This window comes from Streptomyces marispadix (assembly GCF_022524345.1).
GTDB lineage: Bacteria > Actinomycetota > Actinomycetes > Streptomycetales > Streptomycetaceae > Streptomyces > Streptomyces marispadix.
On the sequence record NZ_JAKWJU010000002.1, the window covers coordinates 2,470,946 to 2,528,616 of the forward strand.

The window sequence follows — 57,671 nt, forward strand, 5'->3', positions numbered from 1 at the left end:
ACTGGCGCGTCCCGGACTCCAGTTGATCTCATCCGAGCAGTACAACCAGGCGTTCACGATGCACGGCACGATCATGATGCTGTTCTTCGCCACCCCGCTCTTCGCCGGGTTCGCCAACGCGATCATGCCGCTCCAGATCGGCTCGCCCGACGTGGCCTTCCCCCGCCTGAACATGCTGTCGTACTGGCTGTATCTCTTCGGCGGCGGCATCACGCTCATCGGCTTCCTGACCCCTGGCGGCACCGCCGACTTCGGCTGGTTCGCCTACACGCCGCTCTCCGACCAGCAGCACTCGCCCAACCTGGGCGGCGACCTGTGGGTCATGGGCCTGGCCCTCTCCGGCTTCGGCACGATCCTCGGCGCGGTCAACTTCGTCACCACGATCGTCTGCATGCGCGGCCCAGGAATGACGATGTTCCGCTTGCCGATCTTCACCTGGAACATCCTGTTGACGAGCGTGCTGGTGCTCCTCGCCTTCCCCGTGCTCGCCGCCGCGCTCTTCGCGCTGGAGGCCGACCGCAAGTTCGGGGCGCACATCTACGACGCGGGCAACGGCGGAACGCTGCTGTGGCAGCACCTCTTCTGGTTCTTCGGCCACCCCGAGGTCTACATCATCGCGCTGCCGTTCTTCGGGATCGTGACGGAGATCCTCCCCGTCTTCAGCCGCAAGCCGATCTTCGGCTACGTCGGCCTCGTCGGCGCGACCGTCGCCATCACCGGCCTGTCCGTGACCGTATGGGCACACCACATGTTCGCCACCGGCGCCGTGCTGCTGCCGTTCTTCTCGTTCATGTCGTTCCTGATCGCGGTGCCGACGGGCGTGAAGTTCTTCAACTGGATCGGCACCATGTGGCGGGGGTCGCTGTCGTTCGAGACGCCGATGCTGTGGAGCGTGGGCTTCCTGGTGACGTTCCTCTTCGGCGGTCTGACGGGCGTGCTGCTCGCGTCGCCGCCCATGGACTTCCACGTCACCGACAGCTACTTCGTCGTGGCCCACTTCCACTACGTGGTCTTCGGCACCGTCGTCTTCGCGATGTTCGCAGGCTTCTACTTCTGGTGGCCGAAGTTCACCGGGCGGATGCTCGACGAGGCCCTCGGCAAGATCCACTTCTGGACGCTCTTCATCGGCTTCCACACCACGTTCCTCGTCCACCACTGGCTCGGCGCCGAGGGCATGCCGCGCCGCTACGCCGACTACCTCGCCTCCGACGGCTTCACCGGGCTGAACATGGTCTCCACCGTCGGCGCCTTCCTGCTCGGCCTGTCGACGCTGCCGTTCATCTACAACGTATGGAAGACCGCCGTGTCCGGGCAGAAGGTCGAGACGGAAGACCCGTGGGGCTACGGCCGCTCCCTGGAGTGGGCCACGTCCTGCCCGCCGCCCCGGCACAACTTCGGGACGCTGCCGCGCATCCGCTCCGAGTCCCCGGCCTTCGACCTCCACCACCCGGAACACTCCGAGGGCATCTGAGGCAAGGGGGAACGGGCCGTGGACGTGGCCGGGCACGCCGGGATGCGCCCGGTGGCGACGGCCCGGCCGTGAACGCGTCCTCGGGCGGCGAGGCCCGGCCGTGAACGCGAGCCGACCGAGTTGCGGCGCCCGTAGCAGCGCCACATCGTGAACTCCATGACGACCCCCGCACGTCCGCGTCTGATCAACGCGCTGCCTCCCGAGGGGCGCGAGCGGTTCATGCGGCTGGCCAGTCAGGTGGGGTTCCCCGGCGGCACCCGAATCTTCGAGGAGGGCCGGCGGGCGGACAGGTTCTGGATCGTCCGCAGCGGCTCCGTCACCCTCGACCTGCACGTACCGGGGCGGCAGGCGGCGACCGTCGAGACCCTGGGAACGGACGATCTGCTCGGCTGGTCCTGGATGTTCCCGCCATACGTCTGGCAACTGGGCGCCTCGGCCGCCTCGCAGGTCAGCGCCCTGGAGTTCGACGCGGACGAAGTACGGGAGCTGTGCGAGGAGGACCCCGAACTCGGCCGCGTCGTCTACCACCAGGTCGCCTGGATCATCGCCCGGCGGCTGCACGCGGCCCGTACGAGACTGCTAGACCTGTACGGACCGCAGGGCAGCGCGCCAGGGGTCTGACGCGGCGCGGTCCGGGGCCGTCCTACGCCGTCTGACTGAGCGCGGCACCCGGCGGCCACCGGCCCCGGAAACCCGGGCCCCTAAACCCGGAGGGCCGGAGGCCGGACCCGGATCAGCCGAACCTCGCCCCGCTCCCCGCGGTGGTCACCAGCGACGAGCTGTCCGCCCGGTAGACCTGCTCGCCCTTGAGCGCGATCTTCAGCGCGCCCGTCTCGGCCGCGCCCGCGAAGACCTCGTACGCCTCCTCCATCGCGCCCAGCTCGAAGACGTGCGTGACCAGCGACGACACCGGCAGCCTCCCGGCGGCGAGCATGCTCAGCAGCATCGGCGTCGAAGAAGTGTCGACCAGGCCCATCCGTATCGTCAGGTCCTTGATCCACAGGTCTTCCAGGTGCAGTGCCGCGGGCTTCCCGTGTACGCCGATGTTCGCGACGTGGCCGCCCGGCCGCACCATGCGGGTGCACATCTCGAACGTCTCCGGCACGCCCACCGCCTCGATCGTCACGTCCGCGCCGAGCCCGTCCGTCAAGTCGTAGACGAACTGTTCGGGCCGGTCGGAGGCGAGCACCCTCGCGTCGGCGCCGAAGCGGCCCGCCGCCTCCAGCCGTCCCGGCGTCAGGTCGACGGCGACGACGCGGTCGGGCGAGTACAGCCGCGTGGTGGCGATCGCCGCGAGCCCGACGGGCCCCGCGCCCACCACGACGACGGTGTCCCCGGGGGACACCTGCCCGTTGAGCACGCCGACCTCGTAGCCGGTGGGATAGATGTCCGCGAACAGCACCGCGTCCTGGCTGTCGATCGCGCCCGGCAGCAGATGCACCGAGTGGTCCGCGAACGGCACACGCACGTACTCGGCCTGTGTGCCGTCGATGCGGTGCCCGAGGATCCAGCCACCGCCGCCGCGGCACTGCCCGTAGGAGCCCTCACGGCAGAAGCGGCACCGGCCGCACGCGGTGATGCAGGAGACCAGCACCCGGTCGCCCGGCCGTACCGTCCGCACGTCGCGGCCCGCCTCGACCACTTCGCCGACGGCCTCGTGCCCCAGCACGGTGCCGGGCATCACCCTCGGGACCTCGCCGCTGAGGATGTTGAGATCGGTGCCGCAGATGCTGGTGGTCTCCACCCGTACGACGACGTCCTGCGGATCGTGAATGTCCGGATCGGGCACGCTCTCCCAGGCCGCTCTGCCGGGCTCGTGCAAGACCAGTGCCTTCATGGTCGCTCTCCTCCCGCTCCCGTTCGGGCCCATGTCCACCGGGGTCCGCGGCCGGGTACGACGAGCACGCGGGCACGAGCCCACGCGGTCCGGCACGGCCCCGCGCGGTCGATCGGCGGCCGTCTGCCGTCCGGGCCGGTCCGCCCGGCAGTGCGGAGACCCTGGTCCCACCCTGGCCTCGGCTCCTCGGCGCCCGCATGGGCCGCCCGGCCCACGGCACACGGCCGAGCGGCCCGGCACACCGGGAGCACGGGGACCTTCGGCCCACCCCTGAGACCCGCCCGGCCTCTCGGCCCCGCGTCGGCTGAGCAGGACTCTTTCACCGAGGGCGCACGTACGCGCCAAGGCCCGTGGGAGACGGGTCTCCGCGCGAGCCCGCGAGGGCGGCGCCAGCGTGGCGACCCCCGGGACACGGAGGCCACAGGCCCGAGGCCCGGCAGACGGGACGGAGGGAGGCGTCGATGTTCCAGACCGTCACGGTGGGCCTGGACGGCACGCGCGAGAGCCTGGCCGCCGTCGACTGGGCGGCCCGGGAGGCGCTCCTGCGGGGCATAACGCTGCGGATCATCCAGGTCCGTGAGACCGGCGCCTACCCGTATTCGCCCATCGCCGACGACGAGGTCGAGCGCGAGTGGGCACAGACGATCACCGGCGAAGCCCTCGACGATCTCAACAGCCGAATGCCGGATCTCTCCGTCACCGTCGACATGGTCGCGGGACGCCCAGCCCATGTGCTCGCGGACGCCTCCGCCGACACCGACCTGCTCGTACTCGGCTCCCGCGGCCTCGGCACCGTCCTCGGCTTCATCGTCGGCTCGACCGCGCTGCCCACCGTGGCGCACACCGTGTGCCCCGTGGTCCTCGTACGGGCGCGCCCCCGCACGCACCGGGAGGAGCGCTCCGAGACGGCCGGACCCGGCGCGGGACACGAGCCGTACGGGCCCGACGAGTCCTACGAGCCCCACGAGCGGGAGACCGGCGAGCCCGGCGACCAGGACCACCCCCACCTCTACCCCGCGTCGGAGACCCCCGGCGGCGACATCGTCCTCGGCCTCGACCTGGGCCGCCCCTGCGACGAACTCATCGCCTTCGCCTTCGACATGGCCGCCCGCCGCTCCGCGCAGCTCCGCGTACTCCACGCCTGGGACCTGCCCCCGACATACGGAATGCGGCCGCTGCCCGTACCGCCCGCGATGACCAACGAGCTGCTGGCCGCGCAGAACCAGGCGCTCACCGCCACGCTGCGCCCCTGGCAGGACGCACAACCCGACGTAAAGGTGCAGGCCGAGGCCGTCATCGGGCAGCCTTCGCGGCTGCTGGTGGAGGCGGCCGCCCAGGCGTCGATGCTGATCGTCGGCCGCCGCAACCGCCGCTCGCGGCTGGGCACCCACGTGGGCACCGTCGCCCACGCCGTCATGCACCACGCACGCACACCGGTCGCCGTCGTACCGCACGACTGACCCGTGCCTTTCCGGCGGCCGCACGCCGGAAAGGCCGCCCCAGGAGGTGCTCGCAGATGTCCGAGGCGACGAACACGGACCTGTACGAGCTGACCATGGCGCTGTCGTACGTACACGAAGGGATGACCGAGCCCGCGACCTTCAGCCTCTTCGTCCGCGACCTGCCGCCCGAACGCGGCTTCCTCGTGGCCGCCGGACTCGAACCGGCCCTCGACTTCCTCAGCTCCTTCCGTATCGGCCCCGCCGATCTGGACACCTTCGCCAAGGCCATGGGCCGCCCCGCCCGCGATCTGGTGCCGCTGCTCGGCACGACCTTCGATGGCGAGGTACGTGCAGTCCCCGAAGGCACCGTCGTCTTCGCAGGCGAGCCGCTCCTTGAGGTCACCGCGCCGCTGCCCGTCGCACAACTCGTCGAGACGTATCTGCTGAACCTGCTCAGCCACCACACCGCCGTCGCCTCCAAGGCCGCGCGCTGCGTGCTCGCCGCGGCCGGACGACCCGTCATGGACTTCTCGCTGCGCAGGACGCACGGACTCGAAGCCGGCCGCACGGCCGCACGCACGGGCGCCCTCGTGGGCTTCGCCGGTACGAGCAACGTGAACGCTGCCGCCTCCCTCGGCCTCACCGCGATCGGGACGATGGCGCACTCGTACGTGGAGGCGTTCCCCACCGAGGAGAGCGCCTTCCGCGCCTTCTCCCGCTCCCACCCGGGCCGTCCCGTGACGTTCCTCGTGGACACCTACGACACGGACACGGGCGTGCGCACCGCCGCACGCGTGCTCAAGTCCCAAGGGGCGCAAGCCGGTTCGGCGATCCGGCTGGACAGCGGCGACCTGTCCATACAGGCCGTACGCGCACGGCGCATCCTCGACTCGGCCGGACTCACGGACGTACTGATCGTCGCGAGCGGCGGACTCGACGAATACGCCGTGGACCGGCTCGTACACGAGAAGGCACCGATCGACGTCTACGCAGTGGGCACCCGCGTCGGCGTCGCTGCCGACGCACCGTATCTGGACTCGGCGTACAAGCTCGTCGCCTACAACGGCTAAGCCCGTCATGAAGCTCTCCTCCACCAAGACCACCGCCCCCGGCGCGAAACAGATCTTCCGCAGGCCCGGCGCCCCCGACGTGATCGCCCTGCGGCACGAACACCCCACCGCCTCCGGCATACGGCCCCTGCTGCGCCCGGTGATGCGCCACGGCCGCCGCGTCAGCGACCCGCCCGCCCTGCGCGAGGCCCAGGAACGCTTCACCGCGGAACTCGCCCAACTGCCCCCGGAATCCCGCCGCATCACCGGTCCGCTGCCGCAACGGCCCGTCTACTCCGACCAGTTGAAGTCCCTGGCCGATCAGGTCCGGTACCGCATCGAGAGCGAGATCCTCACGGCTGAACGGGTCTGAACGGGCCTGAACGGGTCTGAGGGGGCGGAGGGAGAGCGGAACGGCGGGAGAGGGCGGAACAACAGGAGAGGACAGGAGAGGCCGAACCGGAATCGGAACAGAAACGGAAAGGGAAACGGAAGAAGGAGGAGGCCACCATGCCGAACACACGCGAATGGAACGTACGCATCTTCCTCTACGAGGACGAAGGCACCACCACCGCCCGCGCGGTACTCGAGACCGGCGACACGACACTCACCGGCAGAGGAGTCGCCCGCTGCAATCCCGAGGACGTGGACATCCCCGAGATCGGCGACGAACTCGCCGCGAGCCGCGCCATGGCGGAACTCGGCCGCCAGATGATGCGCGCCGCCGACCGCGACCTACAGGGCGTCGGCGCGGGCCCGTTGCCGCCCAAGGCACGCGCGGCCTTCGGCTGGCCCGACGTGACGGTGTGACAGCGCAGCGGCGCCGCTGGCGCTGTTGTCGCCTGAAGCTCGACGGAGGTGAACTCGCTCGCGGAGGTGGACTCACTCACGGAGCTGAGCCAGCTCGCGGAGGGGAAGTGGCTCACGGAGGGGAGTCGGCTCGCGGAGGTGAACCGGCTCCCGGAGATGAACTCGACGGAGCTGTAAGGGAGTTCGAAGGGTCCGGCCTGCGCCCGGGCAGCCGGCTCTGCGACCTGGCCGGAAGTGAAGGTGCGTCATGACGGAAGCAGACGACCGGGTCGAGGTCGCGTCCGAGCCCCGGCCGGTGGCCGTAGGGGTCGACGGCTCCGCGGAGAGCCTCGCCGCAGTCGAATGGGCGGGAGCGCACGCCGTCTCGCACGACGTACCGCTGTGGATCGTGTGCGCACGACGCAAACCCCTGGGCGCCGCCGACGGCCAAGAACCGTGGCCCCAGGAGCAGTTGCACGCCGCCCACCGGCTGGCCGCCGGTCTCTACCCCTCCCTGAAGATCACCGAGGACGCGGTCTGCGAGTCCCCGGTGAAGGCCCTGATGTCCGTCGCGTCGGAGGCCGGTCTCCTCGTCCTCGGCTCCCGCGGCCTCGGCACCGTCGAGGGCTTCGTCCTGGGCTCGGTGGGACTCTCGGTCATCGCCCACACCCGGCGGCCGGTGGTCGCCGTACGGGGCCGTATGCCCGCGGGCGCCGCCGCCGAGACCGGCCCGGTCGTAGCGGGAATCGACCCCCACGACCGCCATGCCGACGTGCTCGACTTCGCCTTCCGTACGGCCTCCGCCCAGCGGCGGACCCTCCGAGTAGCCCACGCCTGGAGCGTGCGCGCCCTCTACTCCTACCCCTCCGCACTCCCCGAGCCCCGCATGACGGCACAGGCCGGACGGCAGGCGCAACAGGCACTGGAGGAGACCCTCCAGCCCTGGCGCGAACGCTTCCCCGACGTCACCACCGAAATCTGGACCGAGGGCGCAGCCGTCGCCCCCTACCTCCTCCAAGTCGCCTCCGACGCAACGCTCCTGACCATCGGCCGCCGCCCCCGCGGCCACCCTTTCCCCACCCGCATCGGCCCGGTGGCCCACGCCCTCCTCCACCACTCCCCGCGCCCGATCGCGCTGATTCCCCACGCGTGACGTCGAGCCGGGCGGGGACCGGTCCGGCCGGGCCGAGGGCACTGCCTCGAGTGCTGGTTCTGGCACTCGCGGGCTCGCCTCGGACGCTTACCCGTGAGCGAGTCCGCTACCGGATCGGCTAACCTGTCCGAGTCGCCTCCGTAGCTCAGGGGATAGAGCACCGCTCTCCTAAAGCGGGTGTCGCAGGTTCGAATCCTGCCGGGGGCACCAGCGAAAAGGCCCCGGACCGATCTTGGTCCGGGGCCTTGGACATCCAAATCCGACATCAACGGTAGGGGTCGGTCACGACCCTGGACGCCGCTTGAGCAGCCGGTCCATGTGACTGATCGCCTCGCGCTGGGTGTCCTGCACGACGTGTGTGTAGACGTCCATCGTGATGCTGATCTGGGAGTGCCCCAGGATCTCCATCACCCACGCGAGGAGCGACGCCGGCAGCTACGAGGAGCGTCGCGCAGCCGTGCCGAGCGTCATGCAGCCGTACGACGCGGAGGCCCGCATCCTTGGCGACCCGAGTGAAGGACCGATAGACGTTCCGCGGCTCGACCGGCCGCCCATTCCGGGTGGTGAAGACGTACTCGCTCGCCTGCCACTTCTCCCCCGCGGCCTCCTTGGCAGCCGCCTGCCTCATCCGATGCCAGCGGAGCGGAGCGATGCACATCGCGGGCAGCGGCACGACCCTTCGGCGGCGTCCCTTGGGGTCGTCTTGGTAGAGCTGACCTTGCCGACGCTGAGTTTGGTGCCGTATGTACAGGATTCCGTTGTCCAGGTCGACATCGCTCCAGCGGAGTCCGACGATTTCGCCGCGTCGGAGTCCCATGGTCACGGCAAGCACGGAGCGGAGCAACAGCCCTCCACCAGTACACCCCCGGAACAATGGGTTGCATCCTCAGCTATTGAGATGAAGGGGAGGAGCTCTCCTAGGAGTTCGGATCATGGATCACTGTACTTGTGCACGTGGCCGGCGACTAGTCACATCTTGCGCCAGCAACCTTGGCATTTACGCCAGTTGGAGCTAGTTGGTGGTCATCCTCGCACAGTGTGAACTGGTCCTAGGCGATGCCCGCCCGGGCATTGAGAGACCCTGACAACCTCGCCAGCACCACCGAGTGGCCGGGCTGTGCAGCGACCGAAGTGACCGAATGGCAGAGCCTCTGCAGCTGTCACTGACCTCCAGCGCCTGTCAGACCCTCGAAGCCAACTGAAATGACACCCAAAACCGTCTCGCATGGAGCGTGTAGCAGATGACGTGGACGCCGAGGCTCTCTTGATGCTTTAGGAAGGGGTAGGAAGTTTCTTCAGGCACGCATGAATGCGCTGGGCGTCGGCGTCGCGGTGCTGTGTGGAGTACAGCTCGAGTGCTTGCCGCCAGGCGCGGTCGGCTTCTTCCGTGTCGTGGTCGGCGAGAGCGTGCCCGAGGTGGTCGAGGGCGTCTGCCTGGGCGGTGGTGTCGCCGAGGTTGGAGTACAGGGCGATGGCCCGGCGGAAGTGCCTTTCAGCGGTGTGGGTATCGCCGGTGTGGTGGTCGATGTAGCCCAGGCTGAGGAGGGTTCTTGCTTCGCCGCTACGGTCATCGCTCCTGCGGCACTTGGTCAGGGCCCGGGCGCAGTACTGGCGGGCCTGGGCGAAGTGGCCCAGTTTTGCCGTGTACCAGCCGACTTCGTTGAGGGCGTGGGAACCGCTGACCTCGATGCTAAGTGAGTCGTAAATCTGGAGTGCCTGCTGGGCGTGCTCAAGTGCCTTCTGATAGTTGCCTTGTTCTTCCCATGCCTTGGCAATGGCCCGGTGGGTATGTGCCTGGCCCAGTTGGTCGCCATCCCCTTCTGCTCCGGCGAGTCCTTCTTCGAGGTGGGTCAGTGCTTCCTGGTGGCGGCCGAGTTGTGCGCATGCGCGCCCGAGGTGACGGTGTGAGCGGGTGCGGGTGTGGGGGTCATTGAGGTGTTTCGATGCGGATGCGCCGGCCTGCCACGCGATGAGGTTGTCGTGGAGATGGCCTTGCCGAAGCTGGAATGTGGTGAGTGTCCAGGCCAGTTGCCAGACTCTGGCGTGCCATCCCCTTTCGGCGGCCATGTGCAGTACCGCCATTAGGTTGGCGCGTTCGGCGCTGAACCACTCCCATGCCGCCTGGGCATCTGCGAGGTGCTGCGGTTGGCAGCCGTCGGAGTGTTCGCCGAGTTCGATTGCTGTGTGATGGGGTGCGATGAGCACGTCTGCGTCGTGTGCGGTTCGCGCGCAGAACTCGGCCAGACCCTGCAGGGCCCGGTCGCGTTCCTCCTGCGGGTGCTCGGCGCGTGCTCGTTTTGCTGCATAGAGCCGGACAAGGTCGTGCATTCGGTAGCGGCCGACTGCGTGCTGCTGCACCAGCGAGACGCGCACCAGCTGACGCAAGACTCTGCGTACCCCTGTGACTGACTGGCCAGTGAGGCTGGCGGCAGCATGGACACTGAGGTCAGAGCCAGGAGCCAGCCCCACCAATCGGAAGGCGGCGGCTTGCTCGGCTGTGAGGGCCTCGTACGACCACGAGAGCACTGCTTCAATCTGTGTAACCGACGTGCCTGCGTCCAGAACCTGCAGCCGTGTGGAGGCTTCACGCAGTTCGGCAGCAATGTCGGCAAGAGGGGTGAGGGGCTCTAGGCGTGCATGGCTGGCGACGATACTCAGTGCTAGCGGTAGCCCTGCACACCAAGCGACCAGGTCTGTCACGGCAGTGGGTTCAGCGGTCTGGCGTTCCTGGCCCAGATGGTGGCTCAACAGCTTCCGTGCGTCAGGCTCGCTAAGTGTGTCGACAGGGAGCATGTGTGCGCTGTGTGTTGCTGACAGGCTCGCCATCTGATCGCGACTGGTCACCAGCACCGTGCAGGTCGGACTCCCAGGGAGAAGCGGAGCAACCTGATCACTGTCACGGGCGTTGTCCAGCACCACGAGTATCCGCCGCTGCGCTACGAGACTGCGATATAGGGCCAGTTGGGAGCTGAGGTCGGCCGGGATCTCCTTCTGATCCGCGACGAGCGCATCGAGGAAGCCTCGCACTGCCTCGTGTGGGGGCACCGGTTTGTCACTAGGATCGAAGCCTCGAAGATCGATGAAGAGTTGCCCATCCGGGAACTGACTGACGTGCTGGTGGGCCCAGTGCAGTGCAAGCCATGTCTTCCCTATGCCACCGGTGCCGCCAATAGCGGAGATCACCATGGCCGAGCCCTCTTGCACGCTGGCTTCCAGCACATCGCTGAGCGACGCGAGTTCAGCATCGCGTCCGATGAACGTACCCGGCGCCGCGGGCAGTTGCCGAGGAACCTTCGGTGCCGAATGCGCGGCATGAAGGTGCACGTCACCATGAAACTGGCCAGCCTGAACGACGGGACCCTGCACCGTGCCGCTCACCGTGTTGTGGAACTCGGCTGCACCCGCCATGCCATCCAGCGGGCCTTGTGGCAGCTCGCTCATGGGGATGAGTGTCCCACCCGTGGCGAGAACCTCAGCGCCCGGGCGCTTGTACCGAAAGGCCGTCCGCGGTTGGCTGTGAGCCGTTCGTGCGAGGGTGGACATCGGCCACGGAGGTCAGGACGGGGCCAATCTCCAGGTCAGTGGCCGTCCTTTGAGGGCTCGGCAACGCCGTTCGTCCACCTAGAGCGCGGTCGAGTCCCGCTCAGTAACGCTTAGGCTGCCTTCTCGTAGGTCATGGACGCGAGGCGGTTGTAGATGGCGGTGGCCAGGGCGCGAGCGAGGCCGATGGGTACGGCGTTGCCGATCTGCCGGGCGATATCGCTCTTACTGCCGTACCACTGGTACTCGTCGGGGAAGCCCTGGATCAGTGCTGCTTCGTAGTGCGTGATGGGCCGGTGCTCGGTCGGGTGGAGGTAGCGGCCCTTCTCGGGCTTGAAAAACTCGGTCCGGATCGTCACGGAAGGCTGTCCAGCGCGGAGGCGGCCCATCACGTCGTTCGTACCGCTGAGGTGGCTATCCCATGCGGGGGTGCTCAGGTACTCCCCGTCATCGCTGAACTTATCCCTCAGATCGTGTCGATTGCCCCCCTGCGGGATCGCCTTGTAGCGAGCCACTGACAGAGGGGTGGGATTGCGGCCAAAGTGCAGCTCAGGAGTGAAGTACGGCCCTGGCACCTCGCCGTGGTACTCCACCTGCGGCAGCTCGGTCCCCAGGATCGGGACGCGGGACGACTGCTCGAAGACGGTCTCGACCGGAACCCAGCGCAACAGTTGATCCTCCTCGGAGAAGAGGACCATATCGTCAACCGCCATCGGTTCCTTCGTGTGGGTCGGCACGGGGAACGGTGCGGGCTCTCCCAGGTCGCGGTGAGATCCGATGACGATGGTCCGCCTCCTCGCCTGCGGTACCCCATAGTCAGCAGCGTTGAGAATCGCAGCCTCCAGGTGGTACTCGCCGAGGCCGTCAGACCGCACCTGTTCGGCAAGCCTGGCGTAGTCGGGCGATGCGGCGAACCGGTCTACATTCTCCAGAACGAACACCCTCGGACGAACAACGTCGACGACCCGCAGGTAGTGCCGCCACAGTTCGTTCCGGGGATCATCGGCGTATCCCTTGCCCAGGTTTGAGAAGCCCTGGCAGGGAGGGCCGCCAGCTATGACGTCGATGCTCTCTGCGTACGGACGCGGGTCAAAGTCCTCTATGAGCCCCTGGAATACGCTGGCCGACTCATGGTTCGCCGCGTACGTGGCCGCGGCAGCGGGATCATTCTCTACTGCGGCGACGGTACGGAAGCGCGGTCGCTCGGATACAAGGTCATCGGCGAACGAGCTGAACCCTTCGCTGAACCCTCCGCAGCCGGCAAACAGGTCCATGACCGTGAACTCGCCCGCAACTGGGCGCACTTCGTCCTCCGCGAGATCCATGGTGAAGATCCTAGACAGCACCACTGACACCCCCACGCCGACCACCGGCATCCGGGGCGACTGCTGGCACGGGCGGAGGGCGAGTCCCATCGGGTGCTAGACCTACGTGTATGACTCTCCCTGTCCCCCAACCGCAGGTAGCCTTCGAAGATCTCTCGGCCGCTGACCTGGTCGTGGACGCCGTGTACGCCGGCGGTTCTAACGGTCACTCAGGGGATGACCCCATCGCCCGCCTCATCAGCGGCGTGGGGAACCAGGGAGGGTTCCGATACAAGGGCTCACCGGCAAGGCAGACGGTGCGCCTCGCGGTTCTTTACACCACAGGCACGGACATCGACTGGCCGGACTACCTGGACCTGGACACCGGGACATTCACCTACTACGGCGACAACAAGAAGCCCGGCCAGGACCTCCACGGCACATCCCGCGGCGGCAACAGCCTCCTGCGGGACGCCTTCGCTGCCTCACACGGCGCCGAGGAAGACCGCCGCACGAGAGTCCCGCCCTTCTTCCTCTTCGAAAAGGCCACGGCCACCGGGCGAGCAGTCCGCTTCCGCGGCCTACTCGCCCCAGGCGGACCAACCCTCCCGTCCGATGACGAACTAGCCGCGATCTGGCGCACCACCAGGAACGAACGATTCCAGAACTACCGGGCCCGGTTCACCGTCCTCGACCAGGCCCGCATCCCCCGGGCCTGGATTGAACACCTCCTCAAGGGAGGTGACCCCCTTGAGGACGAATGCCCGCCGGCCTGGAAGAACTGGGTCAAGGGCCGTATCTACGCACCCCTCCTGGCCCCGTCCACCACCGTCACCCGCACCAAGCAGGAACAGTTGCCCAACGACCTCGAAGGCAAGGCCATCCTCGAAGCGATCCGGACTCACTTCCACGGCCGTGAGCACGGCTTCGAAGCATGCGCAGTGGCGCTCTGGCGCCTCATAGCACCCCGCACAGGTTGGTGCGACATCACCCGCCCCGGCTGTGACGGAGGACGCGACGCCGTCGGCCAGTACATCCTCGGCCCCGCCGCAGCCACCATCAGCATCGACTTCGCCCTGGAAGCCAAGTGCTACGGCGCTGCCAATTCCGTCGGAGTCAGAGAGGTCTCCCGTCTCATCTCCCGCATCAGGCACCGCAACTTCGGCGTCCTGGTCACCACCTCGTACTTCCACAAGCAGGTGCAGGAGGAAGTCCACGAGGACGGCCACCCCATCGTGCTTGTATGCGGGAAGGACATAGTCGACGCTCTTCGACAGCACGGACACTCCACCGCCGATGCAGTCCAGGAATGGCTTGCACAGAGCTTTTCGAGTCCTAGCCATACGTAAGGGCAGGCACGCAGAGAGCTTCGGCAATCACAAGACCGAGCTGCGCAGTAGTCCGTGCTTCCTACAGCAGCGGGTGCACTCGTTGCTCATCCTGTGGCAGTGGTGACCACAGGCAATTGGCACCATCCTGGTTCGCCGGTCGTGCGGACCTATCGATCGCGCAGCAAGACTGGTCACGTCCGCACCTGTCGAGCGATGTCCGCGGCCACGTTCGTACCTCCCGGCCTAGCTCGCACACGTAGCCATCAGCACAGTGAGTCTGACAACTCGGCTAGCGTGGAAGTGATGACGCCCAGCACTAGCCCTGAGGAGTCGACACCTCCGACTCCGGGCCGTTCACGCAATATGGCTGCGATCAAGCGGCGGGACACAAAGCCTGAGCGCACCATCCGGTCCATGCTCCACGCTGCTGGAAAGCGGTACCGCGTGGACTTCCGTCTTCAGCTGGACGGTGCACGCCCGCGGCCAGACATCTTGTTCACACGGGCACGGGTCGCCATCTTTGTGGACGGCTGCTTCTGGCACTGCTGTCCGGAGCACGGTCGGCAACCTGGAGTCAACGGCGGGTACTGGGGACCAAAGCTAGAGCGCAACGTTGCACGCGACAGAGCCGCCGACGAAGCTCTGACAGCTGCTGGCTGGACAGTCGTCCGCGTGTGGGAACACGAGGCTCCAGAGCAGGCCGTGGAGCGCATACTCGCGATTCTCGACACCGCCCTGTCCGACTGATCAGAGCTCGTCCTGGCTAGGCGTACCCCGATACCTCGGTGCCCCGTGTCACCCTGACGGAAGCTACCCAGAGCAAGCGACAGGGGCGCCCCAGGGGGTGGGCATCCTGTTCGGCAGGTTGCCGCTGAGACGATACTTAGGGGTTACACAGGGATGCCCAGGGGATCTACGTGCAAGTCACTCTCGTAGCAGGCCAGCGAGCGACTGTAGAACTTGCAGCCCACGCGCCAGACGAGCGATGTCCGAGGCGTGTGAGAAGGTGCTGACTTGCGGAGGTAGCCCTGCCGTCGGCAGCGCTGGCAGCGACGCTGACGCTCCTCAGCGACACGAGGACATCACTGGGTAAGGAAGGCGACAGAACCTGATGGGCGGAAACACCCCTAAGCTGACCTCCATCGAGATCTGCGCGGGAGCAGGCGGGCAAGCCGTCGGACTGCATGCCGCCAATTTCCGCCACCTTGCCCTGGTCGAGATCGACAAGCATGCTGTGCAAACCTTGAGAGCAAACATCAAGAATAAGCACACAAAGGGCTGGAAGTGGGAGCGCGCTAACTGCAAGATCTTCGATAAGGACGTTAAGGATTTTCAGCCTTTCAAGATCCTCCCCGAGTTGGAGAAGGGAAAACTTGACCTGTTGGCCGGGGGTGTCCCTTGTCCGCCATTTTCCATTGCAGGCAAGCAGCTGGGGCAGGACGATGAGCGCGACCTCTTCCCTAAGTTCCTCGACCTCGTCCGGGAACTAGAGCCCAGGGCTGTGATGATCGAAAACGTGCGGGGCCTAAAGGAGCCTGCAGACCGTTTCCGCACGTATCGAAAGGGAATTATCAAGCAGCTTCGCGAGGCTGGCTACGTTGTCTGCGGGTGGGAAATTCTCGAAGCCGCCGACTTCGGCGTCCCGCAACTGCGCCCGCGCGCCATCCTCGTAGCAATTCGCAAGGACTGTCATCGAGGATTCACCTGGCCGAAGGGTGGTGACTTCCGGACGAAAACTGTTTTTCAAGCCCTCGATGACACGATGAGGCGCCGTTGCGGGATCGGAAGGTACGAGGCCCCCGAACTCAAGACAACCGAACAGTGCAACTTGGCAGAAAAGGCGTACGTCCAATGGCAACGCAAAGCCAGGAATGCTCCAGTCGGGATCGCCCCGACCCTCGTGGGTGGTTCCAAAATCCACGGGGGAGCAGATCTTGGCCCCACGCGGGCTAAGAAGGCATGGGAAGCGTTCGGTGTCAATGGGCTCGGCGTAGCCAACGAGAAGAGAGATCGCAACTTCGAGAAGGACCTGGACCGCGATCTACTCGACCTCAACAAGGGCATCATGCTATCCGTTGCCCAGGCAGCACTCATCCAAGGATTTCCCAAGTACTGGGTGTTTGAGGGGGCCAAGACGGCTCGCTATCGACAGGTAGGGAACGCCTTTCCACCCCCAGTCGCGGAAGCAGTCGGCCGTGCCATTGCGGAGGCACTCGGGCGTACCGGTGAGCTCACTCAGGGACCAATCCTTGACGACGACAAGTACGAGGACGTCCCCACACAACAGCCACTACCGCTCGGTGTAGATGACAGCGTCCGCATCAACGGCGAAGCAGCAGCTCACAGGCTTGCCGTACTCAAACAGACCAGGGAAACCATGGTCGTGGCTGGCCCCGAATCGGCTACGGCCCGGTACTCTTCGCTCGCGGCGACCAGCGATAGGTGACTCGGCGCATCTTCCACATCAATCTCGCCCTCAGACCGCAGACGAATGGACCGGAAACAGGCTCGCCCATCTTCCGGTCGGCCCCCACCCTTGATGCAATTCCCTACCGCTCCGGGAGCACAGGTGCATCCACCCGCGGGTCGACGTCCCTTGCTACGACCCACTTGCGGCCTTCCAACTCCACCCACGGAACGCCAGCATGCGATGATGTCCACGGTGCCAGGCGAACACTGACGGACTCACCGGCACCGGGTACCGGCAGTCCCAGAGCCCTGGCAACGGCCTGATGATTTCCGTACTGGCCGAGAATCACTATCCCTTCTGGCCGGAGCGCGGAGCGGGAACCGCCATTGTAGCGCACCCGCTTCATGTAATCGTCCTGTTGTGCCACGGTAGCCACCACACCGCGGGAAACTACACGTCCCTGCGCTCTACGAAACAATTCATGCACTCGCTGGGTTCCGTATCTGGGAGCGAAAATCGCGTCAATGTCGTGCTGCGAGAGACGCAGAAGGATGTTCTCCGGTAGCGGTGCGTCCTTGAAAAGCCACCGGATTGCCGTCTCGCGGGCAGCTGCGGTCAGGGACCGCTTGCCATCACGGTTGCCTTCCTTCTTGGTCAGCACTTCCTCAGTGACCCTGAAGAGTCCTGCCGACCAGATGCCTGCCTTGTCGCTCGCCCAAACCCCCAGGCAGAGGTAACCCATCGCCTCCGGTGGAATCATCCATCTTCCGATTTCCATGGAGTACTTGCAATCAACATCGATACTCTCGATGGAGTAGTCCATCCGCTTGCCATCAGAAAAGCCGAAAGCACGTTGGAGGTTGATCTCCACAAGGGTGCCGGCGTGGGTCTTCTCTGTCTTGTGTAACTGCTCCCAGCGGAACCGGCCAGTGTGCTGACCGTCAAGGAGCATGTCGAAGGTACGGCGAAGTGCGGCGCCAAACTGCTCGCCGTGCGGGTCGGCAGCCATGATTGCGGCCCTGACCGTCTCAAGTTGGGGGTCAAGGGACGTGTCTGACACGACGGGAAACAACGGCGGCTGGGATGCCGGCATGGTTGGAAGTCCCTTTCTGGCGGGGGTCAACAGATGTGCGCCAGTAGGGTAGCGACGTCGGCATGCGCGTTTCACCGCTCGACTCGGCAGCACCGGCGGGGACGCTACATGGGGCCGTTGACAGTGAGTCAGGTGGCGTGGCTTGGGAGGCGGGGCACGGGGACGCCGCTCGCCTTACGGACCCCCATCACTGACATCAACGTCGAGGGCCACGGGCACCCGTGAGCGATCCCCGACCCCGCCACCCTGTGGCGCGTTCGAACGGTGAAGCCTGCCGATCGAACTCCTAAAGCGGGTGTCGCAGGTTCGAATCCTGCGGAGGCTATTACGAGAAGGGCCAGCCCAGGGGGGTGTCGGCCGGAGCTGGCTCTTCTGCTTGGTGAAGTGCGTGGCACGCCCTGTGCCGAAGGGGTTGGCTTTGGTCCTAGCCCAGTCATCACGGAGTGGCTCGGACGGAGCCGACCACCTTGCGGGCAGAGGAAGACGCAGCCGTCACAACCTCCTCCAGCGAAGCGGTCGAGGTGCCGCTCGACGTCCGCGAGCAGCTCGGTAGAAGAGGGCTCTGGCTGCATCTTCATCTGGGAGCGTCGAACCATGAGCACGCCTTTCGCAGTGTTGATGTATTTACCCCTGAGCGAAATGAGTTGGCCGAAGTGCAGTGACGTGTACGCCGTATGCTGAGAATCGGCAGCAAGTGCAGCGGACCCCCAAGTTGCGCCGATCGCGCGAACGAGCACCGAGTTCCGAGTCGGCTCCCGCCAAGCGCTACGCTCTGGCACACCACCTGACGACTGACATTTAGAGTCCCATGGCCAACTCAGAGAGCGACGCCGAAGACTGGGCCTCCCGGAGGGATCGTGGGCTTCGCCGGACGCCCGCCGACGGAACCTTCAGGCGTTCCGCAGCCGGGACACGAAGCCCGAGCAGCAGATCCGCCGACTCACGCCAACTCCCCGTCGAACGGGTCGCGTTAAAGGTGCCCCGCACCTGACCAGGTCAGGTCGCGTTGGCGGAAATCACAGCAAGGTCGGGCGGCGTTCGCGGTGTTCACACCTGATGGCCCTTCTGCCCGGTGAGAGGGATTGGCCGACTGCCGGGTCCGCGATGGGTGAGGAGTTCGGTGATCGGGCAGCCGGTGGCTTCCTGGGCGCGAAGTTCTCCATAGCCGAAGTGGAGGGCCGATCCCCCCGGTTCGGCGGGAGCCAAGGCACTGGGGCATTACCGGCTCGGATAGCAGTCGCCCGCGTGGCCGCACAGCGCCGTGTTCCAGACTCTCTGCGCGGGCCTTCGCGTCCTTCCTGTACGGCCAGGTGAGCGTGCACGTCAGCATGCCGTCAGCGTTGTGCAGCGGGCGAGGCACCACGGTCTGCGCCCCTTCCGAGAGAGTCGCCGTGAGGGGGAGTCCTCGCTTGTTCTCCTGCCGGACGAACCTGACGGCCGTCATGTTCCGTCAGTGCACGGTCAGTTGGTGAAGGTCATCCGAACGGGAGAGTCCGGCAGGACCCGCCCGCAGCGACCGCACTTGGCGGAGCGGCAGCGAGACCCGCACAGCAGCGTGATCACGAACGCGTAGACCGAAGCGATCGCCAGGACACATAGTTGGGCGCGACGAGGAGCAGGAGGATGTCGATCGCCAGCGCGCACACGAGCGGCCGTCGCATGCGGCGGCGGAACGCCTCTGGGCCCGGCTCCTCCACCGCGGACCCGTCGGGGGTTCGTCCCGTCCGCCCGAAGTCCTTTGAGCCGCACGGGTGGTGACCACCGGGCCCGGGTGCGGGCCGGCTCCGGTCGGTGATTGGCCCCCGCTGGGGATCTCGCCGCGGATCCGCTGCAGGTCCCGCGCCGGGCGCCGCGTCCGCGGGGGCGATGCGCGGGTCGGGGACGGCCGTCTCGCGGCAGTCCCCGAGGCGGGTGGCCAGCAACGGCTCCATCGGAATCCCCGGCTGCCTCACACTCACGCTCTACGCCGTGCGCTGCTCACCGTACTGACGTCGTCCTCCGACGACGCGTCGCTTCCGCTGACGGCTTCCGTCGAGGGTTCGTGCAAGGGGCGCGGCGGCAAGATCACGGTGCGGTCCACACGTTCGTCTGTGCAGCCGGAAGGGAGTTTTGAGCGAGAGTGGTCGCAGGACCTCGTGCTCGTTGGAGGCGGCTCAACCGGCCCGGCTCAGGCGGACGATACTCGGGACCGAATCCGCTGTCGTATTGTCTCAGTCTCTCAAGTCCCGGTCGCAGCAACGAAGTTGGTCCATCGGGACGCCTACGCTCGGTCGGCCCGGCCCCTATGGTGGTCCGGCCGCGGCGAAACCAGACATAACTGCGGGGCGATCCGTCAGTGGTCAGGACCGCGGCAGGATCGCTGCTGCTCCGCGCCAGGCGTCGTCCAGCAGACCTCGGTGGATGTGGACGCGACGACAAACAGACCAACCTCGGGAAGTAGCAGAAGTATGCGGATCCTCGCGCAACCGGCTCGACGCTCGGACAAGACCGTCGCAAGGCACTACCAGGCCACCATCGCCAGGCCTGTCGCCTTCGAGCAGCACGCAGATCTGCTGGATCAGGAGACTCTGGAGGCCTTGCGACGGCTCTTCCCCGGCGGCACTGCACAGATGTGGGGCGTGATGCCCGGTAAGGGCCAGCGAAATCTGCCTCACATCCGCAAGATGATCCCGGGTTCGTGGGTCTTCTTTAGCGGGGACAAACGCTTGTATCTCGGTGGCACGGTGGCACTGACCTGGCGGAACCCGGAACTGGCCGCACGTCTGTGGAGCAGGGATCCCGATACGGGCGACACCTGGGAGTACATGTACGCACTCTCAGGAACCCGGGAGTTCGACATCCCCATCGAGGAGATACGTGATCTGCTCGACTGGAACCCGAACCGCAACATCATGGGTTTTCAGGCCTTTACCGAGACGGAAGCCGACCTGTTGCAGCGTCGCTACTCATTGGAGGCCCTCGTGTCGACATCGGCGGAGTCCGTTCCGGGAAAACCCGTCGACGCGACGCAGTCTCTTCCCGAACTGAACAGCGACGCCGCCAGCGCCGAAGACCTCCTCAGCAACGAGGGAGACGTGGATATGCTGGCCAAGCTGGCTGTCGCGAGATCCACCGCTCCGCCACTGGCCATTGCTCTGCTCGGCGAATGGGGCGCCGGAAAGTCCAGCTTCATCAGCCAGATGAGTCGCAGAGTGTACGAATTGACTCATGAAAATCCCGGTAACCCCAACCGCCCCAGTGCGTTCACGTCGAAGGTTTGCCAAGTGCACTTCAACGCCTGGCACTACAGCGACGAACACGTGTGGTCGGGCCTGGCAGACCACCTGTTCCAGAAGCTGGCTTCCACGCTTCCTGAGGAATCGCCGCCAGCACAGACGGCAGAGGAGCAGCAGCAGAAAGAAGCGCGACTGAATCGCCTGACGAGGGATCAAGAGTTTCTCGAGGAACAGCTTGACCGATCTTCCTGGGAGCGTCCCACCGGCTTCCTGTCGAACCTTGGACCCATCGTCGAGGCCCCTAGGCTCCTTTTTACCTCCGTACGACTTCTGCTTCGGGACATACGCCGCAGTTTGGTGCCTATATCGGTCTGGCTTCTCTCAGTCGTTGCGATTGCCCTCGCCCTCGCCTTGAAGACCCCGGTGTCATCCTGGTTGGCCGTGAGTATCGGTGCTATCGGGGTTTTCGCAGCCCCGTTCCTCCTCGTTTGGCGTGCGCTGCGAGCCGCGCACGTGGAAGGAAAAAAGCGTGGCTGGTCGGCTCCGTAATCTCCTGGAGGAACGTCGCCGCACCGGGCAGGAGGAGATCAATGCCCACTACGGCGAGTTGGCCGAGATGGACGCGGTCAAGCAACTCGAGGATTTTATCAAGCAACGCAGCTCACCGGAGACCTACCAGTCGTACCGAGGACTCATAGGACAGGTGCACACCGATCTGCGTGAGCTCGAACAGAAACTCCAGAACGCTCACGCACAGCGGATGCATACGCGGTCAGGCCAGTCGCACCACCCAGAGCGGGTCATTCTGTACATCGATGATCTCGACCGGTGTCCGCCGCCACGAGTCGTGGAGGTCTTGGCCGCCGTCCACCTGATGCTTGCTCTGCCGTTGTTCGTCGTGGTCGTGGCGGTCGACCCCCGCTGGCTGCTCAGGTCCGTCGAACATCACTATCGGGAGCTGTTCATGAACTCTATGGGTACCCCCGGCTTCACGGATGCAGAGAACGTCGCCACGCCTCTCGACTACCTGGACAAGATCTTTCAGATCCCGTTCGTCGTTCCGCCGACCACGCCGGAGAAGACCGCACGGCTCATCAACTCTTTGCTGGAAGCTCTTGAGACCGCTGACAGTCCCGACGCCGAGGACGAGTCGGACGGGCCGACCGCCCGACCCGACACCGACGCCGCTGTCGACTCAGCCAGGGAAACGACTGAAAGGGGCGACGAGGCTCCCGGAACGTACGAGGCGCCAGAAGCACCCGGAGGGGGCTCCGTTCAGCTGCAACTCGAAGAAGCGGAAAGAGATTTCTTGGCCAGGGTGGGCAGCCTGACCACTACGCCCCGAGCGACCAAGAAACTGGTGAACCTCTATCGACTCGTCCGCATCTCGGTCAGTCCTGAAGATCTCCCGGCCTTCGTCGGTACCCGTGAGACACCGGGAGAACATCAGGTCGTCCAGATCCTCTTGGCCGTCCTGGTCGGCACCCCACGGCAATCCAAGACCATCTTCCAGGCCGTCCAAGAGGCCTCGCCGAACACCAAGATCACGGATGTGCTGCGCGGAACCTCAGCTGGTTCCGGAGCGGGAGAGCGCGTGGCGGCTCTGATCGACGAGATCAACGAGAGCACCCCAGTAACCATGGACAGCTCCCTCTACCAAAAGTGGTGCCTCAGGCTGGCACGTTTCTCTTTCTATACGCGCCACCTCATCCGATGACCGGGCGCAGCACTCAAGTCCCCGTCCGGCTTGCGTACTTGTCAGCGCGTGTACCTCAGTGCCCGCCGCACCCGACCGCCAGAACGCGGCGAGTTCACGGTGCGGTCCGCCGCACCCGCCGTTAGGCTTCGGCAGCCTGGTTGGCGGCGGGGCGGAGGCGAGCCCCGGCCCCCTCACTCACGCCCTCCCCGCCACCATGAACACCGTCATCCCCAGCCCCAGGACGCACACGACCACCGCGATCACCGCCAACGGCTTGGCGCGGCGGTGGCCCGTGCAGGCGCCTATGGCCAGGACCAGGCCGCCCACCGCCGGGGGGAAGGCCACGAATTGGCGCCAGCGGTCGAGGTTGAAGGGGAGGAGGGGGAAGGTGCAGGCGAGGAGGCCGAGGATGAGGGCTGCTATGGCCAGGCCGGGGCCCAGGGGTGGGTGGCTGCCGGGCTGGGGTGGTTGAGGGGGTGGGGGTGGGCCGTAGGACATGGGGCCTCGCTGTCGCCGTTGCTCGGTGGTGGTACGCCGGTCGTGGCCGCGCGTGGCGTGCCTCGTGCCGGAGTCGGGATGAAGACCGTTGTCACAGTGCCACAGGCGGGTCGCTCACCAGCAGGAGTTGCGTGGAAATCCTTGCGCGAAGCCTGCGGGGAGGGTCACTTGAGGGGCCGCCCGGCTACGTCGGGCGCGACGGGCGTGGGCGGTGCGCGGCCGGTAGGGTTCGTGGGGGCTGAGGGCGTGCGGGCAGTGCACGTGGGGCGGCTCCTGACCAGGCCGTTGGGGAAGGCGCGTTGATGAAGGGCAAGCTGTTCGCCGTCAGTGATCTTCACGTCGCCTATGAGGAGAATCGGGCGATCACCGACGAGTTGGTTCCCGAGTCCGGGGACGACTGGCTGATCGTGGCGGGCGACGTGGCCGAGCGTTACGAGGACGTCGAGTGGGCGCTGCGGCTGCTGAGCGGGCGTTTCGCCAAGGTGGTCTGGACGCCCGGAAACCACGAACTGTGGACGCATCCAAGGGACTTGTGCGATCTGCGGGGCGAGGAGCGCTACGCGCGGCTGGTGGAGATGTGCCGCGGCCTTGGCGTCGTGACGCCGGAGGACCCCTATCCGGTGTGGCGGGGTGAGGGCGGGCCGGTGACTGTTGTGCCGCTGTTCGTGCTCTACGACTACTCCTTCCGCGTGCCGGGCGCCGACAGCAAGGAGGAGTCGCTGAGGCGGGCCCATGAGGCGGGCGTCGTGTGCACGGACGAGTATCTGCTGCACCCCGATCCTCATGAAGGGCGGGACGACTGGTGCAGGGAGCGTGTGGCCAGGACCGAGGAGCGGCTTACTGCCCTCGCGCCGGGCGAACGCACCGTTCTCGTCAATCACTTCCCGCTGGTGCGGGCGCCGACGCGGGTGCTGCGCTACCCGGACTTCGCCCAGTGGTGCGGCACGGAGTTGACGGCCGACTGGCATACGCGGTTCAACGCCGTCACCGTCGTCTACGGGCATCTGCACATTCCGAGGGTCACCTGGTACGACGGGGTGCGCTTCGAGGAGGTCTCCGTCGGATATCCGCGCGAGTGGCGGGGGCGTGAGCCGCGCAGACGGCTGCGTCAGATCCTTCCCCTGCCCCCGACGGACTCGGAGTCCTGCGGGAGCCCGCGCGTCCATGGGAACTCCCGGTGATCGGGGGGCTGTTGCCGGCGCAGGTGCGCACCGAGGAGCGATTCGGGAACGGTGACGGGAGCGCGTTCGGCGGTCTCTTTCCCGAGGAGGCGGCGGTCGTGGCGAAGGCGGTGGTCAAACGGCAGCGGGAGTTCGCGGACGTACGGGCGTGTGCGAGGGGCGCGCTCGCGCGGCTGGGGGTGCCGCCCGTGCCGCTGGTGCCCGGGCACCGCGGTGCTCCACGGTGGCCGGAGGGTGTCGTGGGCAGCATGACGCACTGCGACGGTTACCGGGCGGCAGCGGTGGCCCGTGCGGCCGAGGCGGCCGGTGTCGGCATCGACGCGGAACCCGACGGGCCACTGCCGGAGGGCGTGTTGGAGGTCGTGTCGCTGCCCGGGGAGCGCGAGCATCTGCGTGCGCTGGCGGACGTACGTCCCGAAGTGTGCTGGGAGCGGCTGCTGTTCAGCGCGAAGGAGAGCGTCTTCAAGGTCTGGTATCCGCTGACCTCTCGTGAACTCGACTTCTCCGAGGCCGAGGTCGTCATCGATGCGGCGGCCGGTACGTTCTCCGCGCGGCTTCTGGTCGAGGGGCCCGTGGTGGGCGGGGAGCGGCTGCGGGGCCTGACGGGGCGCTGGGCGGCGGAGCGGGGGCTGCTCGTCACCGCTGTGTTTCTCGGTCATGGCTCGCAGGCTCGTACGCCCCTGTGATCCGCAAGTGCCCCGCCCCCGAAGGGGAGCGGGGCACTTGGTGGTTCGCGGCGCGACGGCACCGCGGAACGGCCGCCGAGTGCCGTGCTACTCGGCGGGGGTGAGCCACATGGGGATGCGGGCGTAGCCGCGCAGGGCGAGGCCGGTGCGGCGTTCCGGGTCGGGCTCGGCCAGTTCTATCTTCGAGAAGCGCGTGAGCAGCGACGTGAATATCTTGCGGATCTCCAGCCGGGCGAGTCCCGCTCCGAGGCAGTAGTGGATGCCGCCGCCGAAGCTCATGGCGGCGGACTCGCCGCGGTCGAGGAGCAGGCGGTCGGGGTCGGTGAAGACGCGCGGGTCGCGGTTGGCGGCGCCGATCATCAGGAACAGGTACTCGTCGGCGGGGACTTGGGTGCCGTCGGCGAGGACGACGGGTTCCTTGGTGTAGCCGGTGATGAACTGCACCGGGGAGTCGTAGCGGATCAGCTCCTCCACGGCCCCCGGCATGGCGTCCATGTTCCGGCGCAGCCACCGCGTCTGGTCCGGGTTCTCCAGCAGGGCGAACATGCCGTTGCCCATGGAGTGGGTCGTGGTCTCGAAACCGGCCATGAAGAGCAGGATCAGCATGGTGACCAGTTCCTGCTCGGTGAGCCGGTCGCCTGCTTCGGTGGCGTTGGCGAGCGTGGACGTCAGATCGTCGGCGGGACGCCGCATCCGTTCGGCACCGAGCTTGCGGAAGTACGCGACGAGTTCGTCCGCGGCGGCGTCGGCCTTGGGCAACTCGTCCCCGACGAAGCCGAGTTCGACCATGGACGAGAGGTCGAGCACGACGTCGTGGAAGCGGTGCCAGTCGGCGGCCGGGACCCCGAGCATGCGGCCGATGACGGCCACGGAGAGGGGGAAGGCGAAGCCGCTCATCATGTCGACGGGTTCGCCGGCCTCGGCCTTCCTTACGGCCGGTTTGATCAGGTCGTCGATCAGCTCCTGGATCGCGGGCTCCAGCGCGGCGACGCTCCGTGGGGTGAAGGCGCCGTTGACGAGGCGGCGCAGCCGGGTGTGGTCGGGCGGGTCGAGCCGGTGCATGGTGCCCCGGAGCAGGGCTTCCGCGGAGTGCTCGGCCGGGTCGGGGCGTCCCGGCTGTATCTGCTCGGGTCCCTTGATGACCCGGGGGTCGCGCAGGGCGGCGGCGGCCACCTCGTAGCCCGTGGCCACCCAGCCCAGTCGGGCCGAGCGGTGCACCTGTCCCTGTTCGTGGAGCCGCCGGTAGAGCGGGTAGGGGTTCCTCTTCCCCTCCTTGGACTGGAAGATCTCCGTGACGATCTCGTCTATGTCGTCGGTGACGTGGGTGGTCAATGTGTGTCCCCTCTTGGTGCGCGCCTTGTTCGGCGCGTCAGCGTCGCTGGTGCCTTCGTGGTTCTGCGGGTTGGTGCGCTCGCGGTGAGTGCGTTAGCGGGTCGGTGCGTTGGCGGGTTCTTGTCTCCGTGCTGCTCGTACGTAGCCGGATGGGCATACGGAGTCGTTCAGGTGCGGGGTTGTTCGGGTGGGGCGTTCAGGTGCGGGCGGCGGCTATCGCCGGTGGCCGCTCGGCCGTGAAGCGCGACGTGTCGCCCCACGACTCGTAGGCGGCGGCCATGTGTTCGGCGGCGCCCTCCAGGAGCATCAGTCCTATGGAGTCGGCGTGCCGGGCCTGCCACGGTTCGGTGGCGGTGCCCTTGACCCACTGGTTGAAGGCGCCCAGCGCGGGCCCGGTGTGCACCTGGTAGTTGACCTTGTCGCCGGGCTGTCCGGTCAGCGCCAGCCGCGCCGAGTAGGCGAAGTACCAGCGGAAGACGAGCGCCATCCTCAACTTCGGCTGCTGCGCGGCCTTTTCGACGACTCCGGGCTCGCCCTTGCCCCGGTAGTGGTCGCACACCTCCGCCCAGATCTCGTCGAGGGTGCGGTGGAAGTACGACTTCTCCAGCAACGCGCGGGTCTTCGCGGGGAGTTGGTCGAGGCCGTCGTACTGCTGGTACAGGGAGTAGAGCTTGTTGGCGCGGGTCGGGAAGAACACGCCCTTGCGCAGCACCTGGACCCTGGCTCCCATCTCGAACATGTCGCCCGCCGGTGCGTAGCCGGTGTCCTGGATGTCGATGTTCTGGAGCATGTCCTTCACGGCGTCGCTGGTGGCCGCCTCGACGGTGCACTGGTTGACGGACCCCGTCAGCACGTAGTCGGCGCCCAGCATGAAGGCCGAGGCGACGGCCTCCGGCGTGCCGAGTCCGCCTGCGAGCCCCATGCAGACGGGCTCCGGGTAGCCGTGTGTGCGCTGGGCCTCCCGTCGCAGGCCGAGCATCGCGGGCAGCATGACGGTGGCGATGCCTCCGTCGGTGTGGCCCCCCGAGTCGGCCTCGACGGTGATGTCGTGGCTCATCGGGACCTGCCGTACGAGGTCGGCCTGTTCGGGGGTGATGGCGCCTTCCCGTAGCAGCCCGTCCACGACCTTCACCGGTGCCGGTGACATGAAGGCGCGTGCGACCTCGGGCCGGGAGACCTTGGCCAGGATGCGGTGGGCGCACTTCGGTGCGCCGTCCGCGGCCCGGCTCATGCCGCGGGCCCGGTAGAGCACGAGGGCGGGGGTCATCTGGATGAAGGCCGCCGCCTCGACGACGGTCACGCCGCGGCGCAGCAGCATCTCGGCGACGCGGCGCTCGGCGGCCGGATCGTCGTGGTCGGCGAGGAAGTTGACGCCGAAGGGCTCCCCGGCGCGCAGTTCCCGCTGTACCTCCAGGATGTTCTCCTCGATCGCGGCGGGCGTCAGTCCGCCCGTGCCGAGGAAGCCGAGCATGCCGGCGCGGGCGAGGCGTATCACCATGGCCGGTGAGGCGATGCCCCGGTACATGCCGCCGGCGGCGTAGGAGTAGCGAAGCCCCAGCCGTGTGCGGAAGACCGCGCTGCCGAGCGTCGCCGCTCCGGAGACCGGTCGCGGTGCGGGGGAAGCTGCGGGTGAAAGCGCAGGTGCAGGTGAAGGTGGGGGGTCGGCTACGGGGGTGGGCACGGGAGTCGTACGGGCCTGCGCAGCGGCGGCGGGGAGCGCTGAGGGCGGTTCGGGCGCGGGCGCCGGGCGGGGCACGTCGCGGGTCTGCTGGATGAGCTTGCCGACGACGTTCCCGCCGAGTTCGGTGAACTCCTCCACGCCCAGTTCGAGCAGCCGGCGCACGGTGTCGGTCCAGCGCACGGGGCTGGCGATCTGCTCGACGAGCAACTCGGCGGTCCTGCCCGGCGGATAGGGGCTCGCGGTGACGTTGGAGATCACGGGCGTGCGGGGGTCGCCGAGCGAGAAGCCCCTCACGTACTCCTCGAACGCCTCCTGTGCGGGCCGCATCAGCGGCGAGTGGAACGCTCCGGAGACATTGAGGCGCACACAGCGCACCCCCCGTTCGTGCAGGTGGGCGTCCAGGGCGGCGATCTCGTCGGCGGCACCGGAGACAACCTGCTGGGCGGGGGCGTTGTCGTTGGCGAGCGTGAGGGAGGTGAAGCCGCCGCGCTGGAGCAGTTCCGTCAACTCCCCCGCGTCCAGGCCGAGTACGGCGGCCATTCCGCCGCCCTCCGCCCGTGCCATGAGGTCTCCGCGCCGCTGGACCAGGCGCAGCCCGGTGGCGAAGTCGAAGGCTCCGGCGGCGTGGAGAGCGCAGTACTCCCCCACGCTGTGCCCGGCGAAGTACGCGGGCCGCCTGCCCGTCTCCGTCTGCCGCCTGCGGTGTGCCAGCGCTCCTACGACGAAGAGCGCGGGCTGGGTGTACTGAGTGCTGCGCAGCAGGCGCCGCGGGTCCTCCACGCACAGTTCGCGCACCGAGTATCCGAGGATGTCCGAGGCGCGCTCGGTGAGTTCGGGGAAGGCGTCGAACAACTCGCGCCCCATGCCGCGTGCTTGGGCCCCCTGGCCGGGGAAGACGACCGCCTCCATCTCAGCGGCCTCCCTGCTCGGGCGTGTGCTCTGGCACGTGCTCGGGCGCGTAGAGCCGGTCGCACAGCCGCAGCACCTTCTTCAGCGCGCCGGGCTCGGTCATCACCTGTGCGTGTGTCTCCGTGTCGACGTCGATGACCGCGAAGTCGTCGATGGCGTCGGCCCATTCACGCCAGTAAGCGGTGCCGTCCACCGCCGGGAGACCGGGGTCGGGGTAGAGGACCATGTACTCCTCGAAGGGGCCGAAGAACTTCCCGCCGGAGTTGCGCACGTAGTGGCAGCGAACGTCCTCGCGCCGGGGCAGCGGGTGCACTTCGTGCCGTTCTCCGTGCACGGCCTCGAAGTAGCGGGCCAACTGCCCGACCCGGAAACGCAGTTGTGCGGGCGTCTTGCGGATGCCGCGGGCGACTGCGGCTTCGACGAGGGAGTCGAGGAAGGCGCCGGGGTCGAGTGAGGTGTCGACCTCGTCGCGGTGCAGGACCGTCGACGCGCCGTCCTGGGCGTCGAGGCTGTTGTTGCCCAGCATCAGATTGACCGCGCGGAAGGCGCTGACCTTCGCCACCACGTCGGCGTCCCGACTGCCGCCCGTCATCAGGGAGTTGGCCCGATTGGTCGAGGACGCGTCGAGGGTGTCAAGCATCACCAGGGTGTCCACTTCCGTCCCCTGGAGCTGTAGTTGCCGTACGACCTCGTAGGCGAAGAGCCCGCCGAGCGAGAAGCCGCCGATGTCGTACGGGCCTTCCGGCTGTACGGCGCGGATGATGTCGACGTAGTAGGCGGCCATGGCCTCCTGGCCGGTGAGGATGTCCTCGGAGCCCGTCCAGCCCCGTGGCTGGATGCCGTAGAAGGGGCGCGCGCAGCGTTCGGCCACGGGTGCGTAGGACTCGACGCCGCCGTTGCCGTGGTGGACCCAGAAGACCGGGCGGCCTTCCCTTACGGCGTTCATGGGGATCAGCTCGGGGAACTCCTCGGGAGCCTTCGCAACCGGGCGGACCATGGGAACGGGCTCTGAGGCGGGACGAGTTGACGCCCCGTGGCCCGCTTCACGTACGGATACGGCTGCCGGGCCGTCTGCCGCGGGCGGCGGGCTTACGGTGCGTTCAATCTCGTCGATGAAGTCGCGCAGGGTCTCGCAGCCCGCGATGACGTCGAGCGTGAGCGTCGGGTCGAACTCCTTGCGTGCCTTGCCGAGGAACTGGGTGAGGAAGATCGAGTCGAGTCCGTACTCGCGCAGCGGCACGTCCGCTCGCAGCGACGCCGCGTCGATCTCCAGCAGGTCGGTCATGAGGGCGGTGACGCGCCGGGCTATGCCGGAGGCGGGGGCCTGCTCCTCGTTCGTCGCGTCCAACTTGCGCTGCCGGTACGGCCGTTCGGCCTGACCCGGGTGTTCGGGCCGCTCCGGTCCTTCGGCCCCGTCCGGCTGGTCGGGCAGCAACCGGGCGCGCATCCGGTCGTGGTCGCCCTCCAGCACCACTACGGATGTAAGGCCGCAAGCCCATGCCCGGTACAGCGCGTCGAGCCCGGTGTCCGCCCGCATCAGCCGCATGCCCACGTCCTGGAGCAGGGCCTCGGTGGCCTCGCCGCCGCGCATGCCGCCCTTCTCCCACAGCGGCCAGTTCACCGACAGGGTGCGGCCATGGCGCTCGCCGCGTGCGCGGAGCGCTTCGCGGTGGTGGGCGTAGCCGTCCATGAAGGCGTTGGCGGCGGCATAGTCGGCCTGGCCGACGTTGCCGAAGGCGGCCATCGACGAGAAGGCGATGAGGAAGTCCAACTCCACGCCGGCCGCGGCCTCGTCGAGGTTGTGCAGCCCGGCGACCTTCGCGGCGAGCACCTGCCGCAGCTCGTCGGCGCTCTTACGAGCGATGAAGCCGTCACGCAGCACACCGGCCGCATGGACGATGCCGTGCAGGGCGCCGTGCTCATCGACGACGTCCTGGACGGCGGCGGCGACCGACGAAGCATCGGAGACGTCGAGGACGCGGTATTCCGCCTCGGCGCCCAGGGTGCGCAACTTCCCTGCCAGCTCCCGCTGTTCGGGACCGGCCGCGCTGCGGCCGCAGAGGATCAGCGTCGGCCGCTGCACGCGCCGGGCGACGTCCTCGGCGAAGAGCGCCGCGAGCCCGCCCGATCCGCCGGTGAACAGATATACGCCGCCGTCACGCCAGGGAACGCTGGGCGCGGGCGGGGGCGTCTCACGCCAGCGCGAGACCCTGCGGCGTCCGCCGCCGTGACGTACGGCGACCTCGGCGGGGTCGGCGCCGTCACGGCGCAGCAAAGCGGCCAGTTCGTCCGCGGAGATGCCGTCGTCGGCTTCGATCCACTGGACGAGGAGCTTGGGGTGCTCCTGACGTGCGGTGCGCAGCATGCCGCTCAGGCCGCCGAGCCACGGTGCGCCGGAGGGCGTCACGATCTGGACGAGGCGGCGCGGGGTCCTGCCACGGGCCTCTTCCTGGATGAGTTCCAGCAGGCGCCGGGCGTAGTCGGTGTAGCGGGCGGCGATGCCGCCTTCGGCCTGCCAGCCGTCGCATTCGGCGTCCAGAGAACGGGACAGGGCGTCCGCGTCCACGCCGGGCAACTCACAGAGCACGACGCGGCGTTCGGCTGAGGCGCCCGCTGCCGCGTCCGCCGTTCCGGACACCTCGGAGGCTCCGGCGGCTCCGGCGGCCTCCACCGCTTCGGCATCGGTCCAGGCGGGCTCGATCATCAGCACCGGGCTCGTGAGCGCGGGACGTGCCTGATGTGTCCGCGGCAGCGCGCGTGGCTCGTTCCCGGGGACGGTACGGGTGCTGAACCCCCGTATGCGGACGCAGACCCGGCCGGACGTATCGCACAGGTCGATGTCGAAGCTGCGTACCGTCCCGCCGGGCCTGTCGCCGTCGGAGGCACGCGCCACCGCCCAGCCCTCGGCAGGGGTGGCCGCATGGATCCGAACCTCGCGCACGGCGAACGGCAGCGCAGCGACGCCCGCCTCCGACGAGCCGGTCGGGTCAGGTGAGGCGGACGGGTCGGATGCGCCGGTCCCCTCGCCCTGTTCGGCGAGGAGCACTCCGAGACTGGTCTGGAGCGCGGCGTCCAGCATGCTCGGGTTCAACGTCTGTGCTCCCGCGGCCACTTCGGGCAGCACCAGCCGCGACAGCGCCGTACCCGCGCCATGGTGAAGGGTCTCGACGGCACGAAGGGCGGGACCGTAGGCGAGGCCCATGCTTTCGAACCGGTCGTAGCACTCCTCGCCGTCGAGTCGATGAGGGCAACTCGCTTGCAGGGCCGGGATGTCGAGCGCGGCCGGTACGCCGGGTTCCGTCACGTCGACGGCATCGGCGGTGTCGGCCGTCATGGCCGTGACGGTGCCTCGTGCGAACACCTCGCGCTGGGGGCCGTCGCCCGCGTGCACCTCGTATGTCCCGTCGGCCGGGTCGACGGTCACGCCCACGCTGCGCGGCGAGGTCACCTGGAGCTGCCGCAGCCATGTGACGTCCCGCAGGAGTAGCGGGGTCACGGGCTCGGCGGGTGCGCCCCGGCCGGAGTCCGCCGACTGGAGGGACCCGGCCGGGTCGGCGTTGCGGGAGAACGCCTCGCGCACCAGCTCCAGATACGCGGCGCCGGGCAGCGTGGGCACGCCCAGCACGCGGTGGTCGCGCAGGAAGTACTCGTCGCCGCTCAATACGCGGGTGTGTCCCGGGGTTTGCTGCTCGCTGCCCTCGACGGTGCGTACGGGCTTCTCCGAGTCACGTCCGGACTTCTCCAGGACGCGTCCGGACTTCTCCGGCTGCGCCCCGTCGGCGATCCAGTAACGCTGGAGGCGGAACGGATAGGCAGGCAGCGGGATGCGCCGCGGCGGGCGTTCGCCCCACAACTGCCGCCAGTCGAACTCGGCACCGGCGACCCAGAGTTTGAGCAGCCGGTCCAGCTTGCCCTTGGCCATCCAGTGGCCGATCGCAGCCGTGATGTCCTCGTCGTCCACGAGGTCGTTCCATATGCTCCGCCGGTCGGCGCGTCCGGTCCGTACGCCCTGTGGACGGTCGCCGTCGAGGAACTGCCGTAGCTGGGTGCGCAGTTGGGCCACGGATTCCGTCACGAAGGCCAGGCGTTCGTCCATCGCGACGCGGCCGACCTGAAGGGTGTAGGAGATGCGCGGCAGTTCGGCCTCCGTGGGGGCTTCCCTGTCGAGCCAGTCGATGAGTTGCCGCACGCGTGCGCGGAGCGTCTCGGGCTCACGCCCGGAGAGGAGTATGGCGAGGGGTCGGGTGTCGTGGGGGAATTCCGTGGCGGTCGCGGCCGGGGGCACGTATTCCTCCAGCACCACATGGGCGTTGGCACCGCCGAAACCAAAGGAACTCACCCCCGCCCGCCGCGGCAACTCCCGCCCCTCGGAGTCCTTCACGGCATTCCACGGCTCCCGTTCACGCACCAGCCGGAACGGACTGCCCTCCAACTTCACATAAGGGTTCACCGTCTCGCAGTGCAGACTCTCCACCAGCGTCCGATGCCGCATCTGCAACAGCACCTTCACCACACCCGCGACACCGGACGCCAACTCCAAATGCCCGATGTTCGTCTTCACCGAACCCAGACCGACATGAGCCCCCGAAGCCCCCGAAACCCGCTCGGAGTCCTCAACTCCCCAGTCGGCATACAACTTCGAGAACGCCGCACGCAGCCCGTTCACCTCGACCGGATCACCCAACCCCGTCCCCGTGCCATGCGCCTCCACATAACCCACCGACCGCGGATCGACACCCGCACGCTCCCACGCAGCCACCACCAGATCCGCCTGAGCACGAGGATTAGGCGCCGTCAGAGAATTCGCACGACCCCCATGATTCACCGCCGACGAACGCACCACCCCATACACATGATCACCATCACGCACCGCCGCCGACAAACGCTTCAACACCAAAATCCCCACCCCCTCACCACGCCCATAACCATCCGCTTCCACAGAGAACGTCTTGCACCGGCCGTCCACACTCAACATCCCAGCCCGGGAGAAGCTGATGTGACCGTCGGGAACGACGATGGTGTTCACTCCGCCGACAACGGCGGTCTCGCATTCCTCGCGGGCAATCGCCGTGACTCCGCGGTGAATTGCGACCAGCGAACTCGAACAGGCCGTCTCCACGGGCTCGCTGGGGCCGTGCACGTCGAGGAAGAAACTCATCCGGTTCGGGCCGAGCGAGGGGACGCCCCCGGTGGGGGAGACGCTGTCGGACTTTCCGCAGCGTTCGGCGAGCGTGCTGTAGCCGGTGTCGTTGGTGCCGACGAACAGCGCCAGATCGCTGCCCGCGAGGCTGTCCGCCGAGTGGCCGGCGTCCTCCAGCGCCTTCCAGACGTAGAGCATCAGCAGCCGCTGCTGAGGGTCCATGTGCAGGGCCTCCTTCGGCGCGATGCCGAAGAACAGGGGGTCGAAGTCGGCCACCCCGTCGATGAATCCGCCCCACTTCACGTCCGTACGGTCCGGCCCCTGGACGGGGTCGCCGTAGTACTCGCGCCAGTCCCAGCGGTCACGGGGCACCTCGCGGATGCAGTCACGGCCCTCACGCAGGTTCTCCCAGAATCCGTCGATGTCGTCGGCGCCCGGGAAGCGTCCGCTCATGCCGATGACGGCGACGGCGTCGTCGGGGAGGGCCCCCTCGCCGGTGGCGGAGGCCGGTTCCGTGGCGGAGAGGGGCGTAGCGCCGCTGGTGTCTTCCTGCGGCGCGGCCGGGGACGCGGGGGTGTCCTCGTCGCCGGTGGTGCCTTCGGTACCGGTAATGCCTGTGGCACCGGTGGCCAGGAAGCGTCCCGACGGCGGAAGCAGCGACCGGGACTCCGGCCCGGCCCCGGACGGCACCGCCGCCGGATCGGCGACGTCCGCGGGCCGGGCCGGAGGTTCTGTGGGGGCAGCCGCTTGTGATGCGGCGGGCTGCCCGGTGTCCGCGCCGAGCAGGCGGACGGCGAGCGAGGGGCCGTGCTCGTCGGCGAGATGGGCGCTGAAGGCCCGCAGGTTCGGATGCTCGAAGAGGACCGTGGGGGCGAGCGACAGCCCCAGTTCGTCGTTCACGAGATTGACGAGCTGACTCATCACGATCGAGTCCAGTCCGTACTCGTTGAGTTCGACGTCGACGTCCAGGTCGTCCGGGCTGACCTTGAGCAGTTCGCTGACGGCACGCGTCACGACGTCGCACACGCGCTCGCGCAGCGCCTCGTCGCGGGCGGCCTGCCGCGACGCTACTCCCCGGCCATGCGGCGAGAGATGCTCCTGCGGTCCCGGCTGTCCCCCATGTCCCTGGCCCGGCTGTCCCTGGCCCACCTGTGCCCGGCCCGCCTGTGCCTGGCCGCGCTGCCCCTGGGGCGGCTGCCCTTTCGGTGACTGCGCCTGCCGCTGCTGCCAGGCGCGTACCAGCCGCAGCGCCTCCTCCTGGCCGACCTGCCCTGTACGGATGAGCTCGTGCAGCTCGGTAAGTGACGTGGCGTGTGTGGCGTGACTGGTCATATGAGGCTCCGCTGGAATTCGTCAGCGCTCAGGGCGCCCTCGCCGATGGCGTGGATGAGGTGCAACAACTGGGCGTCCGCGTCGGCCTCTTCGGGCTGCCGCGGCGTTACGGCCTCCAGGGCCGTGGAGGTGGAGGTGCTGTCACCGGCCGTACGGACCTGGAAGCCCCGCAGCCGCACGCAGACTTCGCCGTCGTCGTCGCAGAGGTCGACGTCCAGGCGGCGTGTGCCCCCTGGACGGCCGTTCCCGGGACGGCCGCCGTCATGGTCCTCCGGAGCGAAACGGGCCACGGCCCACCCCGACTCGGGGGTCGCACGGAGGACTTCGAGCCCGTCGAGGGCGAACGGCAGCGCGGTGGAAGAGCCCCCGGCGGCGAAGAGTCCCGCCGTCGACTGAAGCGCCGCGTCGAGCAGGCTCGGGTGCAGCACGAACCCGGACCTGGCGGACGCGGCCGGGGAGAGCCGCAGCCGGGCGACGGCCTGCCGTGCACCGCAGCCGAGGCTCTCGATCACTCGCAGCGTGGGCCCGTACTCCAGGCCCGCGTCTGCGAAGCGGGCGTAACAGGTCTCCGCGTCGAGGACCGGCCCGTCGCACTCGGCTCGCAGCGCCGCCACATCCAGGCGCTCGCCGCGGTCCGCGGCGGCACGGCGCCGCAGCCGTCCGGTGGCGTGTACGACGCGTTCGCCGCCCTGGGTGCCCGGCGCCTCCGTGTAGACCTCGAACGCGGGCTCGCCGTCCGGCCGCACCGAGACGGCCGTGTGTGCGTCCACGGCCCTTGCGACCGTCAGCGGCCGGGACCAGACGACCTGGCTCAGCGCCCAGTCATCCTCGTCGCCCCCGGCCGCCAGTACGGCCGCGGCGCGCGCCATCTCCAGCAGCGCCGCCCCGGGCAGGACGGGGTCGCCCTGCACGCGGTGGTCGGCGACGTAGAACTCGCGGCCGGTGAAGTGCGAGGTGTAGCGCTGCTCTTGGAGATCGGAGGTGTTCTCGTGGACCAGCGGGTGCAGTCCGCGCGAGACGTGCGGGCCGTGTGCGGGGTTCGTCATGTCGAGCCAGTAGCGCCTCAGTCGGAAGGGGTACGTCGGCATGGAGATCCGCCGCGGGCGCTCTTCGCCCCACAGCAGGTTCCAGTCGCACTTCGCGCCCGCCGTCCACGCCTGGAGCACGGGGGTCCAGCTCTGTGCGTCCGTACGTCCCGCGGTTGCGAAGCGGTCGGTGAGTCGGGCCGGTGCGCCCGGAGCCTCGCCGTCCCGGGGGACGCGGCCGGTGAACACCGCCTGGGACGGCCGGTCTTCGAGCCATGCCTCCAACGCCGTCCGCAGCTCGTCGAGCGTCCCGGCGACGACTGCCAGCCGCTCCGCCATGGCCGTACGTCCCGTCTGGGAGGTGTACGACAGCGCGGGGAGGTCTGCCTCGCGGTGGTCGCCGCGGCGCAGCACCTCGACCCAGCGGGCGGCCAAGTCCCGTAGTACGTCCGGACGATGAGCGGAGAGGAGTATGGCGAGGGGTCGGGTGTCGTGGGGGAATTCGGTCGCGGTCCCGGCCGGGGGCACGTATTCCTCCAGCACCACATGGGCGTTGGCACCGCCGAAACCAAAGGAACTCACCCCCGCCCGCCGCGGCAACTCCCGCCCCTCGGAGTCCTTCACGGCATTCCACGGCTCCCGTTCACGCACCAGCCGGAACGGACTGCCCTCCAACTTCACATAAGGGTTCACCGTCTCGCAGTGCAGACTCTCCACCAGCGTCCGATGCCGCATCTGCAACAGCACCTTCACCACACCCGCGACACCGGACGCCAACTCCAAATGCCCGATGTTCGTCTTCACCGAACCCAGACCGATATGAGCCCCCGAAGCCCCCGAAACCCGCTCGGAGTCCTCAACTCCCCAGTCGGCATACAACTTCGAGAACGCCGCACGCAGCCCGTTCACCTCGACCGGATCACCCAGACCCGTCCCCGTGCCATGCGCCTCCACATAACCCACCGACCGCGGATCGACACCCGCACGCTCCCACGCAGCCACCACCAGATCCGCCTGAGCACGAGGATTAGGCGCCGTCAGAGAATTCGCACGACCCCCATGATTCACCGCCGACGAACGCACCACCCCATACACATGATCACCATCACGCACCGCCGCCGACAAACGCTTCAACACCAAAATCCCCACCCCCTCACCACGCCCATAACCATCCGCTTCCACAGAGAACGTCTTGCACCGGCCGTCCACACTCAACATCCCAGCCCGGGAAATGCTGATGTGACCGTCGATGCTGACCATCGTGTTGACGCCGCCGGCGATGGCCATTTCGGACTGGCCATCGCGAATTGCCTGAAGGGCGCGGTGAATTGCGACCAGCGAACTCGAACAGGCGGTGTCCACCGGTTCGCTGGGGCCGTGCAGATCGAGGAAGTGGCTCATCCGGTTCGGGCCCATGCACGGCGCGGCCCCGGTCGCGTCGTATCCCTCGATCACCGGTGAATAGCGGCTGACCATGCTGCCGTAGCCGGTGTTCGTCGTACCGACGAAGAGGGCGGTGGACGTACCGGCGAGGCTGTCGGGCGCGTAGCCCGCGTCCTCCAGTGCCTTCCAGGTGTGGAGCATCAGCAGCCGCTGCTGCGGGTCCATCAACTCCGCTTCCTTGGGCGAGATGTCGAAGAAGAGCGGGTCGAAGTCGCCCACGCCGTCCATGAATCCGCCGGACTTCACATTGGTCGTGTTGGGTTCCTTGACGGGGTCGCCGTAGTACTCGCGCCAGTCCCAGCGGTCGCGGGGCACCTCGCGGATGCAGTCACGGCCCTCACGCAGGTTCTCCCAGAACTCGTCGATGTCGTCGGCCATGGGGAAGCGGGCGCTGATGCCGATGACGGCGATCGGTTCGTCCTGGGGGCCGCTCTGCGGTTGCGCGGCGGGGCGTACGGCCCCGGCAACAGGCATGGGCGGGGCGGGAGCCGGAGCCTCTGCGGGAGCCGGAGCCTCTGCGGGGGCGGAGACCTCCACGGGAGCGGGCTGCGCCACCGCCCGGACGGCCGCTGCGGGCGCCGGTTCGGGAGCCGGTTCGGGGGCCGGAAGCGACAGGCCCGTGAGGCGGTCGGCGTGCCGGTCGAGGAGATATCCGGCCACTGCCTCCAGCGTCGGGTGCTCGAAGAAGAGCGTCGGGTCGAGCATCAGCGAGAACTCGGCGTTGACCGCCGCGGCCAGTTCCGCCAACGACAGGGAGTCCACGCCGTACTTGCTCATCTCGGCCGTGCCGCTGATCTTCTCCGCCGGGACCTTGAGGATCGTCGACGTCATCTCGCGCAGACGCTTCACGAGCGCACGGCGCAGGGCGTCGTCGTCCTCCTCCGCCGCCGGTGCCGGAGTGAGCGCGGGCCCGGGTTCGGGCGCCGGGGCGGGTCCCGGAGCCGGGGCCGTTGCCGGTGCCGGGGCGAAGCGGTCCGCGTACTCCTCCAGCAGATGTCCCGCGACGCCGTCGAGCGTCGAGTGCTCGAAGAGCAGCGTGGGTACGAGCGACAGCCCGTACTCGGCATTGAGCAGTGCGACGAACTCCGTCAGCGAGATCGAGTCGAAGCCGTACTCGCTCAGCTCCACACCGCCCTCGATCTCCTCCGCGGGTACGTCGAGCAACCCCGAGAGATGCGCCGCGAGTTCGGCGACCAGCCCCGTGTGTGACATGACTTCGCTCCGTTCGTCGTTCGCGGCGCTCGCGTCCTCGCCGGACGCCGAGGCCCTCTCGTCGTCGGCCCGGTGTCCCGTTGCGGCCTCGTCCTCGGCCTCGGGCGCGGTGAACAGCACCGACTCGATGCGCTCGCGGTCGCCGAAGGCGGTCAGCGCATGCGGCAGGTCGCTCGCGTACAGGTGCTCCAGCGCCTCGAACCCCTGCTGCGCGCGCAGCGGGAGCATCCCGGAGGCGGCGTGGATGCGGCGTTCGGTGGCGGCGTCGACGTGCATGCCGCCGTCGGCCCAGAGGGGCCAGCCGATCGACAGCGAACGGCCGTGGCGCTCGCCGCGTCGCGCCAGTTCGCGGCGGTGCAGGGCGAAGGCGTCCAGGAAGCCGTTGGCCGCGGCGTAGTCGGCCTGGCCCGGGTTGCCGAGCACCGACATCGAGGAGAAGGCGAGGAAGAAGTCCAACTCCACGTCGGCGGTGGCCTCGTCGAGGTTCACCAGCCCGGCGACCTTGGGCGTGAAGACCTCACGCAGATGCTCCGTGCTCTTGCGGGCCACGAACCCGTCACGCAGCACTCCCGCGCTGTGGACGACGCCGTCGAGCCTTCCGTGCTCCGCCAGGGTCGCGGCCACGAGCCGGGAGACGTCGTCGCGCCGTCCCACGTCCATGCTGTGGTAGGCGGCAGCCGAGGCGCCCGACTCCCGCAGCTCGTCGAGGAGTCGACGCTGCGCCGTGCGCTCCGGGGAACGGCCGCACAGTACGAGTACGGCCCCCGGCGCGGTGCGGGCGATGCGGAGGGCGAAGAGTGCTCCGAGGCCGCCGGCTCCTCCGGTGACGACGTAGACGCCGCCCGGCTTCCACGGCGCGCCGCTCCCGTCCGGGCGGAGGCCCTGCCACCGGTGCACGAGACGCTCGCCGCCGGTGCGGCGTACGGCCGTCTCGCCGGGGCTCGCGGCCTCCTCCGCGAGGTGTGCGCACAGCGTCGCGGCGTCCCTCGCGTCGGTCTCCACCAACTGGGCCGCCAGGCCGGGGTGTTCGGCACACGCGGTGCGCAGCATGCCGCCGAGGCCCGAGAGGAGCCTGCCCTCGCCGTCTGCGGGTACGGCCACTTGAAGCAGCACGCGCTCCTCGCGGACGGCGGGCAGAAGCTCCTGGATCTTTGAGAGCAGGGCCTCGGCCTGGCGCGTGTACCGCGCGGCCGTATCCCGTCGGCCTTCTTCGCCGGGCAGTGCCGTGCAGGGTGTGCCGGAGCGCCTGGCCGCCTCCGCCGCATCGACGGGCATAGCGCCGGCCAGCAGTATCTCCCGGCGGTGCGGCGGCAGTTGGGTGGTGCGCACGGGCTCAGCGGTGTGCCACACGGGGCGGGCGAAGACGAGGGAGTGGCCGGGGTCGGCCGTCACCACGTCGGCCGTCGCGGAGGCCGTCGAGGCGCCCGTCTTCGCGGCGCCAGTCTTCGCGGCGTCCCCCTTCGCAGCGCCCGTCTTCGCCGAGTCGGCCGTCGCGGAGTCGGTCCTCCCGGCTGGAACGCCGGTACGGGCAGCGGTCGCCGCAGCTCCCGCCGACTCCCCTGCGCCGCCCGGGAGTTCACGGGTGCTGAAGCCGAGCAGACGTACGCACACCCTCCCCTCGTCGTCGCAGATCTCGACGTCCATCCGCCGGACCGGGCCCCCGGCGTCACCAGCCCCGGGACGGGCCACCGCCCAGCCGCTCTCCGGGCTCGCGGCGAGGATCTCCACCTGCTCCACCGCGAAGGGCAGCGCGGCCTTCAGCCCGTCGGACTCCCCGTCCAGGGCCAGGCCCACGGTCGCCTGCAACGCCGCGTCCAGCAGCGACGGATGGAGGGTCCACGTCCGGCCGTCCCGCGCTTCCACCGGGAGGCGCAGCCGTCCGACGGCGAGCCTTCGGCCCACGTACAGCCGCTCCAGGCCGCGCATGGCGCTTCCGTACGTCATGCCGGTGCCGCCGAGCAGTTCGTAGCACTCACGGTGGTCCAGTACGCGCACGTCGCAGCGGGCCCGCAGCGCACCGAGGTCGAGCCGTGCGGCGGCCTCCCGCGGGCACTGCTCGATCCGGCCACGGCCGTGCACCAGGCGCCGGCCTCCGCCGGTCGCCGCGGCGATCTCGTAGCCGAATGTGCCGTCCGCCGCCTGCGGTTCGAGGACCGTCTCCACGGAGAGGGGTTCGGTGACCCGTGCGGGGCGGGACCATACGACGTTGCGCAGCCGCACCCCGCCGGACGTGAGGCCCTGGGCGGCGGCCGCCGCGTAGGCGAGTTCCAGGTAGGCGACGCCCGGCAGTACGGGGACGCCGCCGACCCGGTGGTCGTCGAGGAAGAACTCCTCCCCGCTGAGCGTCACATCAGGCCCGAAGCCCGACGGCCCGGAGGGGTCTGACGATCCGACGGGGCCCGACTGCTCAGGCGGCGCCGACTGCCCTACGGCTGCGCGCTGTTCGTCCGCGAACGTGTCGCCAGGCAGGGGCCCGGTCCAGTAGCGCTCGCCGCCGAAGGGGTAGCCGGGCAGGGATACGACGCGGAAGCCGCCGTCCGCGTACAGCGGCGCGAAGCGTGAGACGGCTCCCCGCACATACAGCCAGGCCAGCTCGGCCAGGCTCTCCGGGCGGCCTGCCCTTGCGTTCTCCGCCATCAGGCGCTCGGCGCGGGCGAGTTCGCGTTCACGTTCCTCTGCGGAACCGTCCTCGGAGGCGTACTGCCGCTGCTCGGAGACCTCCCCCGACCAGACGTTCGCTGCCTCGCCGTCCCGCAGCCAGTCGCGCAGGGACGTCGTCCACTGCTCGCGGTCGCCCGCCACACACGCCAGGCGGTGCTCGCTGTGCCGCCGCCCCGTGGCCAGCGTCCAGGCGGCGTCGCCGAGGTCGAGATGCGGGTGCCGTTCGGCGTGGTGGAGCATCCGCTCGGCCTGGGCGCGAAGCGCGGTGCGGTCCTGCCCGGAGAGCACCAGCAGCCACTGCCCGCGCTCGCGGTGGCCCGGACCGGCGGTCGCGGGTGCCTCTTCGATGAGGGCGTGCGCGTTGGTGCCCGCGGCGCCGAAGGAGCTGACGCCCGCGCGGCGGGGCCCTTCGGCGGGAGAACTCCACGGCAGCAGCCCGGTGTTGACGTAGAAGGGGCTGCCCGCGAGGTCGATGGCCGGGTTGGGCCGGGTGAAGTGGAGTGACGGCGGGAGCTGTCGGCGGTCGAGCGCCAGCAGCACCTTGAGCACGCCCGCCACTCCGGCGGTGAACTGGGTGTGCCCCACATTGGTCTTGATCGTGCCCAGCGCGCACCCGCCGGTCGGCGCGTCCGCGAACACACCGCGCAGGGCCTCGAATTCGATGGGGTCGCCGAGGGGTGTGCCGGTGCCGTGCGCCTCGATGAGCTGGATGCCGGACGGGTCGACTCCCGCGCGTGCGTACACGTCGCGTATGAGGTGCTCCTGGGCCTCGCCGCTGGGCGCGGTGATGCCGTTGGTGGTGCCGTCCTGGTTGACGCCCGACGCACGGATCACGCCGTAGACGCGGTCGCCGTCGCGCAGCGCGTCGGATAGCCGCTTGAGCACTACGACACCGGCGCCCTCTCCTGGCACGAAGCCGTCGGCCGCCGCGTCGAAGGCGTGGCAGCGTCCGCTGGCCGAGAGCATCCGTGCCCGGCCCGAGTACTGGTAGAGCCGAGGGGTGGCCTGGATGAACACGCCGCCCGCCAGCGCCATCGAGGTCGTACCGAGACGCAGGTCCTGGCAGGCGGTGTGGATGGCGACCAGCGAGCTGGAGCAGGCCGAGTCGACGGACATCGCGGGGCCGTCGAGGTCCAGGAAGTAGGAGATGCGGGAGGCGATGACCGAGGCCATGTTGCCCCACATGGTCTGCGGGGGGCGGTCGTTGCCGATCAGCTCGTGGTAGTCGCCGGGGTAGGCGCCCACATAGACGCCGCAGCCGCGGCCGTCGAGGCGCTCGCCCGCGTATCCGGCGTCCTCCAGGGCGTGCCAGCACTCCTCCAGATAGATGCGCTGCTGCGGGTCGGCGTATGTCGCCTCGTTGCCGGAGACGCCGAAGTACAGGGCGTCGAAGCGGGCGATGTCCTCTACGAAGCTGCCGTGTTCGGTCCGCCCGCCGCTGATCTCCGAAAGGTCCCAGCGGGTCACTTCTCCTACGAGGTCGTCGCCTGCCGCGAGGTGCCGCCACAGCGCCTCGGCGTCCGGGGACTGAGCGAAGCGGGCGGAGACGCCGACGACGGCGATGTCGTCGCCGGCGGGGCTGCCGCTGTCGCCGGTGGGGGTCGCGACGGCGGCGGTGCCGGTCCGGGGAACGGCGGGTACCGGGGGCGAGGCGGTCCCCGCGGCCTCCCGGGATGCGCCGTGCACCCAGTGGCTCCTGCGCTGGAAGGGGTACGTGGGCAGCGGCGTGCGGCGGGCGCCGGTTCCGGCGAACAGCGGCCGGAAGTCGACGGATTCACCGTCGAGGTAGCGCCGCCCGGCGGCCTCCTCCGGCGCGGGGTCCTCCCCCGTACCGACGGTCTGGACGGCGGTGGTGTCGTCGTCGAGCCAGTCGTCGAGCTGAGCGATCAGCTCCTCTCGGGTACGTGCCACGAAGGCCGCACGGTGTGCGAAGTGGGCACGCCCCTCGGCCAGGGTGTGGCTGACGTCGACGAGGACCGCGTCCGGCGTGGCCCGCAGATGGTCCGCCAAGTCGCGGACGCGCTCGCGCAGCGGCGCGGGCTGCGGCGCGGACAGCGGGAAGAGCCGTGGCCGTGGCTGCCCGGAGACCGAGGCTTCCGAAGCATCGGCGAGGTGCGGGCGTTCGGGCCGTGCGGGTGCTTCCTCCACGACCAGGTGGCTGTTGGTGCCGCTGAAGCCGAACGAGCTGAGGGCCGCGGCCCGGCGCCCCTCGGCGTTCGGCTCCCAGGGACGTAGCGAGGTGTTCACGTAGAGGGGTCCGCCTTCCAGCCGGATCGCGGGGTTGCGGTCGTGGTAGTGCAGCGACGGCGGGATCTGCCGGTGGCGCAGCGAGAGGACGATCTTGTGCAGGCCTGCCACGCCCGCCGCGGACGTGGTGTGCCCGAGGTTCGTCTTGATCGAGCCGAGCGCGCAGCCTCCGGGGACGTCGCTGCCCTCGAAGACGCGTTGCAGGGCGTGGCACTCGATCGGGTCGCCGAGCTGTGTGCCGGTGCCGTGCGCCTCGACCATGCCGATCTCGGCCGGGTCGATCCCGAAGTCCTCGTAGACCTGCTTGATCAGCCGTTCCTGCGACAGGGCGCTGGGTGCGGTGATGCCGTTGGTGGCGCCGTCCTGGTTGACGCCTGAGCCACGGATCACGGCGTGAACGTGGTCGCCGTCGCGCAGTGCGTCCGACAGTCGCCGCAGCACCACGACGCCCACGCCCTCGCCCGGTACGAAGCCGTCGGCGGCGGCGTCGAAGGTGTGGCAGCGGCCCGTGGGCGAGAGCATTCCGGCGCGGCTCGCGGAGAGATACGTGGCCGGTGTGGTCTGCACGCTCACGCCCCCGGCGACGGCCATCTCCGTCTCTCCGCTCCACAGGCCCTGGCAGGCCAGATGGACTGCGACGAGGGAGCTGGAGCAGGCCGTGTCGACGGCGATGGCGGGGCCCTGGAGATTGAGGTGGTAGGCGATGCGGGCGGGCACGATCGAGGGGGCGTTGCCCCAGACGGCCTGTGCGGGCGGCGCGTCCTCGAAGTGGTCGGTGTAGTCGCCGCCGGTGCAGCCGACGTAGACGCCGCACCGCATGCCGTCGGACGAGGCTCCGGCGTGGCCGGCGTCCTCCAGGGCCGCCCATGCCTCTTCGAGGAAGAGCCTCTGCTGCGGATCGGTGTAGGCCGCTTCACGGCCCGACAGCTTGAAGAACCGCGCGTCGAACTCGTCGATGCCGTCGAGGAAACTGCCGTGGCGGCAGGTCAGTTCGGCATCGTCGTAGGCCGAGAGGTCCCAGCGGTCGATCGGCTTCACGAGGTCGTCGCCTGCCGACAGGTGGCGCCACAGGGCGTCGAGGTCGTCGGACTCCGCGAAGCGGCCGCTGACGCCGACGATGGCGATCGGTTCGCGGCTGCGGGGGCCGTACGGGCCTGCGGTGAGGATCGCGGTGTCCGCGACGGGGGCCGGTCCCGGCGACGGGTCGGGCTCATGCTGGGGCTCCGGCTCGGTGCGGGGGTCCGGCTCCTGTCCCCGTCCCTCTTCCTTTCCCCGTCCCTGTCCTCGTCCCCGTTCCTCTTCCTGCTCCTGCTCCTGCTCGGACTCCTGCTCGGACTCCTGCTCGGACTCGGGCTCGGGCCCGGGCTCGGGCTCGGGCTCGGGCTCGGACAGCGGAAGAGTCGGCCGGTGGTCCCGCACTATGTGGGCCGCCAGTTCGTCCACGCTCCGGTAGTCGAAGATCACCGTCGTCAGCAGTTCCAGGCCCAGCTCCTGGTTGAGGCGCTGCACGAACCGTGCGCCGACGATCGAGTCGAGCCCCACGTCGGCGAACGCCCCGCCCCGGTCGATGCGTTCGGCCGGGAGCCTCAGGGCGTCCGCCAGCTCCGCCTCGACGACGTCCGCCACGGCGCCGAGGCCCGCGTCGCCGGGCGCCTCCGCCGAGTCGGGTGCCTCGGCCGCGCCGGGCGCGTGAGACGTGTCGGTGGCGTGGGCCGCGTCCGTTACGCAGGCCGTGACCGGTGCGCTCGCGGTGCCGGGTGCCTTCGCCGTGTCCGCCGCGTAAGTCGCCGAGGTCTCCGCCGTGTCGGGCACGCCCGTCGGCGTACGACCCTTCAACGGCCCGCGGGCCAGTCCGTCGCTGTGTGCGACGACGATCTGCTGACCCAGTGCCAGGGCGTCCCGCGCCGGGTCGTCTACGCCGGTGAAGCCCTCCTGCACCAGCACTCGGCGCCAGCTCTCCGGGGAGAGCGCGGGGCTGCCCGGCACCCGCAGCTCCGCGTCGCCGTAGAGCCACCAGCCGTCCAGCAGGCCGAAGGTGAGGTGGTTGACGAGGTAGAAGCCGCTGATCTCGTTGAGCGCCAGCATTCCGCCGCCGCGCAGCAGCGCCTTCGAGTGCCGCAGCGCGGTGCGGACGTCGTCCGTGGCGTGCAGGACGTTGGCCGCGATCACCACGTCGTACGTTCCGGCGTCGAAGCCCTGCGGCTGCGGGGCACGCGACACGTCGAGCACGCGGTACGTCAGATGGTCGCGCTCTGCCCCGAAGGTGTCCTCGGCACGCTGGAGGAAGGCCACGGAGAGGTCGGTGAAGCAGTACTCGGCGACGTCGACGCCCTCGTTCTCCAGCCGTTCGAGCACGGGGCCTGTGGTGCCGCCGGTGCCCGCGCCGATCTCCAGTACGCGAAGCCGCGCCCCGGGGTCCGTCTGCCTGCGGCCCCGCAGGAAGGCGGCCACCTGCCCGGCGAGCACGTCGTTGAAGTGCGAGGCGACCGCGTTGTCCCGGTAGACGCCCTCCACCAGGGAGAACGAGCCCTCGGGGAAGAGCACATCGGTCGCCGGGACCCTGCCGTGCAGGATGTCCGCGAGGGCGGGCAGCGTACGGGCCAGCAGCGCCATGGGGGCCCGCAGGTCGGAGTGGGACGACGCCCAGCGCTCCGCGTTGCGCTCCCACTCCGCCAGGCAGGAGGCGGCGTCGGCCGCGGCCGGGGCGTGGGCGCTCCAGCCGCCGCCGGGCTCGATCAGGCGGTGCTCGCGCAGGGCACGCAGGGTGGCGGCGAGCCAGCCTCCGAACCGCTCGCCGTCGACGGGCACGGGCGCGTTCCGGGCCCCGCCTGGGGACCGCTCCGCCCCCCTGGCCGTCGCCAAGTCCGCGCCCACGCCCGCGCGTTGCGCGCCGAAGCCGTCGGGTTCGGGCCGGTGGAGACCCGCACGGCGCAGTTCGGCCGCGACGACGCGGCAGAGCAGGGCGTCGATCTCACCGGGCACGGGACCGGCGTGGTGCTCCGCGAGTTCGGCGGGCAGCGGCACGAGTGCGGCAGGCGTCACGCGGGCCGGTGCTGCTGCCCCGTCGGCGGAAGCCTCGTTGTAACGCGAAGTCCCGGCGCCGGGAAGGGCGTTGAGCGCCTCCCCGGCGATCACGCCCTCGACGGGCAGCGGCCGTCCGAGCCGCATGAAGCCGATCTGGTCCAGGGGGCCGTCGAGCAGCGACTCCAGTGCCTCCATGGCCGAGGCGGGCTCGATCGGCGCGAGCCCCATGCCCGTCACTCCGCGCAGGACTTCGTCGGTGACGTTGCCCCAGTAACCCCAGTTGACGACCTTCACGGGGCAGCCCAGTGCACGGCCCAACTCGGGTGCGCGGGCGTCCTCCAGGGCGCAGGCCGCCGCGTAGTGCGCCTGGTGGGAGTTGCGGATGAAGCTGACGAGCGAGGAGACCAGAAGAACGAAGTCGAGTCCCCGGCCTGCGAAGACGTCGGCGAAGTGCATGGTCGGGCCGGCCTTGGCGGCGAGGGCCGCCTCCAGCTCGGGCTCGCTCATCTCGGCCAGGAGCGTGTGGCTGAAGACCATCGCCAGATGCACCACGCCGTCGATTCGCCCGTGCCGGCTGGTGACTTGATCCCTTACGCGGGCGAGCGCATCCGGGTCGGTGGCGTCGGCGGACAGATACCGGGGCGCCTGTCCGCCCGTGTCAGCGGCGAGTCGGGCGGCCTTCGCCCTTATCGACTCGTCCTCCGTGCGGCGGCCCACCCACACCACACGTGCGTCATGGCGGCGCAGCAGATGCTCGCTGAGTACGGTGCCGAGGTCGCCGGCGCCGCCGATCAGCACGTAGACGCCGCCCTTGCGGAAACCGGCGTGCGGAGCGGGAGTCGGAGCCTGCGGTGTCTGCGGTGTCTGCGGTGTCTCCGACGCCTGCGGGGCCTGCGACGCCTGCGGTGCCGCGTCCATGAGGGCGGGCCGTGGGCCGTCCACCGGCAGCAGCCTCCGGCACAGCCACTGGCCGCCCCGGCGGGCGAGGGGGTGCGCGCGACGGTCGGCGGGCAGCGCGAAGACCTCTTCGGGTAGGAAGGGCTCGCCGTCGGTCAGGTCAACCGCGCGGATACGCCAGTACGGCTGCTCCTTGGCGAGGCCGCCGAGCAGACCGTGCAGTGCGGCCTGTGCCGGGTCGGCTCCGCCGGTACGGTCCGGGTCGAACGCGTCGTGCGTCAGCAGGGTCACGCCGAACTGCCGCCCGTCCGCGCCGTGTTCGCGGTCCGCGCGGTGAGCGCCGGGCGTGCCGTGCTCGCCGTCCGAGTGCAGCGCCTTGAGCAGTCGGAACAGGGCGCGTACGACGGTGCGTTGGGCCTGGATGTGCTGCCGCGTACCGTGAGCTGCGGGCGTCGGGAACCGCATGACGACGTGGTCGACCGGGCCCACTGCTGCCAGCTCCCGGCGGAGTTCCGGCATGGAGAGGCCGCCGATGCCGTTCGTGTCCGGCTCCCCTGGCGTCTCCACGCCGTACCCGCAGGCGGCGAGGGCGGCGCGGGCGCCGGGCTCCAGGCCGACCGTGAGGACTCGCCCGCCCGTGGCCGGGAAGGGGGCTGCGCTCAGCCGTCCGACCGGCTCCCAGACCGGATGCAACATGACGTCCCCGGCGGGCAGTTCACGCGGCTGCGACTCCTGGGACGTACCTGCGGAGTCCCCGCTCACCGCCCGGTCCCGGGACGGGAGCGGCGCCGGGGGCACCTCCCCTGGCGCGGACACGCCCCCGGCGACGGCCTCGCTCCCGGCCTCCGCCAGGCCGTCGTCCCACCAGTACCTCTCCCTTGCGAACGGGTAGCCCGGCAGGCCGACCTTGCGCGGCCGTGGCCCTTCGTAGCCACGCGCCCAGTCCACATCGAGGCCGTCGACCCATGCCTCGGCGAGCGGCGCCAGCTTCCCGCGCCGCATCCAGCGCACGACCGTCTCCTTAAACTCCTCGTCGTCCGCGAGGTCTTGGGCCAGTCCGCCCGGCGCGCCGCCGGTCCGCGTACGGGCTCCCCGCGGAAGGTCGCCGCCACGCGCGCAGGCGTCGAGAGCGTCGACGAGGGCGGACAGGCCGCTCACCACGACGGCGAACCGGGCACTCATCGCCTCACGCCCGACCTGGAGCGTGTAGGCGATGTCCGGCAGGTCGGCGTCGTTCCACTCACCGGAGCGCAGCGCGTCCCGCAGACGCCCGGCGTACTCCCGCAGCCGCTCACCGTCCCGCGCGGAGAGCACCACGACGACTGGTCCGCAGGCGCCGGCGCGCGGTTCCGGCCCGGACGGCGGCACGTACTCCTCGACCAGCAGATGAGCGTTGGAACCGCCCGCACCGAACGCGGAGATGCCGCCGAGGCGTGGCCGCTCCCCACGGCGCGGCCAGGGCGCCGCCTCCCGCTGGAGCACGAACGGGCCTGCGCCGAAGTCGATTTCGGGGTTGGTGCGTTCGGCGTGCAGCGTCGGTACGAACGTGCCGTGCCGCATCTGGAGCAGCATCTTCGCCAGTCCCGCGACTCCTGCCGCCGACTCCAGATGGCCGACGTTGGACTTGGCGGAGCCGAGGGAGCAGAAGTCGCGGTCGCCGGTGAACTCGCCGAAGGCGGCGCTCAGTCCGGCGATCTCGATGGGGTCGCCCAGCGCGGTGCCCGTGCCGTGCGCCTCGATGCAGCCGATGTCGCGCGGGTCGACGCCGGACCTGCGCCACGCGCCCCGGATCACGGCCGCCTGGGCGAGGGGATTGGGGACGGTGAAGCCGTGAGTGTGCCCGCCGTGGTTGACGGCGCTGCCGCGGATCACGCCGAGTACGCGGTCGCCGTCGGCGACGGCGTCGGCGAGCGGGCGCAGCAGGACTGCTCCGACTCCCTCTCCGGGCACATAGCCGTCGCCGCCCTCCCCGAAGCTGCGGCAGCGTCCGTCGGAGGAGGCGAACTGCCCCTCGCCGATCATCAGATACTTGCCCGGGTGCAGCGACAGGTTCACGCCTCCCGCCACGGCGGAGGCGCACTCGCCGCGCCGGATGGCGGCACAGGCGAGGTGTACGGCGGTGAGCGCCGAGGCGCACATCGTGTCCACGGCGACGCTCGGCCCGGAGGCGTCGAGGAAGTACGAGAGACGGTTGGCGATGGAGGCGAGACTGCCGGGCACCACGACGGGTTCGCCTCGTACGCCCTGCTCCGCGCCGTAGAGCTGGTACTCGGTGTACATCGCGCCCACGAACACCCCGATGTCGCCTGCGTCTTCGGGAAGGCGGGCTCGTGAGGCGGCACGCAGCGAGGCCCTTGTGTGGCCCGCGTCCTCCAGAGCCGTCCAGGCGCACTGGAGGAACAGCCGCTCCTGCGGGTCCATGGTGGAGGCCGCCTTCGGCGAGATGCCGAAGAAGAGCGGGTCGAACTCGTCGACGCCGTCGAGGAATCCGCCCCACTTGCTGTACGTCTTCCCGGGCACGCCGCGCCGCTCGTCGTAGTAACGGCCGTGGTCCCAGCGGTCGCGGGGGATCTCGGTGACGCTGTCGCGCCCCGCGAGCAGGTTCTCCCAGAAGGCGTCCAGGTCAGGGGCGCCTGGGTAGCGCCCGGCCATGCCGACCACGGCTATGGGGGTGTCCGTGCCGTTGTCGTACGCCGGTGCGGCAGGTGCGCCATGGGGCTGCGGCGCGACAGGCCGCGAGTTGGGCTGCGCGGCGGTGAACTCCTCGGCGGAGAGCGCGGGTTGGGCGGCCTCCGGCTCGACGCGCTCGCGCTCGGCGTGCTCCGGCCCGGTACGCGTCGGCTCCGTGCTCGTGGGCTCCGTGCTCGTCGGCTGGGCGGGCACGGGCTCCGTGCTCGTCGGCTGGGCGGTCACGGGCTGCGTACTCGTCGGCTCCGTACCTGTCTCCGTGCCGGTCGCGCCGACCAGTGCGGCGAGTGCGTCCGGCTGTGTGCGGAGGAAGTGCTCCACGAGGCCGTCCACCGTGCGTACTTCGAAGAAGAGGGTGCTGCCGACACCGTCGAGGACCTTGCGTACGGCGTCGGTGAGCTGGACGACGAGGATCGAGTCGATGCCGTAGCGCTCGAAGGGCACGTCGGCCCGGATGTCGCCGACGGGCAGTTGCAGCACGTCCGCCACGAGCCCCCGGAAGAGGTCGCGGGCCGGTCCCGTCACTCGTGATGCCAGGTCCGCACCGCCGGACGGGACGGAGACCTCGGCGCTCCCGGACGCAACGGGAGCCTCGACCGCCCCCGCGGCCCCCGCAGTCGAGGCGGCCGGGCCGCTCGCCGCGGCGACCCCCGCCTCCGGCAGGACCCCACGGAACGCGGACTCGCCACCGGGCCTCGGCTGCCGCACGGCCCCGTCGCTCTCCGCCACGATCACCTGCTGGCCGAGGTCGTCGGCGCCCTCGGCGGCGACGAACGCACCCCGGAAGCCCACCTCTTCCAGCACTCGGCACCAGTCCCCCGGTGCCAGTCCGGGCGATCCCGCGATGCGCGGCGCCGGGTCGTCGTAGAGCCACCAGCCGTCGAGGAGGCCGAAGGTGAGGTGGCTGAAGAGGATGTTGTCGCTCAGCTCGTTCAGCAGCAGCAGTCCGTTCGTACGGGCCGCGGCCTTCGCGTTGCGCAGGGTGTTGCGGATGTTGCCGGTCGCGTGCAGCACGTTGGTGGCGATCACGACGTCGTGCTCGCCGACGGCGACCGGCTGTCCGTCGAGCGGCTTCTCCGCGTCGAAGAGCTGTCCGTCGAGATACGGGGCGATCTGCCCGTACTCGCGCCGTGCGTGCAGCAGGAACGCCTTGGAGATGTCGGTGTAGGTGTACTTCTCGATGTGCCGGGCCAGCGGCCGCAGACGCCGGAACACCACGGAGCTGGTGCCACCGGTCCCGGCGCCGATCTCCAGGATGCGCAGCCGCGCGGACGGCTCCCGCCGCAGCCGGTGTTCCAGATAGGAGACGAGGGTGTCGGCGAGTACGTCGTTGAAGTAGTCGGCGACCGGATTGTTCTTGTAGACGGCCTCCACCAGTCGCAGCGAGGCGTTGGGGAACATCACGTCCGTGGCGGGGCGGCGGCCGGTGAGGATGCCGGTCAGCTCCCGCAGCGTCGTGTCGACCAGGACGGCCTGTGCGTGCTTGGCCTCGTCGGCGAGCCAGCGGTCCCGTTCCCGGTCCCAGTCGGCCCATGCTTCCCCGGTGTCGACGGGCCGGGGGTCGACGGCCGCGTACCGGATGCGGTCCGGGTCCTCCTCGTCCCCTTCACGGCGCAGACATCCGGCGCCGGTCAGCACGTCCAGGGTGTGTTCCGTCCAGCGCCGGTAGCGCTCCTCGATGCCGCCGACCGCACGCCATTCGGCGGCGGTGGCCGCGCGCCCGTCGCGGAAGAGGCCCAGCGACGCCAGCAGCGCCCAGGTGATGCGTACGAGGGCGTCGTGCATCACGCCCGCGTGGCCGTCGGCACGCTCCCGCAGCCGCTCGATCTCCGCGCGCCGGTCGGGGCGGCCCTCCCGCAGGGGGGCGGCCAGCGAGGGCGCGGCGGCCGGAAGGTGCCTCAGCTCGTCGTCGCCGTAAATGCCGTCGATGCTGCGGCTGTTCGCCGCCTTGAGCAGTGCGAGCTGCCGGTACGGGGAGGCCAGCAGAGCCTCGAAGGCGGCCATGCCCTCTTCGGGTTCGATGGAGCCCAGGCCGAGTTGTGCCATGCGCTGCCGGTAGCCGTCGGCGGTGACGATGCCGACGCCCGCCCAGTAGCCCCAGCTCATGACCTTCACGGGGCAGTCGAGCGCGGTGGAGAGCTGCTCGGCCCACGCGTCGGAAAAGGTGCAGCCCGCCGCGTAGTTGGCCTGTCCGGGCGCCTTGAAGAACGCCTGCATCGAGGAGAAGAACGCGACGAACTCCAGGGGCTGCCCCGCGAAGGCCGCCGCCATGTTGACCGACACCTCGGCCTTGGCCTCGTAGGTGGTGCGGAACCCTTCCTCGTCCATCCTGGCGAGACTCTGGTCACCGAGGACGATCGCGGTGTGCAGCACGCCTCGCACGGGCCCGAAGCGCCGCGCGATCTCCTCGACGGCACGCGAGAGCGCCTGCCGGTCGGTCGCGTCCGCCTGTATGTACTCCGGGCGCGAGCCGTAGCGGGCGAGAGCGTCCTGACGTGAGGCGATCGCGGCGTCGTGGGCGCGGCGGCCGATCCACACCACCCGTGCGCCGTGACGGCGCATCATGTGCTCTGTCCATACGGTGCCGATGCCGCCGGCGCCGCCTACGGCCACGACGACGCCGCCCGGCTCGCGCAGCGCGGCCGGTGCGGGCCCGGCCTGCGAAGCCGACTCCGCGTCGGGGACGGTCACTTCGAGCAGCCGCTGCCGGTACCACTCGCCGTGGCGCCGGGCCAGCGCCTCACCGCGCGGGTCCGCGGGCAGCGTGAGCAGGCCGGCCCACGGGGCGGGGGCGTCCCGTTCGATGTCGGCGGCCCTCACCCGCCAGTGCGGGTACTCCTTGGCGAGCGTGCCGAGCAGCCCGTGCACCCCGGCGTGTGACGCGTCGCAGTCCGTGTCGCCGGGCAGCAGCCGGGCCTGGCGGGTGACGGCGGTGAAGCCCAGCTCCCTGGCGTCCGCGCCGTCCGCGAGCAGCGCCTTGACGAGGCGGAAGACCGCGAGGGCGCCCGAAGTACGGCTGTGCTGAGGGGAGTCGAGCCCGGGAGCGACCGCAGGGGCAGCCTCTTCGTTGGGAGCGGCGGGTTCGGCGGGATCGGCGGGATCGGCGGGCGCGAGCCAGAAGACATGATCGACGCCGGAAGGCAGCAGCTCGGCAAGCCGCTCCGCCGAGGCGTCACGGGTCGCGGCGTCATCGAGGACGGTGGCGTCCGCGAAGTGGCGGCGCAGACCGTCCCGTTCGTCCTGGGTGCCGCCGAGCAGCACGACGCGTGACCCGGGCGCCGGCCAGCGGGGCGACGGGGCGTGCGGCAGCGCGTCCCAGACCGGTGCGAGAAGCTGCGCGCGGGGAGCGTCGCCCCGGTCGGTACGGGCCCCGGCGGAGGGAGATGTCCCGGCATCGGCATCGGCACGGGCACCGGTAGCGGCCCGGCGTGAGGCGTAGCCGCGCAGGCTTACGCACAGCCGTCCCTCGTCGTCGTAGAGGTCGATGTCGGCCTTGGTGACGTTGCTCCCCGCATCGGGTGCGTAACCGTCCGACCAGCGCAGATGGGCCCACATGTGCTCGGTGGTGGGGGCGAGGACGTCCGCGGCGTCCAGCGCGAACGGCAGGGCGGGGGCGTCCGGGCGTTCGCTGAGGGCGCCGGTGGCGTCTCCGTAGAGTCCGACGACGGCCTGGATGGCGCTGTCGAGCATCGCCGGGTGCAGACCGAACGCACCGGTCTCCGCCGCCTCGGGCAGCACCAGCCGTGCCAGTACCTCACCGTCGCCTATCGACAGGTCCTCGATCGCGCGCAGCCGCTCGCCGTGCCGGATACCGACGGCCTCCAGCGCCTCCCGGCACTGCCGGCGCGTCAGCGTCCGCCGTGTGCAGCGGTTCCGCAGGGCCTCAAGTGACGTGGCTACGGGGGGAGTTGTGGAGGTCGTCCAGCGTCCCCGCGCATGTACGGACGTGCCGTCGCGTCGTATGGAGAAGGCGTCGCCGTCGAGGTCGACGCTGAGTTCCGCGCCGTCCCGGCCTACGGGGAAGGGCGTGGGCCAGACGATGTCACGCAGTCCCACGGGGACGTGGGCAGATCCCGAGGCCGCGCTATGGGCAGTGCCGGTGGTGACGTCGGTGCCGATTGCGTTCTCGCCGGTGATCGCGCGTCGCACCGTCTCCAGCGTCAGCACGCCGGGCAGCACCGCACGGCCGCCGACATGGTGGTCGGCGAGGAAGAACTCCTCGCCCGTGAGCCGTTCGCGATACGCGGTGCGGGGCCCGCCGGGCTGTGAATCGAGGCGGGGCCGTGGACCGGCACCGGGCTGCGAACCGGCGCTGCGCGAGCCCGAGTCGGGGGCGTCGGCCCAGTAGCGCTGCCGCTCGAAGGGATACGTGGGAAGGGACACCTGACGGCGCGCCGCGGGCGGGAAGCTCTCGGCGAACGGGCCGTCGGCACCGCGCACATAGGCCGCGGCCAGCTCGGCGGGCGCGACGCCGCGAACCTCACCGAACGCGGGGGAGCCGCTGCCCGCCACACCTTGCAGCACCGCGTGGTCGGCCTCGCCGGCGACGACGGCGACGGGGGACGCCGTGCCGGACGGGCCAGTGGTGACGGTGGGGACAGCCGTGCCGGAGCCGGTGCCGGAGCCGGAGTCGACGGCCGTGTCGGCGAGCCAGGCGTCCAGATGGGAGGCGAGTTCGGGCAGGCCGTCGGCGACGACGGCCAGCCGGTGTGCGAAGTGAACGCGCCCGGCGGCGAGGCTGTAGGCCACCGCCCCTGCGGGCAGGTCCGGCTCGCGTTCGATCCTCGCCAGCAGGCGCCGGGCGACCGCCCGTAGCGCCGCCGGTGTCCGGGCCGACAGCAGGAACGCGAACTCGCCGCCCGGCTCCATGCCCGCCGGGGCCGAACGGTGCTCCTCCAGCACCACATGTGCGTTGGTGCCGCTGGCACCGAAGGAGCTGACGGCCGCCCTGCGCGGTCCTTCGGCGGGCGCCGGCCAGGACTGTGCGGTGGTGGTGACGGTGAAGGGGCTGCCGTCCAGCGCCACCCGCTCGTTGGCCTCGGCGAAGTGCAGCGACGGCGGTATGCGCCGGTGCTCCAGCGCCAGCAGTGCCTTCACGACACCGGCGATGCCCGCGGCGAACTGGGTGTGCCCCAGGTTGGTCTTCACCGAACCCAGTACCACGCTGCCGGCCGGTGCGTCCGCGAACACCCGGCTGAGAGCGCGGAATTCGATCGGGTCGCCGAGCTGCGTCCCGGTGCCGTGCGCCTCGACGAGCTGCACCCCGCCGGGGGCGATCCCGGCGTGCACCTCGCGCAGCAGCGCCTCCTGCGAGGCGGCGCTGGGTGCGGTGATGCCGTTGGTGGTGCCGTCCTGGTTGATGCCGGTGCCGCGGACGACTCCGTAGACGTGGTCGCCGTCGCGCAGCGCCTCGGAGAGCCGCTTCAGCACTACGGCGCCCGCGCCCTCACCGGGCACGAAGCCGTCTGCGCGGGAGTCGAAGCTGTGGCAGCGGCCGGTGGCCGAGAGCATCCCGGCGCGGCTCGCGGCCTCGTAGAGCCGAGGCGTGGTCTGGAGGAAGACGCCTCCCGCGAGGGCCATGTCGGCGGCGCCCGTGAGCAGGTCGCGGCAGGCCAGATGGAGGGAGACCAGTGAGCTGGAGCAGGAGGTGTCGGTGGTGAGGGCGGGGCCCTTCAGGTCGAGCTGGTAGGCGATGCGGGACGCCACGACCGAGCCCATGGTGCCCCACAGTGCCTGGGCGGGTGCGCGGTCGCCGAGGCTGTCGTAGTAGTCGCCCGCGTAACAGCCCACGTATACGCCGCAGTTGCGGTTGCTCAGCCGCTCGCCCGTATAACCGGCGTCCTCAAGTGCGTTCCAGCACTGCTCCAGGAACACCCGCTGCTGCGGGTCCATATGGGCGGCCTCGACGCCGGAGATGGCGAAGAAGACGGGGTCGAAGCGGTCCATGTCGTGTACGAAGCTGCCGTGGCGGCATGTGACCTCGTCGCCCAACTCCCAGCGTGTGACGGGCTCGACGAGGTCGTCGCCCGCCAGCAGGCGGTCCCACAGGGCGCGCGGGTCCTCGGCGTCGGCATAGCGTGCGGCCATGCCGACGACGGCGACGGCGTCGTCCGCCGGGGGCGAAGCGGGAGCCGGGGCCGGGGCCGGAGTCCGGGCCGCGACCGGGGCCGCGACCGGGGCCGCGACCGGGGCCTGCCGCGGTGCGGTACGGGTCTGCGTGGACGGAGGCTGCGGCACGGCGCGGGCGCCGACGGCGTCCGCGCAGGTCTCGGCGTACGTCTCGACGAGGAACGTCCGCAGCCGCTCTGCGGTGCCGTGGTCGAAGAGGTCGGTGGTCTCCAGGCCGCCGCCCGGCGCGGTGTCCAACTCCAGTGCGCTGTTGAGGGTGTTGACGAGATGGACGCCGAGGATGGAGTCCAGGCCGTAGTCCGCGAAGGGGCGGCGCGGGTCGATCTCCTCGGGCGGCATCTGAAGGGCCTCGCCGAGCGCGCCACGCAGTACCCGCTCGACGTGGGCGGCGGTCTCCTGCGGCGTCGCGGCCCGGACCTGGACGCCACCGGCCGCCTCCGGAGAGGGAGCACCCGGCGAAGTCGCCTCCGGCGAGGGCGCGTTCACGACGCTACGAACGTGCCCCGCGGCCGCCGTACCCGTGCCCGCGTCCGCGCCCGTGAGCGCATCCGCGTCCGTGCCCGCGTCCGTGCCAGTGTCCGTGCCAGTGTCCGCTGTGGCGTCCGCCCGAAGGTCCACCGGGCCGGGCCAGAACTCCCGCCCGGCGAACGGGTACTGGGGCAGATGCACCCGTGCGGGCATCCGTCCCCCGGCGTACAGACGGCTCCAGTCCAGCGGCATTCCCTTTGCCCAGAACGCGGCCAGCTCCGCCCAGTCGCCACGGGCGATCCAACCGGCGACGAGCGCCTGGAGTCCGTCCTTCGCGGCCAGTGCGGCCAGTGCCTCTCCGGTCGCCCGCACCCGGCCCCGGTGCCATGGCCCTTCGCCGTCGGGTGCGGCGAGGAAGGCACGTAGCTGATCGAGCCAGGCCGCGGGTGTCTTCGCCACACAGCACAGTCGCTCGTCCATGGCCTCACGGCCCGTCTGGAGCGTCGCCGCGACCGATGTCAGATCGACAGCGGCGGTGTCGCGGGAGTCGAGCCACTGCGCCAACTGTTCGGCGCGGGCCCGCAGATCCTCCGGCGTCCTGGCGGACAGCGGCAGCAGCACGGGGCGCTCCGGCGCGTCCAAGGCCCGGGCCGGTGCGTTGGCCGGTGCGGTGTCTCCGGAAGCCGCGCCCTCGTACTCGGCGACGATCACATGGGCGTTCGCACCGCCCGCGCCGAACGACGACAGGCCCGCGATACGGGGAGTGTCCCGTCCGGGCCGCTCCC

The 57,671-nt window shown here is 69.6% G+C and carries 21 protein-coding genes, 1 tRNA gene and 2 pseudogenes (2 of these 24 running past the window's edge); 14 read left to right on the top strand and 10 right to left on the bottom strand.

The features are described from left to right. Nucleotides 1–1,471: the 3' portion of an aa3-type cytochrome oxidase subunit I gene (gene ctaD, locus MMA15_RS10470; protein ID WP_241058836.1), read on the top strand. It extends 182 nt beyond the left edge of the window; the window shows 1,471 of its 1,653 coding nt (coding positions 183–1,653); its start codon lies off the left edge, out of view; its stop codon occupies nt 1,469–1,471. Between the two features lie 156 nt (nt 1,472–1,627). Beyond that, nucleotides 1,628–2,092, top strand: coding sequence for a Crp/Fnr family transcriptional regulator (locus MMA15_RS10475; protein ID WP_241058837.1), 465 nt, complete (start codon nt 1,628–1,630; stop codon nt 2,090–2,092). Between the two features lie 112 nt (nt 2,093–2,204). Here the strand turns inward: MMA15_RS10475 and MMA15_RS10480 are convergent, their stop codons facing one another. Continuing rightward, the gene (locus MMA15_RS10480; RefSeq protein ID WP_241058838.1) at nt 2,205–3,308 is read right to left on the bottom strand and encodes an alcohol dehydrogenase catalytic domain-containing protein; all 1,104 of its coding nucleotides are present in this window, start codon (nt 3,306–3,308) and stop codon (nt 2,205–2,207) included. Nucleotides 3,309–3,769: 461 nt separating this feature from the next. On the opposite strand from MMA15_RS10480, the gene MMA15_RS10485 reads away from it, so the two are divergent. The 5 genes and pseudogenes from MMA15_RS10485 (at nt 3,770) to MMA15_RS10505 (ending at nt 7,951) form a co-directional block, all read left to right on the top strand. Next, nucleotides 3,770–4,768 (top strand): universal stress protein, encoded by a 999-nt coding sequence (locus MMA15_RS10485; protein ID WP_241058839.1) that lies wholly within the window; start codon nt 3,770–3,772, stop codon nt 4,766–4,768. Nucleotides 4,769–4,824: 56 nt separating this feature from the next. Beyond that, nucleotides 4,825–6,172, top strand: a pseudogene (locus MMA15_RS10490) (nicotinate phosphoribosyltransferase). Nucleotides 6,173–6,309: 137 nt separating this feature from the next. Then, nucleotides 6,310–6,609 carry a DUF1876 domain-containing protein gene (locus tag MMA15_RS10495; protein ID WP_241058840.1) on the top strand — a complete coding sequence of 100 codons (300 nt, stop codon included), beginning with the start codon at nt 6,310–6,312 and terminating at the stop codon, nt 6,607–6,609. A gap of 247 nt (nt 6,610–6,856) precedes the next feature. Next, nucleotides 6,857–7,741, top strand: coding sequence for a universal stress protein (locus MMA15_RS10500; protein WP_241058841.1), 885 nt, complete (start codon nt 6,857–6,859; stop codon nt 7,739–7,741). A 134-nt stretch (nt 7,742–7,875) separates the two neighbouring features. Further along, nucleotides 7,876–7,951: transfer RNA gene (locus MMA15_RS10505), tRNA-Arg, on the top strand. Between the two features lie 72 nt (nt 7,952–8,023). Here the strand turns inward: MMA15_RS10505 and MMA15_RS10510 are convergent. The 3 genes and pseudogenes from MMA15_RS10510 to MMA15_RS10520 form a co-directional block, all read right to left on the bottom strand. Then, nucleotides 8,024–8,573 (bottom strand): annotated as a pseudogene (locus MMA15_RS10510) (tyrosine-type recombinase/integrase); the annotation flags it as partial. Between the two features lie 440 nt (nt 8,574–9,013). Then, nucleotides 9,014–11,182 (bottom strand): ATP-binding protein, encoded by a 2,169-nt coding sequence (locus MMA15_RS10515; RefSeq protein ID WP_241058842.1) that lies wholly within the window; start codon nt 11,180–11,182, stop codon nt 9,014–9,016. Between the two features lie 212 nt (nt 11,183–11,394). Next, nucleotides 11,395–12,606, bottom strand: coding sequence for a DNA cytosine methyltransferase (locus MMA15_RS10520; protein WP_241058843.1), 1,212 nt, complete (start codon nt 12,604–12,606; stop codon nt 11,395–11,397). A 110-nt stretch (nt 12,607–12,716) separates the two neighbouring features. On the opposite strand from MMA15_RS10520, the gene MMA15_RS10525 reads away from it, so the two are divergent. The 3 genes from MMA15_RS10525 to MMA15_RS10535 all read left to right on the top strand — a co-directional run bounded on the left by MMA15_RS10525 (nt 12,717) and on the right by MMA15_RS10535 (nt 16,362). Beyond that, on the top strand, nt 12,717–13,934 hold the full coding sequence (locus MMA15_RS10525; protein WP_241058844.1) for a restriction endonuclease: 1,218 nt from the start codon (nt 12,717–12,719) through the stop codon (nt 13,932–13,934). A gap of 285 nt (nt 13,935–14,219) precedes the next feature. Further along, nucleotides 14,220–14,663, top strand: coding sequence for a very short patch repair endonuclease (locus MMA15_RS10530; protein WP_277400133.1), 444 nt, complete (start codon nt 14,220–14,222; stop codon nt 14,661–14,663). 364 nt (nt 14,664–15,027) lie between these two features. Further along, nucleotides 15,028–16,362 carry a DNA cytosine methyltransferase gene (locus MMA15_RS10535; protein WP_241058845.1) on the top strand — a complete coding sequence of 445 codons (1,335 nt, stop codon included), beginning with the start codon at nt 15,028–15,030 and terminating at the stop codon, nt 16,360–16,362. Between the two features lie 103 nt (nt 16,363–16,465). Here MMA15_RS10535 and MMA15_RS10540 read toward each other — a convergent pair whose 3' ends face one another. After that, on the bottom strand, nt 16,466–17,419 hold the full coding sequence (locus tag MMA15_RS10540) for a NaeI family type II restriction endonuclease (RefSeq protein WP_241058846.1): 954 nt from the start codon (nt 17,417–17,419) through the stop codon (nt 16,466–16,468). Nucleotides 17,420–19,866: 2,447 nt separating this feature from the next. On the opposite strand from MMA15_RS10540, the gene MMA15_RS10545 reads away from it, so the two are divergent. Together MMA15_RS10545 and MMA15_RS10550 are read left to right on the top strand one after the other, a co-directional pair. Beyond that, nucleotides 19,867–21,183: a P-loop NTPase fold protein gene (locus MMA15_RS10545; RefSeq protein WP_241058847.1), complete on the top strand. Its 1,317-nt coding sequence runs from the start codon at nt 19,867–19,869 to the stop codon at nt 21,181–21,183. Beyond that, nucleotides 21,164–22,351: a P-loop NTPase fold protein gene (locus MMA15_RS10550; protein ID WP_241058848.1), complete on the top strand. Its 1,188-nt coding sequence runs from the start codon at nt 21,164–21,166 to the stop codon at nt 22,349–22,351. Before MMA15_RS10545 ends, MMA15_RS10550 begins: the two co-directional genes overlap by 20 nt. Nucleotides 22,352–22,528: 177 nt before the next feature. Here MMA15_RS10550 and MMA15_RS27860 read toward each other — a convergent pair whose 3' ends face one another. After that, a complete protein-coding gene (locus MMA15_RS27860) occupies nt 22,529–22,831 on the bottom strand; it encodes a hypothetical protein (protein ID WP_277400134.1) in 303 nt (100 codons plus the stop codon). A 302-nt stretch (nt 22,832–23,133) separates the two neighbouring features. Here MMA15_RS27860 and MMA15_RS10560 point away from each other — a divergent pair, with 302 nt between their 5' ends. Both MMA15_RS10560 and MMA15_RS10565 read left to right on the top strand, forming a co-directional pair. Then, nucleotides 23,134–24,012 carry a metallophosphoesterase family protein gene (locus MMA15_RS10560; protein WP_241058849.1) on the top strand — a complete coding sequence of 293 codons (879 nt, stop codon included), beginning with the start codon at nt 23,134–23,136 and terminating at the stop codon, nt 24,010–24,012. Then, nucleotides 24,009–24,698: a 4'-phosphopantetheinyl transferase family protein gene (locus tag MMA15_RS10565; protein WP_241058850.1), complete on the top strand. Its 690-nt coding sequence runs from the start codon at nt 24,009–24,011 to the stop codon at nt 24,696–24,698. The genes MMA15_RS10560 and MMA15_RS10565 overlap by 4 nt, the downstream gene beginning before the upstream one ends. 87 nt (nt 24,699–24,785) lie before the next feature. Here the strand turns inward: MMA15_RS10565 and MMA15_RS10570 are convergent, their stop codons facing one another. From MMA15_RS10570 to MMA15_RS10585, 4 genes are all read right to left on the bottom strand, one after another. After that, nucleotides 24,786–26,030 (bottom strand): cytochrome P450, encoded by a 1,245-nt coding sequence (locus MMA15_RS10570; RefSeq protein WP_241058851.1) that lies wholly within the window; start codon nt 26,028–26,030, stop codon nt 24,786–24,788. A gap of 196 nt (nt 26,031–26,226) precedes the next feature. Further along, nucleotides 26,227–28,620, bottom strand: a complete 2,394-nt coding sequence (gene fabD / locus MMA15_RS10575) for an ACP S-malonyltransferase (RefSeq protein WP_241058852.1) — start codon at nt 28,618–28,620, stop codon at nt 26,227–26,229. A gap of 1 nt (nt 28,621) precedes the next feature. Then, entirely contained in the window at nt 28,622–35,092 is a 6,471-nt protein-coding gene (locus tag MMA15_RS10580) for an SDR family NAD(P)-dependent oxidoreductase (RefSeq protein WP_241058853.1), read from the bottom strand. Continuing rightward, a protein-coding gene (locus MMA15_RS10585; RefSeq protein WP_241058854.1) for an SDR family NAD(P)-dependent oxidoreductase crosses the window boundary here: on the bottom strand, nt 35,089–57,671 show its 3' portion. 2,935 nt of this gene lie beyond the right edge of the window; the window shows 22,583 of its 25,518 coding nt (coding positions 2,936–25,518); the start codon falls outside the window, past its right edge; its stop codon occupies nt 35,089–35,091. The genes MMA15_RS10580 and MMA15_RS10585 overlap by 4 nt, the downstream gene beginning before the upstream one ends.

Bases quoted from the DNA above. Each gene is read 5' to 3' on its own strand.
- MMA15_RS10485 (WP_241058839.1), top strand. From the start codon at position 3,770: ATGTTCCAGACCGTCACGGTGGGCCTGGACGGCACGCGCGAGAGCCTG.
- MMA15_RS10580 (WP_241058853.1), bottom strand. From the start codon at position 35,092: ATGACCAGTCACGCCACACACGCCACGTCACTTACCGAGCTGCACGAG.
- MMA15_RS10500 (WP_241058841.1), top strand. From the start codon at position 6,857: ATGACGGAAGCAGACGACCGGGTCGAGGTCGCGTCCGAGCCCCGGCCG.
- fabD (WP_241058852.1), bottom strand. From the start codon at position 28,620: ATGGAGGCGGTCGTCTTCCCCGGCCAGGGGGCCCAAGCACGCGGCATG.
- MMA15_RS10535 (WP_241058845.1), top strand. From the start codon at position 15,028: ATGGGCGGAAACACCCCTAAGCTGACCTCCATCGAGATCTGCGCGGGA.
- MMA15_RS27860 (WP_277400134.1), bottom strand. From the start codon at position 22,831: ATGTCCTACGGCCCACCCCCACCCCCTCAACCACCCCAGCCCGGCAGC.
- MMA15_RS10545 (WP_241058847.1), top strand. From the start codon at position 19,867: ATGCGGATCCTCGCGCAACCGGCTCGACGCTCGGACAAGACCGTCGCA.
- MMA15_RS10495 (WP_241058840.1), top strand. From the start codon at position 6,310: ATGCCGAACACACGCGAATGGAACGTACGCATCTTCCTCTACGAGGAC.
- MMA15_RS10475 (WP_241058837.1), top strand. From the start codon at position 1,628: ATGACGACCCCCGCACGTCCGCGTCTGATCAACGCGCTGCCTCCCGAG.
- MMA15_RS10515 (WP_241058842.1), bottom strand. From the start codon at position 11,182: ATGAGCGAGCTGCCACAAGGCCCGCTGGATGGCATGGCGGGTGCAGCC.
- MMA15_RS10540 (WP_241058846.1), bottom strand. From the start codon at position 17,419: ATGCCGGCATCCCAGCCGCCGTTGTTTCCCGTCGTGTCAGACACGTCC.
- MMA15_RS10480 (WP_241058838.1), bottom strand. From the start codon at position 3,308: ATGAAGGCACTGGTCTTGCACGAGCCCGGCAGAGCGGCCTGGGAGAGC.
- MMA15_RS10520 (WP_241058843.1), bottom strand. From the start codon at position 12,606: ATGGATCTCGCGGAGGACGAAGTGCGCCCAGTTGCGGGCGAGTTCACG.
- MMA15_RS10530 (WP_277400133.1), top strand. From the start codon at position 14,220: ATGACGCCCAGCACTAGCCCTGAGGAGTCGACACCTCCGACTCCGGGC.
- MMA15_RS10560 (WP_241058849.1), top strand. From the start codon at position 23,134: ATGAAGGGCAAGCTGTTCGCCGTCAGTGATCTTCACGTCGCCTATGAG.
- MMA15_RS10525 (WP_241058844.1), top strand. From the start codon at position 12,717: ATGACTCTCCCTGTCCCCCAACCGCAGGTAGCCTTCGAAGATCTCTCG.